This window comes from Rhodoferax sp. U11-2br (genome assembly GCF_018619435.1).
Taxonomy (GTDB): Bacteria; Pseudomonadota; Gammaproteobacteria; order Burkholderiales; family Burkholderiaceae_C; genus Rhodoferax.
This window is the reverse complement of the sequence record NZ_JAHFZF010000001.1, coordinates 229,551-285,266: the sequence shown is the minus strand read 5'-3', so window position 1 is coordinate 285,266 and position 55,716 is coordinate 229,551. Positions and strand designations below refer to the sequence as shown.

The 55,716-nt window shown below is 61.5% G+C and carries 53 protein-coding genes and 2 riboswitches (1 of these 55 cut by a window edge); of the genes, 20 read left to right on the top strand and 33 right to left on the bottom strand.

The genetic code is table 11. From position 1 onward, the window contains the following. Positions 1 to 1,146 (top strand): hypothetical protein (locus KKO72_RS01305; RefSeq protein WP_371736796.1); only part of this gene is annotated, 1,146 nt, incomplete at its 5' end. Here KKO72_RS01305 and KKO72_RS01300 read toward each other — a convergent pair. Beyond that, complete coding sequence (locus KKO72_RS01300; protein WP_078366001.1) at positions 1,143 to 1,733, bottom strand: hypothetical protein; 591 nt, start codon at positions 1,731 to 1,733, stop codon at positions 1,143 to 1,145. The two genes, KKO72_RS01305 and KKO72_RS01300, sit on opposite strands and share 4 nt — an antisense overlap. Before the next feature lie 108 nt (positions 1,734 to 1,841). After that, the gene (locus KKO72_RS01295; protein WP_214934656.1) at positions 1,842 to 2,501 is read right to left on the bottom strand and encodes an LON peptidase substrate-binding domain-containing protein; all 660 of its coding nucleotides are present in this window, start codon (positions 2,499 to 2,501) and stop codon (positions 1,842 to 1,844) included. 91 nt (positions 2,502 to 2,592) lie between these two features. Between KKO72_RS01295 and KKO72_RS01290 the strand changes: the two genes are divergently transcribed. Beyond that, the gene (locus tag KKO72_RS01290; RefSeq protein ID WP_214934653.1) at positions 2,593 to 3,426 is read left to right on the top strand and encodes an undecaprenyl-diphosphate phosphatase; all 834 of its coding nucleotides are present in this window, start codon (positions 2,593 to 2,595) and stop codon (positions 3,424 to 3,426) included. Between the two features lie 9 nt (positions 3,427 to 3,435). Here the strand turns inward: KKO72_RS01290 and KKO72_RS01285 are convergent, their stop codons facing one another. The 4 genes from KKO72_RS01285 to KKO72_RS01270 all read right to left on the bottom strand — a co-directional run bounded on the left by KKO72_RS01285 (position 3,436) and on the right by KKO72_RS01270 (position 8,923). Next, the gene (locus KKO72_RS01285) at positions 3,436 to 4,251 is read right to left on the bottom strand and encodes an alpha/beta fold hydrolase (protein WP_214934717.1); all 816 of its coding nucleotides are present in this window, start codon (positions 4,249 to 4,251) and stop codon (positions 3,436 to 3,438) included. Between the two features lie 2 nt (positions 4,252 to 4,253). After that, entirely contained in the window at positions 4,254 to 5,081 is an 828-nt protein-coding gene (locus KKO72_RS01280) for a proteasome-type protease (protein WP_214934650.1), read from the bottom strand. Between the two features lie 129 nt (positions 5,082 to 5,210). Further along, on the bottom strand, positions 5,211 to 6,251 hold the full coding sequence (locus KKO72_RS01275) for a transglutaminase family protein (protein WP_214934647.1): 1,041 nt from the start codon (positions 6,249 to 6,251) through the stop codon (positions 5,211 to 5,213). Beyond that, complete coding sequence (locus KKO72_RS01270) at positions 6,248 to 8,923, bottom strand: circularly permuted type 2 ATP-grasp protein (protein WP_214934644.1); 2,676 nt, start codon at positions 8,921 to 8,923, stop codon at positions 6,248 to 6,250. Before KKO72_RS01270 ends, KKO72_RS01275 begins: the two co-directional genes overlap by 4 nt. Before the next feature lie 29 nt (positions 8,924 to 8,952). On the opposite strand from KKO72_RS01270, the gene KKO72_RS01265 reads away from it, so the two are divergent. Continuing rightward, complete coding sequence (locus KKO72_RS01265) at positions 8,953 to 9,699, top strand: ProQ/FINO family protein (protein ID WP_251140368.1); 747 nt, start codon at positions 8,953 to 8,955, stop codon at positions 9,697 to 9,699. 138 nt (positions 9,700 to 9,837) lie between these two features. Here the strand turns inward: KKO72_RS01265 and KKO72_RS01260 are convergent, their stop codons facing one another. The 6 genes from KKO72_RS01260 to gcvT form a co-directional block, all read right to left on the bottom strand. After that, entirely contained in the window at positions 9,838 to 10,074 is a 237-nt protein-coding gene (locus KKO72_RS01260; RefSeq protein ID WP_214934641.1) for a YlcI/YnfO family protein, read from the bottom strand. After that, complete coding sequence (locus tag KKO72_RS01255) at positions 10,071 to 10,505, bottom strand: putative toxin-antitoxin system toxin component, PIN family (RefSeq protein ID WP_214934638.1); 435 nt, start codon at positions 10,503 to 10,505, stop codon at positions 10,071 to 10,073. Before KKO72_RS01255 ends, KKO72_RS01260 begins: the two co-directional genes overlap by 4 nt. A 51-nt stretch (positions 10,506 to 10,556) precedes the next feature. Further along, the gene (locus KKO72_RS01250) at positions 10,557 to 11,276 is read right to left on the bottom strand and encodes an endonuclease/exonuclease/phosphatase family protein (RefSeq protein ID WP_214934635.1); all 720 of its coding nucleotides are present in this window, start codon (positions 11,274 to 11,276) and stop codon (positions 10,557 to 10,559) included. A 129-nt stretch (positions 11,277 to 11,405) separates the two neighbouring features. After that, positions 11,406 to 14,345 (bottom strand): aminomethyl-transferring glycine dehydrogenase, encoded by a 2,940-nt coding sequence (gene gcvP / locus KKO72_RS01245; RefSeq protein WP_214934633.1) that lies wholly within the window; start codon positions 14,343 to 14,345, stop codon positions 11,406 to 11,408. Positions 14,346 to 14,464: 119 nt separating this feature from the next. Next, positions 14,465 to 14,839, bottom strand: a complete 375-nt coding sequence (gene gcvH, locus KKO72_RS01240; RefSeq protein WP_214934630.1) for a glycine cleavage system protein GcvH — start codon at positions 14,837 to 14,839, stop codon at positions 14,465 to 14,467. Positions 14,840 to 15,050: 211 nt separating this feature from the next. After that, a complete protein-coding gene (gcvT, locus tag KKO72_RS01235; protein WP_214934627.1) occupies positions 15,051 to 16,199 on the bottom strand; it encodes a glycine cleavage system aminomethyltransferase GcvT in 1,149 nt (382 codons plus the stop codon). Positions 16,200 to 16,255: 56 nt separating this feature from the next. Then, positions 16,256 to 16,392: riboswitch (glycine riboswitch) on the bottom strand. 20 nt (positions 16,393 to 16,412) lie between these two features. After that, positions 16,413 to 16,527: riboswitch (glycine riboswitch) on the bottom strand. Positions 16,528 to 16,582: 55 nt separating this feature from the next. Between gcvT and KKO72_RS01230 the strand changes: the two genes are divergently transcribed. Together KKO72_RS01230 and KKO72_RS01225 are read left to right on the top strand one after the other, a co-directional pair. Further along, entirely contained in the window at positions 16,583 to 16,828 is a 246-nt protein-coding gene (locus tag KKO72_RS01230) for a hypothetical protein (protein WP_214934624.1), read from the top strand. Between the two features lie 77 nt (positions 16,829 to 16,905). Further along, on the top strand, positions 16,906 to 17,403 hold the full coding sequence (locus KKO72_RS01225; RefSeq protein ID WP_214934713.1) for a C40 family peptidase: 498 nt from the start codon (positions 16,906 to 16,908) through the stop codon (positions 17,401 to 17,403). A 40-nt stretch (positions 17,404 to 17,443) separates the two neighbouring features. On the opposite strand, the gene KKO72_RS01220 is transcribed toward KKO72_RS01225, so the two are convergent. Both KKO72_RS01220 and KKO72_RS01215 read right to left on the bottom strand, forming a co-directional pair. Beyond that, the gene (locus KKO72_RS01220) at positions 17,444 to 17,776 is read right to left on the bottom strand and encodes a hypothetical protein (protein WP_214934621.1); all 333 of its coding nucleotides are present in this window, start codon (positions 17,774 to 17,776) and stop codon (positions 17,444 to 17,446) included. After that, the gene (locus tag KKO72_RS01215; protein ID WP_214934618.1) at positions 17,776 to 19,467 is read right to left on the bottom strand and encodes an electron transfer flavoprotein-ubiquinone oxidoreductase; all 1,692 of its coding nucleotides are present in this window, start codon (positions 19,465 to 19,467) and stop codon (positions 17,776 to 17,778) included. Before KKO72_RS01215 ends, KKO72_RS01220 begins: the two co-directional genes overlap by 1 nt. A 134-nt stretch (positions 19,468 to 19,601) precedes the next feature. Here KKO72_RS01215 and KKO72_RS01210 point away from each other — a divergent pair, with 134 nt between their 5' ends. Genes KKO72_RS01210 through KKO72_RS01195 form a run of 4 tightly spaced genes read left to right on the top strand, consistent with a single transcriptional unit; the run spans position 19,602 to position 22,288 of the window. Then, on the top strand, positions 19,602 to 20,384 hold the full coding sequence (locus KKO72_RS01210; protein WP_214934615.1) for an SDR family oxidoreductase: 783 nt from the start codon (positions 19,602 to 19,604) through the stop codon (positions 20,382 to 20,384). Continuing rightward, positions 20,365 to 21,309, top strand: coding sequence for a DMT family transporter (locus KKO72_RS01205; RefSeq protein WP_251140367.1), 945 nt, complete (start codon positions 20,365 to 20,367; stop codon positions 21,307 to 21,309). The genes KKO72_RS01210 and KKO72_RS01205 overlap by 20 nt, the downstream gene beginning before the upstream one ends. Then, complete coding sequence (locus KKO72_RS01200; protein WP_214934613.1) at positions 21,306 to 21,872, top strand: chorismate lyase; 567 nt, start codon at positions 21,306 to 21,308, stop codon at positions 21,870 to 21,872. The genes KKO72_RS01205 and KKO72_RS01200 overlap by 4 nt, the downstream gene beginning before the upstream one ends. Continuing rightward, positions 21,869 to 22,288 (top strand): thioesterase family protein, encoded by a 420-nt coding sequence (locus tag KKO72_RS01195; protein ID WP_214934610.1) that lies wholly within the window; start codon positions 21,869 to 21,871, stop codon positions 22,286 to 22,288. Before KKO72_RS01200 ends, KKO72_RS01195 begins: the two co-directional genes overlap by 4 nt. A gap of 79 nt (positions 22,289 to 22,367) precedes the next feature. Here the strand turns inward: KKO72_RS01195 and KKO72_RS01190 are convergent, their stop codons facing one another. Together KKO72_RS01190 and KKO72_RS01185 are read right to left on the bottom strand one after the other, a co-directional pair. Further along, complete coding sequence (locus KKO72_RS01190; RefSeq protein WP_214934607.1) at positions 22,368 to 22,772, bottom strand: DUF2934 domain-containing protein; 405 nt, start codon at positions 22,770 to 22,772, stop codon at positions 22,368 to 22,370. A 105-nt stretch (positions 22,773 to 22,877) separates the two neighbouring features. Beyond that, positions 22,878 to 23,435, bottom strand: a complete 558-nt coding sequence (locus KKO72_RS01185; RefSeq protein ID WP_214934604.1) for a LuxR C-terminal-related transcriptional regulator — start codon at positions 23,433 to 23,435, stop codon at positions 22,878 to 22,880. Between the two features lie 85 nt (positions 23,436 to 23,520). Here KKO72_RS01185 and KKO72_RS01180 point away from each other — a divergent pair, with 85 nt between their 5' ends. The 3 genes from KKO72_RS01180 to KKO72_RS01170 all read left to right on the top strand — a co-directional run bounded on the left by KKO72_RS01180 (position 23,521) and on the right by KKO72_RS01170 (position 25,448). Then, positions 23,521 to 24,228: a CoA transferase subunit A gene (locus tag KKO72_RS01180; RefSeq protein WP_214934602.1), complete on the top strand. Its 708-nt coding sequence runs from the start codon at positions 23,521 to 23,523 to the stop codon at positions 24,226 to 24,228. A gap of 2 nt (positions 24,229 to 24,230) precedes the next feature. Beyond that, entirely contained in the window at positions 24,231 to 24,869 is a 639-nt protein-coding gene (locus KKO72_RS01175) for a 3-oxoacid CoA-transferase subunit B (RefSeq protein ID WP_214934599.1), read from the top strand. 93 nt (positions 24,870 to 24,962) lie between these two features. Next, positions 24,963 to 25,448 carry a LapA family protein gene (locus KKO72_RS01170; protein WP_214934596.1) on the top strand — a complete coding sequence of 162 codons (486 nt, stop codon included), beginning with the start codon at positions 24,963 to 24,965 and terminating at the stop codon, positions 25,446 to 25,448. A gap of 20 nt (positions 25,449 to 25,468) precedes the next feature. On the opposite strand, the gene KKO72_RS01165 is transcribed toward KKO72_RS01170, so the two are convergent. From KKO72_RS01165 to KKO72_RS01120, 10 genes are all read right to left on the bottom strand, one after another. Next, on the bottom strand, positions 25,469 to 26,824 hold the full coding sequence (locus KKO72_RS01165; RefSeq protein WP_251140366.1) for an MATE family efflux transporter: 1,356 nt from the start codon (positions 26,822 to 26,824) through the stop codon (positions 25,469 to 25,471). Between the two features lie 227 nt (positions 26,825 to 27,051). Then, positions 27,052 to 28,254 (bottom strand): MFS transporter, encoded by a 1,203-nt coding sequence (locus KKO72_RS01160; protein ID WP_214934593.1) that lies wholly within the window; start codon positions 28,252 to 28,254, stop codon positions 27,052 to 27,054. Positions 28,255 to 28,371: 117 nt separating this feature from the next. Then, entirely contained in the window at positions 28,372 to 28,770 is a 399-nt protein-coding gene (gene rbsD, locus KKO72_RS01155; RefSeq protein ID WP_078365976.1) for a D-ribose pyranase, read from the bottom strand. Next, positions 28,767 to 29,711, bottom strand: coding sequence for a ribokinase (rbsK, locus tag KKO72_RS01150; RefSeq protein ID WP_214934590.1), 945 nt, complete (start codon positions 29,709 to 29,711; stop codon positions 28,767 to 28,769). Before rbsK ends, rbsD begins: the two co-directional genes overlap by 4 nt. A 16-nt stretch (positions 29,712 to 29,727) precedes the next feature. Next, positions 29,728 to 30,738, bottom strand: a complete 1,011-nt coding sequence (locus tag KKO72_RS01145; protein ID WP_214934587.1) for a LacI family DNA-binding transcriptional regulator — start codon at positions 30,736 to 30,738, stop codon at positions 29,728 to 29,730. 18 nt (positions 30,739 to 30,756) lie between these two features. Further along, entirely contained in the window at positions 30,757 to 31,731 is a 975-nt protein-coding gene (locus tag KKO72_RS01140) for an ABC transporter permease (protein WP_078365973.1), read from the bottom strand. A gap of 39 nt (positions 31,732 to 31,770) precedes the next feature. Further along, complete coding sequence (locus KKO72_RS01135; RefSeq protein ID WP_214934584.1) at positions 31,771 to 33,342, bottom strand: sugar ABC transporter ATP-binding protein; 1,572 nt, start codon at positions 33,340 to 33,342, stop codon at positions 31,771 to 31,773. Positions 33,343 to 33,488: 146 nt separating this feature from the next. Then, on the bottom strand, positions 33,489 to 34,442 hold the full coding sequence (locus KKO72_RS01130) for a sugar ABC transporter substrate-binding protein (RefSeq protein ID WP_180131174.1): 954 nt from the start codon (positions 34,440 to 34,442) through the stop codon (positions 33,489 to 33,491). Positions 34,443 to 34,793: 351 nt separating this feature from the next. Further along, positions 34,794 to 36,791 (bottom strand): DNA mismatch repair endonuclease MutL, encoded by a 1,998-nt coding sequence (gene mutL, locus KKO72_RS01125; protein ID WP_371736794.1) that lies wholly within the window; start codon positions 36,789 to 36,791, stop codon positions 34,794 to 34,796. Positions 36,792 to 36,997: 206 nt separating this feature from the next. Beyond that, the gene (locus tag KKO72_RS01120; RefSeq protein ID WP_214934580.1) at positions 36,998 to 38,338 is read right to left on the bottom strand and encodes an anaerobic C4-dicarboxylate transporter; all 1,341 of its coding nucleotides are present in this window, start codon (positions 38,336 to 38,338) and stop codon (positions 36,998 to 37,000) included. Positions 38,339 to 38,520: 182 nt separating this feature from the next. Between KKO72_RS01120 and KKO72_RS01115 the strand changes: the two genes are divergently transcribed. After that, a complete protein-coding gene (locus KKO72_RS01115) occupies positions 38,521 to 39,162 on the top strand; it encodes a VTT domain-containing protein (RefSeq protein WP_214934576.1) in 642 nt (213 codons plus the stop codon). Positions 39,163 to 39,192: 30 nt separating this feature from the next. On the opposite strand, the gene KKO72_RS01110 is transcribed toward KKO72_RS01115, so the two are convergent. Genes KKO72_RS01110 through KKO72_RS01095 form a run of 4 tightly spaced genes read right to left on the bottom strand, consistent with a single transcriptional unit; the run spans position 39,193 to position 42,801 of the window. Continuing rightward, entirely contained in the window at positions 39,193 to 40,320 is a 1,128-nt protein-coding gene (locus tag KKO72_RS01110; RefSeq protein WP_214934573.1) for a sodium ion-translocating decarboxylase subunit beta, read from the bottom strand. A 3-nt stretch (positions 40,321 to 40,323) separates the two neighbouring features. Then, positions 40,324 to 40,821 carry a biotin/lipoyl-containing protein gene (locus KKO72_RS01105; protein ID WP_214934570.1) on the bottom strand — a complete coding sequence of 166 codons (498 nt, stop codon included), beginning with the start codon at positions 40,819 to 40,821 and terminating at the stop codon, positions 40,324 to 40,326. Continuing rightward, complete coding sequence (locus KKO72_RS01100) at positions 40,821 to 41,225, bottom strand: OadG family transporter subunit (protein ID WP_078365956.1); 405 nt, start codon at positions 41,223 to 41,225, stop codon at positions 40,821 to 40,823. Before KKO72_RS01100 ends, KKO72_RS01105 begins: the two co-directional genes overlap by 1 nt. A gap of 16 nt (positions 41,226 to 41,241) precedes the next feature. Further along, a complete protein-coding gene (locus KKO72_RS01095) occupies positions 41,242 to 42,801 on the bottom strand; it encodes an acyl-CoA carboxylase subunit beta (RefSeq protein ID WP_214934568.1) in 1,560 nt (519 codons plus the stop codon). A gap of 290 nt (positions 42,802 to 43,091) precedes the next feature. On the opposite strand from KKO72_RS01095, the gene fliD reads away from it, so the two are divergent. Then, positions 43,092 to 43,844: a flagellar filament capping protein FliD gene (gene fliD, locus KKO72_RS01090; RefSeq protein ID WP_214934565.1), complete on the top strand. Its 753-nt coding sequence runs from the start codon at positions 43,092 to 43,094 to the stop codon at positions 43,842 to 43,844. Positions 43,845 to 43,876: 32 nt separating this feature from the next. On the opposite strand, the gene KKO72_RS01085 is transcribed toward fliD, so the two are convergent. Next, positions 43,877 to 44,767, bottom strand: a complete 891-nt coding sequence (locus tag KKO72_RS01085; protein ID WP_214934561.1) for a DMT family transporter — start codon at positions 44,765 to 44,767, stop codon at positions 43,877 to 43,879. Between the two features lie 375 nt (positions 44,768 to 45,142). Between KKO72_RS01085 and KKO72_RS01080 the strand changes: the two genes are divergently transcribed. From KKO72_RS01080 to KKO72_RS01055, 6 genes are all read left to right on the top strand, one after another. Next, the gene (locus tag KKO72_RS01080; protein ID WP_214934559.1) at positions 45,143 to 46,138 is read left to right on the top strand and encodes an iron-siderophore ABC transporter substrate-binding protein; all 996 of its coding nucleotides are present in this window, start codon (positions 45,143 to 45,145) and stop codon (positions 46,136 to 46,138) included. Continuing rightward, positions 46,135 to 47,160 (top strand): iron ABC transporter permease, encoded by a 1,026-nt coding sequence (locus KKO72_RS01075; RefSeq protein WP_214934557.1) that lies wholly within the window; start codon positions 46,135 to 46,137, stop codon positions 47,158 to 47,160. The genes KKO72_RS01080 and KKO72_RS01075 overlap by 4 nt, the downstream gene beginning before the upstream one ends. Next, a complete protein-coding gene (locus KKO72_RS01070) occupies positions 47,157 to 48,182 on the top strand; it encodes an iron chelate uptake ABC transporter family permease subunit (protein ID WP_214934555.1) in 1,026 nt (341 codons plus the stop codon). Before KKO72_RS01075 ends, KKO72_RS01070 begins: the two co-directional genes overlap by 4 nt. Positions 48,183 to 48,289: 107 nt before the next feature. Continuing rightward, positions 48,290 to 49,093, top strand: a complete 804-nt coding sequence (locus tag KKO72_RS01065) for an ABC transporter ATP-binding protein (protein WP_214934553.1) — start codon at positions 48,290 to 48,292, stop codon at positions 49,091 to 49,093. Between the two features lie 218 nt (positions 49,094 to 49,311). Next, positions 49,312 to 49,821 (top strand): DUF2199 domain-containing protein, encoded by a 510-nt coding sequence (locus KKO72_RS21330; protein ID WP_214934551.1) that lies wholly within the window; start codon positions 49,312 to 49,314, stop codon positions 49,819 to 49,821. 365 nt (positions 49,822 to 50,186) lie between these two features. Then, positions 50,187 to 51,488, top strand: a complete 1,302-nt coding sequence (locus tag KKO72_RS01055; RefSeq protein ID WP_214934549.1) for a UDP-N-acetylglucosamine 1-carboxyvinyltransferase — start codon at positions 50,187 to 50,189, stop codon at positions 51,486 to 51,488. An 82-nt stretch (positions 51,489 to 51,570) separates the two neighbouring features. Here KKO72_RS01055 and KKO72_RS01050 read toward each other — a convergent pair whose 3' ends face one another. After that, positions 51,571 to 53,292: a ShlB/FhaC/HecB family hemolysin secretion/activation protein gene (locus KKO72_RS01050; RefSeq protein ID WP_251140365.1), complete on the bottom strand. Its 1,722-nt coding sequence runs from the start codon at positions 53,290 to 53,292 to the stop codon at positions 51,571 to 51,573. After that, positions 53,292 to 55,716, bottom strand: the 3' end of a protein-coding gene (locus KKO72_RS01045; protein ID WP_214934546.1) for a YDG domain-containing protein. Its footprint extends 2,939 nt past the window's final position; only the last 2,425 of its 5,364 coding nucleotides appear in the window; its start codon lies beyond the right edge, outside the window — the gene reads right to left on this strand; it ends in the stop codon at positions 53,292 to 53,294. Before KKO72_RS01045 ends, KKO72_RS01050 begins: the two co-directional genes overlap by 1 nt.

Below are 55,716 nucleotides of genomic sequence, written 5' to 3'. Positions count from 1 at the left end.
CCTATAGCCATGTCCCCACCGCGCGCTCCCAACCCCGATCAACCCGCCCAGGTGCGGCTTGGCCCGGCCGACCTGAGCCAGGCCGTGTTGGACGGGCTGATCACCCGCCAGCAGGCCGATGCCTTGTGGGCGCGCTGGTCGCGGCTGGCGCAGCCGGTGGCGGGGGCTGGCGGGCCATCACCGGCTGCGGCGCCTGCCGGGCCAGCTTTCAGCTTCACCAACACGCTGTATTACTTTGGCGGGATGGTGGCCATTGGCGCCATGACGCTGTTTTTGCGCCTGAGCTGGGACGCTTTTGGCCCCTGGGGCTTGATGCTGCTGAGTGCGGCCTATCTGCTGGCCTGCCTGAAGGTGGCCGACCACCTGGCAAGCCGCCAGCTGCGCGTGCCTGCGGGCATTTTGGCCACGCTGGCGGTGGTGCTGGTGCCGCTGGTGGTGTGGTGTGCCCAGCATGGCCTGGGCTGGTGGCCGCCGGGCGGGCCAGCCAGTTATTCGGCCTATCACACGCACATCAACTGGCGCTGGCTCACGCTCGAGTTTGTGACGCTGGCCGCCGGTGTGGTGATGTTGTGGCGCTACCGCCTGCCGTTCATGGTGATGCCGATTGCGGTGACGCTGTGGTACATGAGCATGGATGTGGCACAGGCCATATGGTCGGACGTGGGTTATTGGGACTGGGAGTTCACCCGCGATGTGTCGCTGGTGTTTGGCATTGCCACGGTGTTTATCGCGCTGTGGGTCGATGCCCGCAGCCGCCAGGCCTTAGAGGCCGAATGGCGGCAGGACTATGCGTTTTGGCTGTACCTGTTTGGCACGATCATGTTCTGGGGTGGCCTGAGCCTGCGCGACTCGGACTCTGAGTTGGGCAAGGCCTTGTATTGCCTGATCAACCTGCTGCTGGTGTTCGCCGGGGCGGTCATCGGGCGGCGGGTGTTCACTGTGTTTGGTGGGCTGGGCGTGGCGATTTACCTGGGCTATCTGTCACACCGGGTGTTTGGTGACAGCCTGGGTTTTGCCTTTGTGCTGAGCCTGCTGGGGCTGGGTGTGGTGGCCTTGGGCGTCTGGTGGCAGCGGCATGAGGCGCAGATCAACGCCTATTTTTCAGCCTGGCTGCCACCGGGGCTGAGGCCCCGGCCCACGGACTAAACCAGCAGCGTGTTGGCAAACGCGTGGATGGCTTTGAGGTCGGGCGCCAGCTCGGTGAAGGGCAGGCGTTCACGCACCAAAATCTCACGCAGGCCCTGGTCTACCTCACGCGCCTGTTCTTCGTCCTGAAAACGGCCTGAGCGCACGTATTTTTTGTCGCCACGTTTCACCAGCACGTTGACGTTGTCGTTTTGCCGGTACCACTGCAGGATCTGCTCGCGGGTTTTGGCAATGTCGCAGATGTTTTCCGAGTAGTTCTCGTTGTAGAACAGCACCTGGGGCAAAGAGCATTCGGTAATCAAAAAGTGCACCTGGCCGTCGATCAGGTTGAGCATCTCAAACTGTCGCTGGGCAATGAAGTACTGGTTTTTTAACACCTCAAAGTTTTGCTGCCAGACCAGCGACTTGGCAAAGTCGGGAATGGTTTCCACCGTTTTGCCCTGCAGGCTCAGGTGCAACACGATGGCCGCTGAAAACAGCGACTTGTCACTGCCCGGGCCACCAATGATGTTGATCACCTTGGTGGGGTACAGGCGCATCTTGGTTTCGGGCAGGTGGTTGAGGACGTTGGCGTAGCGGATGCTCATGGTGGGTGCTCGGTGGGTGCGGTTGTCGTGGGGGCTGAAAGCAGTGCGCTATCGTGTGCCAAATGGGGCCACTTGGCAAGCCTTGCAAACGCTTTGTTTGATGTAACTTCAGGTGGCGATGCCGTTGCGCTCCAGCAGGTCGCTCACCAGCTCCAGGCGCACCAGCGGGTTGTCTAGCGCCATCAGCTGGTGTTTGAGTTCTAGCGGCATGGGCAGCAGCTCACACCAGCGGTTGGCTACCCAGGCGCAGTCGTCCAGGCGGTAGGGTTCATGGATTGGCATCTGGTCAGCGGGCAGCTCTTGCTCAAGCAGGGTGTTGATGACCCGCAGCAGGGTGCTGGCCACCGCCTGCAGATCGGGCGGGATGGGCACACTCTGGTCGGCGGGCAGCAGGTTCACATCGGCCACCCACAGGCCGTGTTTGAGGAGCTGGTGTGTTTTGACGGTAAAGCGCTGTGCGCCGGTGCACTGGATCAGCATCAGGCCGGGCTGCGGTCGGCTCAGCGCGGTAATACGCGCCAGGGTGCCAGTGGGATAAAAAATCTCGTCAGCCACCTGGGCGTTGTCTGGCAGGCTGCTGGGAGGCTGGCGCACCTCGCTGCCCTGGTTCAAGGTGACCACACCAAACGGTGCGCCGGTTTTGAAACATTTGCCTACCATGTCGAGGTAACGCACCTCAAAAATCTGCAGCGGCAAATAGCCGCCTGGAAACAGCACCGTACTCAGCGGAAACAGTGGAACGGATTGGAGCGCCAGCGTGTCAGTCATGTCGTGTGTTTGTCAGAAATGGCATGCATGATCCCACGAATGGGCCAGACATGCGCGCTGTGATAATGCCGCAACAAAAGAAGGAGTGCGCGTGGATATTGTGTTGCTGATCAAGGCCGCCATCATGGGGCTGGTAGAGGGTTTGACCGAGTTTTTGCCCATTTCATCCACCGGCCACCTGATTCTGGCAGGGGCGCTGTTGGGTTTTGATGACGACAAAGCCAAGGTGTTTGACATTGCCATCCAGACCGGTGCCATTTTTGCGGTGATTCTGGTTTATTGGCAAAAGATCCGCGACACCGTGGTGGCTTTGCCCACCGACAAACAGGCGCAGCGTTTTGCGCTGAATGTGGTGATTGCCTTTTTGCCTGCGGTGATTTTGGGGCTGCTGTTTGGCAAGGTCATCAAGGCCCATCTGTTCACCCCGGTGGTGGTGGCCAGCACCTTCATCATTGGTGGTTTCATCATTTTGTGGGCCGAGCGCCGCCAGGAGAAAAACCCGGCCGTGGCACGTATTCAGGACGTGGATGCCATGACACCGATGGACGCTTTGAAGGTTGGCCTGGTGCAGTGTTTTGCCATGATTCCGGGCACCAGCCGCAGTGGCGCCACCATCATTGGTGGCATGTTGATGGGCCTGTCGCGCAAGGCGGCTACCGATTTTTCGTTCTACCTCGCGATTCCTACGCTGATTGGGGCGGGAGCCTATAGCCTGTATAAGGAGCGCGCTCTGTTGTCTGTAGCAGACTTGCCATTGTTCGGGGTTGGGCTGGTGGTGTCGTTCCTGAGCGCCTGGCTGTGTATTCGCTGGCTGCTGCGTTTTATTTCAACCCACAGTTTTGTTGGTTTTGCCTACTACCGCATTGTTTTTGGCCTGGTGGTGCTGGCTACCGCCTGGAGCGGTCTGGTGACCTGGGCGGCCTAAGCCCCCTGATCAGAACTGCAGGGCAGACAGGTTCAACAGCGCGGCCTCGATGGCGGCGGCGGTCACCAGCGGCTGCTCCATCGGAAACAGGTGGCTGCCGTCAAGCATCATGGTGCGGCCGTGCGTCACGCGTTGTGTCAGGGCCATGCCCACCTGTTTCATCTCGGCCGAGCGGGTGCCACCAATAAAGGCCACTGGGCAGCGCACCGGGTGCTGGCGCAGCATGGCGTCCAGGTTGTCGGGCAGGGTGTTGTAGATGGCGGTTTCGACCTCACGCTCAAAACGCAGCACACGCCGGGGTTCACCATCCACCAACGCGTCGACCGTGCCATGGCTGATGTAGTCGGCCAGCACCTGCGGATGCCACTGGGCAAAAGCGTGTTTGCTCTGGAAGTGGGCCAGGGCTGCTGCGGCGTCGGGCCACTGGTTGCGCCGGTTGCGGCTGACCTTGCCGGGTGAGATGGCGCCCACCAACTGGGTGCGTTTGGCCACACCCACCAGGTTGGCTCGCCAGCCACCCAGAATGGGGGCGTCCAGCAGCAGCACACCGCGCGCCAGATCCGGCGCCCTGGCCGCGGCCATCAGGCTCAGAAAACCGCCCAAAGAGTGGCCGACAAAAAACAGGGGTTCACCCGCTTGCGCAACCACAGGCCGGGCAAAGTCCAGCAGTTGCCGCACCAGGTGCGGCCAGTTGCTGGTGACCGGGTAAAGCGGGTCGTGGCCAAACTGATCCACCGCATGCGTCACCACGCCACGCGCCTGCAGCGCCTGAAACATCAGGCGGTAGGTGCTGGCGCCAAAACTGTTGGCGTGTGAAAAAACGATCTTCAGATCAGTTTCTCTTGCGGGGTGGTGATTTTTTTCAGGGGCAGGCTGCGGCCGGCGTTCTGCATCAGCGGCACGTCGGTGGCTTCGCCGTTCCACATCGGGTCTTCGATGCTGTCAAACACCTCGCGCAGCTTGGCGCCCCAGCTGTTGTGCAGCATCTGGAAGTAGGGGTTGTTCTCGTCAATACACACCACCTTGTCGGTCTGGAAGCGGTCGGCCTCGTAGACCACCAGGTCCAGCGGCAGGCCCACCGACAGGTTGGACTTGAGGGTGGAGTCCATCGACACCAGGGCGCACTTGGCGGCCTCGTCGAGCGGGGTATGCGGGGTGATGACACGGTCAAGCACCGGTTTGCCGTATTTGGATTCACCGACCTGGAAGTAAGGTGTCTCTGGGGTGGCTTCGATGAAGTTGCCAGCCGAGTAGACCTGGAACAGGCGCATGCCTTCACCCTTGATCTGGCCGCCAAAAATCAGGCTGACGTTGAAGTCGACCCCGGCGAGCTTGAGTGACGCGGCGTCGCGCTCGTACACATGGCGGATGGCCGAGCCCAGCACGCGGGCGGCGTCAAACATGCTTTTGGCGTTCCAGATGGTCAGGCCGTCTTCGTCGTCGTTGTCCTTGAGTTTTTCGACCTGCAAGATTTCGCGCACCGACTGCGAAATGCTCAGGTTGCCCGCCGACAGCAGCACCATGAAGCGGTCGTCGGGCTTTTCGTAGACGATCATCTTGCGAAAGGTGCTGATCTGGTCCAGCCCGGCGTTGGTGCGTGAGTCGGACAGGAACACCAGTCCGGCATTGAGTTTGATGGCGACGCAGTAGGTCATAGAAGTGGGGGGCAGGGCGGTAAACAAGATCAGGCAAAGCCGCTATTGTCCCTCAGACGGCTGGTTCGCCGTGCTTGAGACGGGCGAAACCCCAAACTCGCAGCATCGGGCAGGGCGCTAGCGAGGTGGCTACAGGCCCTGTTCGCGTGATGGCTCGCCGGACTTGGCGGCTGCAGGGGGCGGGCCCTGTCTTTGTGACTGCGATTGGCTTTGGCTTTGGGATTGCGTTTGGCTTTGTTCCGAGCCAAAACTGATCGATGGCACCGGCTCCACCGTCACACCCACGGTGAGCACATGGCTGGCGCCGCCATGGATCACACCGCGCATCGGTGACACGTCAGAGAAATCGCGGCCAATGGCCAGGGTCACATAGTCCTCACCGGGAGAGGGCCAGCCCGCGCGGTCGTTGGTGGGGTCCAGGTCAACCCAGCAGGCGGGCAGTGCGGGCAAGTCGTTGCTGGCGCTTTGGGCCGGCAGGTAGACCGAGGCCCAGGCGTGGGAGGCATCGCTGCCGCGCAACTTGACCGTGCCCGGAGCCGGATTGGTCAGCAGGTAACCGCTGACGTACCTTGCGGCCAGGCCCATGGAGCGCAGGCAGGCGACAAAAATGTGGGCAAAGTCCTGGCACACCCCTTTGCGCTGCGCCAGGGCCTGAAGCGCCGGGGTGTTGACTTCGGTGCTCAGGCTCTCGTAGCTGAAGTCGTGGTAGATGCGGTGCATCAGGTCCAGCGCACACAGCAGCAGGCTCTGGCCGGGCGGGAAGCTGGGCCGCGCGTAGGCCGCAAAGTCGCTGTGGTGCGGCGCCATGCTGGAGGCAAAAACAAACTCGTTGGCGGCGTCAAACACCGCCGCCGCGTGGTAACGAAAGCGTTCGCGCACCACCTCCCAGCTGGTCAGGTGGCGGGGCAGGGTGCTGGTTTGGGTGGTGACCTCGCTGGTGGCCACCACCTGCAGCCGACGGTGTGGCACCTGCAAGGAGAAAAAATGCCGGGTGTTGCCAAACACGTCCTCGGTGCTGCTGATCTGGGCGGGCTGGGGTGTGATCTCCAGCAGGTGGTGCAGCAACTGCTGGCTGGGCAGGTCGCGCGGTGTCAGGTAGGCCATGTGTTGTGCCGTCTCTACCGCCGGGCGGTAGTCGTACATCGTTTCATGGGTGATGCTGAGCTTCATAAAAAGCCAACGCTGTGGTTACTCAGGCCTGCATGGGTGAAATAGGTGGCGCTGATGTCTTCCGAGACCTCGTAGGCGGCGTTGCCGCACTGCTGCAGCACCGATCTGAGCAGCTCGTACTGGGGCGTGGCGCCGCTTGTACCGGCCATGGCCGGTGTCACCAGGTCGGGGGCCACTTCACACAGTTGCGCCAGCCCCCAGGCATTGGGGTTGGGCACCTTGAGTGCCAAGGGCGAGAGCTGGTTGGCATCGCTGCCAGCCAGCTTGGCCAGGCGGCCGCGCAGGGTGTGGGCCACCCAGGACACCGAGCGCGGGTTGTCGCGGTCGATCACCAGCAGGTCAATCATCGCCGCCATGTCGCGGCTTTGCTGGAACTCGGCATGGAAGGTGATGGCGTTGTCAAACAGTTCCAGCATGGCGTCAAAGCCGCTGTCGGTCTCCAGGCTCTTGCAGGCCAGCGCTTGGTTCAGCGCGGTGGACAAAAAGCCCAGGCGCTCGATGTGGCGGCCAATGCTCAGCAGGCGCCAGCCGTCGTCGCGGGTCATGCGGTCGGTCTGGGCGCCGGTGATCGCGGCCATGTGGTCGCTGGTGTCCTTGAGGATCTGCAGCGCCTGCTGCACCGGAAAGTCACCGCGCTGGCGGTGTTCGGCAAAACGGGCAAACAGCACCTCTTCGGCACGGGTGATGATGCGCCAGTGTTCTTGCGACAGGCGTTCACGCACGCTCGACGCGGCCATTTTCAGGGCCCGCAGATAAAAGCCCACGCTGGTGGCGTTGCGGGTGCTGCCCAGGCTGTCGATCAGGGCGCGTTCAAACACCCGGGGCGCCTGCAAGGGAGTGGGTACACCGGGCAGTACCAGGGTGTTGGCCACCGCCATCTGGCCCAGCCAGGTCAGCAGCGGCACACCCGAGGGGTCTTCACCGTGCAGGCATTCCAGGGTCAGGCGCGCCAGGCGCAGCGCGTTTTCGGTGCGTTCGGTGTAACGGCCCAGCCAGAACAGGTTTTCAGCGGCGCGGCTGGTGACCAGGCGCTTGCGCTGCATCAGGCTCTCGGGTGTCAGGTGCGGGTGCAGCAGGGTGGCGTGGTCCACCTCGCCGGTGGTCAGCGCCCAGACGTCGGCACTGCTGCCGCCGTGCTGCATTGAGGTGATCTCTTGTGAACTGCTGGCCACGCGGGCCAAGCCGCCGGGTAACACGCGCCAGCCCTGTTCACCGTCAGACACCGCAAACACCCGCAGCATCACCGAGCGCGGCACCAGGCCGGGCTGTTTGTCTGGCTCGGCCTGCCAGGTGGGCATTTGCGACAGCGGGGTGTAGGCCTGCACCGTGTGTTCTTCGGGGTGGCGGGCAACACGGCCAGCCCACTCGTTGAGCAACTGGGGTGTCTGGCGGGCGCCCAGCACTGCGTCAAAACTGGCGTGGCTGCTGGAGCCCGGGTAGGTGGGTTTGATGGCGCATTCCTGCAACCGCACCATGGCGTCAAACATGGCGCTGCTCTCACCACACCACCAGGTGGGCAGGGCGGGCAGGCGCAGCTCTTCGTCAAAAAGGTGGCGCGACAGCGCGGGCAAAAAGCCCAGCAGCGCGGGCGACTCCAGAAACGCCGAACCGGGCGTGTTGGCCACCAGCACGTTGCCCGCACGGATTGCCTGCAGCAGGCCCGGCACACCCAGGGTGGAGTCGGCGCGCAACTCCAGCGGGTCCATGTACTGGTCGTCCACACGTTTGAGCAGGCCGTGCACCGGCACCAGGCCTTTGAGGGTCTTGAGGAACAGGCGCTCGTCACGCACCAGCAGGTCACTGCCTTCGACCAGGGTCAGGCCGAGGTAACGCGCCAGGTAGGCGTGTTCAAAATAGGTTTCGTTGTAGGGGCCGGGGGTCAGCAGGGCCAGGTGTGCATCCATCCCCATCGGGCTCAGGGTGCGCAGGCTGTCCATCAGCGCGCGGTAGGTGCTGGCCAGGCGCTGCACTCTGAGGCTGTCAAAAGCGGTGCCAAACTGGGCCGAGATCGCCAGGCGGTTTTCCAGCAGGTAACCCAGGCCCGAGGGCGCCTGGGTGCGTTGCCCCACCACCCACCAGTTGCCATCGGGGCCGTGCGCCATGTCAAACGCGGCAATGTGCAAATAACGCCCACCCACGGGCCGGATGCCGTGCATGGCGCGTAAATAACCGGGGTGGCCGTGTACCAGGGCCGGTGGCAAAAAGCCCGAGGCCAGCAGCTCTTGCGGGCCATAGACATCGGCCATGACCCGCTCCAGCAGGCGTACACGTTGCAGCACACCGGCCTCAATGTGTTGCCAGCTCGCTGCATCCACCAGCAGCGGGAACAGGTCCAGTGACCAGGGGCGCTGTGGACCGTTCTCGTCGGCATAGACGTTGTAGGTGATGCCGTTGTCACGGATCTGGCGCGCCAGCGCCATGCTGCGCTGGTTCATGTCGGCGGCGGTGTCGTCGCGCAATGTGGCGAAGAAATCGCCCCAATCCCTTGTGATAAAAGGGATGGCAGCTATGTTTTGTGTAGTGTCTTCGGGGCCGGGCAAAGCGCCGTTTGACACCACACCCGCGAGTTCGTCAAAGTGCCCTTTGGAACTTTTGTAAGCCGCCAGCAGCTCGCTCAAGCTGGGGTTTCCTGGACCAGCTTCTTGGGTGGGTGACGATTTGGCGGGCTTCATGGCGTTGAGTATGCCAGTGAAGTCTCGCTTTGAATGACAATCGCGGGTTAAACAAACTGATCGACCCGATCCACGCCATGACCGATATCCTGCCAGTTTCCGCTGAGACCATGACCGCTTCACCTTCGGAGAACCTTGCCCCGGCCACTGCGCCAGCAGCTGCCAGCACACCACCCGCCAAGGGCAAAAACCGCTTTGCCAGCGCCCAGCCGGTGCTGGAGAAGCTGTTTGAGCTGTACCCCCATCTGTTTGGCCAGCGTTTTGTGCCGCTCAAGCTGGGTGTGTTCCAGGACCTGCTGGCGGCCCACCCGGAAGTGTTTGCCAAGGACGAGCTCAAGCTGGCACTCGGTGTGCACACCCGTTCTACCCGTTATTTGCAAAGTGTGGCCCAAGGCCTGCCGCGCCATGACTTGTTAGGCCAGGTGGTGGAGCCGGTGGCGCCCGAGCATGTGCTGCTGTCGATCGTGGAAGTGTTCCAGCGCCGCCAGGCGCGCTCTGACGAAGACCTGTTGCCCAAACTGCGCAAGCAGATGCTGAGCGCCTACCAGGCCAGCGGCCTGACCCGCCAGGACTACCTGTCGCGCCTGACCACGCTGGATGAGAAAGTCGCCGCCTTACTCGACGAGGTGATTGACGAGGTGGAACAGCAACGTGCCCGCCAGGCCGCCCTGCTGCGGGCCTTTGATGCCAGCGGCAAGACCGTGGAAGACTTTGCCGCCGAACTCGGCATGGATGTGCGCCAGATCCAGACCGCACTCAAACAGCGCAAGGCCTGAGCTGGCGCTCGGGTCTGCTCGACCCGCCCAACAAAAAAACCGCCGGGGTTACCCAGGCGGTTTTTTTAATGACGGGACTGGCCGCGAAACGGATGCAAGCGGGCCGTATCCAGGACCTGGGCGTGTGTGTGCACCGGCTCAGCGTTCGTCACCCGCTTGTGGTGCAAGCCGCCGAACTTTGGCTAGGGCAGCCACCGCTTTGTCCTGGTCGCTGCGGCGGGCGCGCTCTTGGAAAAAGGCCTCGGTGTTGAGGGCCGAAATCTTCTCGGCAACAGCTGTCACGATGAATTGGTTGAGCGAGGCGTCATCTTGGGCCGCCAGTTGCTTGGCGTGTTGGTGCAGTGAGTCGGGCAAACGCAGGGCGACTTGGCTCATGATGTGTTCTCCAATAAACGTAAAAAGAGGCCAGGTGACAGCAGCTTGAACTGCCAGCGACTCGTTGCCAATGTGAAATCTCTCACATTCAGCGTCACCAGATAGTCGGCGTGGCCATTGACGGTAGCCTCCAGCACCATCTCATCGTTGGGGTCACGCAGCTGCGGCCGCCACAAATAATGCGATTGGACGGGTGTCACAACCGCTGCCAAGGCGTTCAGGATGTCATCCACATCGTTGGCCGCCAGGCCATGCAGGATCATGATCTCGCGGCGTTTGAGCACCGCCTCGTATTCGAGCCACAGCGCTGGCGAAGCGACCAGCTCAAAGCGCCGGTTCAAGGCATGTGTCAGCAGCACAAACGATGCACCGAGCTGGCTGGAAATACCAGCTACCAGGATGTTGGTGTCCAGCACAGCGCGGATTTTCATGATATTGCCGACAATATCACAAAGAGGCGTTGTGTGCCTTTGTTTTTGACGTCAGTCTGACCGCTCCAAAGCAAAGACCAGGGGCAAGTGGTCACTGTCTGCCAGCCAGTCTGCGTTGGTGCCAAGGGTCACGTTTTGCACGACCCATTGCGGTGCCGCGAAGCCATAGTCGATGTGGTAAGGCTTCTCAGCGTTTCGGTGCAGAAAGAACGTAGGCCGGGTTTCCTTGCCTTGCACCTCTGAGTAGTGCCGGTGATAACAACTCTCCAGGCCCAGTTCAGACAGCTCACGCACAACATCGGAGTGGTTCCACCAGCGGTCCCACTGATCCCACTGGGTATTGCTGTTGAGGTCGCCTATGAGCATGGCGCGCGGATGAATCAGAAAGGTTTGATGTATCTGCAGGAACTTCCACAACTGCCCGATGTAGCCAAAGGTGGAAGAGTTGGCCTTCTTGGTCCAAGTGGCCAGCAGCGGCCAGTCGCCGTTGACGATGCAGGGTAGAAACAGTTCCAAGCGGCCCACATCGAGGGGGACTGCCTGCAGGGTCAGATCGCCTGACGCGAAGACGCCGATGCCTTTGCTTCTGTGCGTGCCGACCCACAGGTGCTTGCCGCACCAGGCGGTGTACGCTGCGTCAGCGGTTTGGCTGGGGTCTTCACATTCCTGAATCACGTAGACATCCGCTTGGAGGTCAGAGAGTCGGTCACACTTTTTGCGCAGTGCCCCGTTGCAGTTCCAGGTCACGATGCGAAGCGATTCCTTGGTCAATCTGGCCTCCTGACTATGTTGTTCAGTGCAACGTGAGTCTAGCGGCGCCTCGCGCCCAAAGAAAAAGGTCGCCCCCATGACAGGTACGACCTTCCAACAAGCTTCACAGAGGGCCGAAACCCTCAGGGTCTATTCACCCACCGGCACACACGAGCAGAACAGGTTGCGGTCACCATAAACGTTGTCGATACGGCCGACCGGTGGCCAGTACTTGCTTTGTTTGAGGCTGGGCACCGGAAAGGCCGCCAGCCCTCGTTTATAGGGCTTGGTCCACTCTTCTTCCAATAGCGCAGCGGCGGTGTGTGGCGCGTTTTTGAGCGGGTTGTTGTCCTGCGGCCAGACACCTTGTTCGACCTGGGCGATCTCGGCACGGATGGCGATCATCGCGTCGATGAAACGGTCGAGTTCTTCGAGCGTTTCGCTCTCGGTGGGCTCCACCATCAGCGTGCCGGGCACCGGGAAACTCAGCGTGGGCGCGTGAAAGCCATAGTCCATCAGGCGTTTGGTCACGTCCTCGGCGCTGATGCCGTTGGCACCACCGGTGGCCTCTTTGAGTTGGCGCACGTCCAGAATACATTCGTGCGCCACACGACCCGGTTTGCCGTCCACCGGCACACTGGTGTAGAGCGTGGGGAAGTGGTCTTTGAGGCGTGCGCTGATGTAGTTGGCACTCAAGATGGCCACTTCGGTCGCGGCTTGCAGGCCCGCTGCACCCATCATGCGGCAGTACATCCAGCTGATCGGTAGCACGGCCGCATTGCCCAAAGGTGCAGCTGACACAGCCCCCACGCCAGAGCCAGCCAGACCACCGGCAGCATGGCCGGGCAGAAAGGGCACCAGATCAGCCACCACACACACCGGGCCGACACCGGGGCCGCCACCGCCGTGCGGGATGCAGAAGGTCTTGTGCAGGTTCAAATGGCTCACGTCACCACCAAACTCACCCGGTGCGGCCAGGCCAACCAGTGCGTTCATGTTGGCGCCATCCACATAAACGCGTCCGCCGTGGCTGTGCACCAGCGCGCAGAGTTCCTTGACATTGGTTTCGAACACACCGTGGGTGCTGGGGTAGGTGATCATCATCGCGGCCAGATTGGCGCTGTGCTGTTCACATTTGGCTTTCAAGTCGGCCATGTCGACATTGCCCAGGGCGTCACAGGCGGTCACGACCACCTTCATACCGACCATCGTGGCGCTGGCGGGGTTGGTACCGTGCGCGCTGCTTGGGATCAGGCAGATGTTGCGGTGCGCTTCACCACGTGAGGCGTGGTAACCGCGAATGGCCAGCATGCCGGCGTATTCACCCTGGCTGCCCGCGTTGGGCTGAAGGCTGATGCCTGCGTAGCCGGTGGCCTGGCACAACCAGGCGCGCAGCTGCGCGTCCAGCTCGGCATACCCTTGGCGCTGGTCGGCCGGGGCAAACGGGTGGATGCCTGCGAACTCGGGCCAGGTGATCGGGATCATCTCGGACGTGGCGTTGAGCTTCATGGTGCAGCTGCCCAGCGGGATCATCGTGCGGTCCAGCGCCAGGTCAAAGTCCGACAGGCGGCGGATGTAACGCAGCATGCCGGTCTCAGAGTGGTAGCTGTTGAACACCGGGTGGCTCAGGTAGGCGCTGGTGCGCAGCAACTTCGCGGGCAGCAAGGAGTCGGCCATCGGTTCCACCTGGGCAAAGGTCAAGGTGCGACCCCGGCCACCGGTTTCACCACGGCGGGCGGTGTTGGGCCAGCCACTCACCGCGTCGGCAAAGAAGGACCACAGGGCTTCCACGTCAGCGCGGGTGCTGGTCTCGTCGAGCGAGATGCCCAGGCTATCTTTGGAGACCAAACGCAGGTTAGCCCCCGCCTGCAGGGCATTGTTAGCTATCGAAGCGGTAGCGTCGCCGGTTTCCACGGTGAGGGTGTCAAACGCGGTGGCATTGGCCACGGTGTAGCCCAGCGACTCCAGGCCAGCGGCCAGCACAGCGGTCAGGCTGGCCACGCGTTGGGCGATGCGTTTCAAGCCCTGCGGGCCGTGGTAGACCGCGTACATGCTGGTGATGACGGCGGGCAGCACCTGCGCGGTGCAGATGTTTGAGGTGGCTTTTTCGCGGCGGATGTGTTGTTCACGCGTTTGTAACGCCAGCCGGTAGGCCGGGTTGCCGTGCACGTCGACACTGACACCCACCAGACGGCCGGGCATGCTGCGTTTGAACTCGTCGCGGCAGGCCATGTAGGCGGCGTGTGGGCCGCCGTTGCCCATGGGCATGCCAAAACGCTGGGTGGTGCCAATCGCGATGTCGGCGCCGAGTTCACCGGGTGGTGTCAAGAGGGTGAGCGCCAGCAGGTCGGCGGCCAGAATCACCACGCCACCTTTGTCCTTGTAGTTGGCGATCCATTCGCGGTCGTCACGCACCACACCGCTCACGCCGGGGTATTGCAGCAGCACCGCAAAACTCTCGTCGGCCAGGGCCTCGTCGCCGGTGCAGGTTTTGACGGTGATACCCAGCGGCTCGGCGCGGGTGCGGATCACTTCCAGGGTCTGCGGCAGCACCTCGTTGTCGACAAAAAAGGTGGTCGACTTGGACTTGCTCATGCGCAGCGCCAGCGTCATCGCCTCGGCAGCAGCGGTGGCCTCGTCGAGCATCGAGGCGTTGGCCATCGGCATGGCGGTCAGGTCGGTGATCATGGTCTGGAAGTTCACCAGCGCTTCCATGCGGCCCTGGCTGATTTCAGCCTGGTAGGGGGTGTAGGCCGTGTACCAGGCCGGGTTTTCAAGGATGTTGCGCAGGATCACACCCGGGGTCAGGGTGTCGTAATAACCCTGGCCGATGTAACTCTTGGCCACCTTGTTCTTGGCGGCAATGGTTTTGAGTTCGGCCAGTGCAGCGGCCTCGGTGATGGCGGGTGGGATCGCCATGGGCTGGCTGCGGCGGATGCTGCCAGGCACGATTTCGTTGATCAGTTCGGCGCGCGAGGCAGCGCCCACGGCTTGCAGCATGACGGCTTCATCGGCCGCGTCCACACCAATGTGGCGGGCGATGAATTCGCTGCTGTTTTCAAGTTCGGACAGGGGTGGGGTGTTGGGCATGGCGGTGACTCAGAGGTGACAAAACAACAGGCGGGAAACGCGGCCAGACAAGGCCATCACAGGATGCAGAGCAGGGCGGGCGCCGCCAGTCAGGTCACTGGCGGCGGCAGGCTGCAGTTTTAATGTGCGTCAGCGGCAAAGCTGGTGTAGCTGGTTTCGTCCATCAGGCCGTCGAGTTCGGCCGGGTTGCTCAGTGTCATCTTGAAGAACCAGCCTGCGCCCAGCGGGTCGGTATTGGCCAAAGCGGGATCGGCGCGCAGGGCTTCGTTGACTTCGGTGACGGTGCCGTTGGCGGGCATGTAGACGTCAGCGGCAGCTTTGACAGATTCGACCACCGCAGCGGCGTCTTTGGCAGCATAGGTTTTGCCAACTTCGGGCAGGTCAACAAAGACCACGTCGCCCAGCGCGTCCTGCGCATGGTGGGTGATGCCCACGGTGGCGTTGTTGCCGTCGATTTGGACCCATTCGTGGTCGGGGGTGAATTTGATGGTCATGTGGTGCTCCGTAAAGTGAATTGAAACGTAGAAAAATGTAACTTGAACTGTGTTTATTTACCCGCAACGCGCGCTGTGTGCGTAACTTCGCGAATGTCCCCCGGCTTGGGGCTACTGCCCCAAACCTCCTCCTTTATTTCGCTGCATTACGCACCCAACGCACGCTGCTAGCCGATGTTGGAGATTTCATTGTTGAGCATTCGCGCCGGGGCTACCCGCGGAAATAGTTGGTCGGCACAAAGGGCATGGCCACCACCTCCATGCGCACTGGCTTGCCACGTACGATGGCGTTGACCTGGGTGCCAATGCTTGCCAAGGCAGGCGGCAGGTAGCCCATGGCGATGGGTTTGTCGATGGTGGGGCCCAGCAGGCCGCTGGTGACTTCACCGACACGGGCGCCGCTCTGGTCTTGCAATTCGGTGTGTTCACGCACGGGAATACGCTCCAGCGCGATCAATCCAACACGTTTTCGGCTTGTAGCCCTTGCTGGATCTGCCAGTTGAGCTAGTATTTTGCTAGCGCCAGGGAAGCCGCCAGCACGGGCGCCGTCGGTACGACGTACCTTCTGCATGGCCCAGTTCAGGCTGGCTTCGACCGGTGTGGTGCTGGCGTCGATGTCGTTGCCATAGAGCGGCAGACCGGCTTCCAGGCGCAGCGAGTTGCGCGCGCCCAGGCCAATCGGTTTGACTTTGGGTTGGGCCAGCAGGGCGTTGGCCAGCGCCAGGGCTTCGGAAGCATGCACCGAGATCTCGAAACCGTCTTCACCGGTGTAGCCGCTGCGGGTCAGGAACACGTTGATGGTTTGGGTGCCGGTGTTGACCGTGAAGTTGCCGCCGGTCATGAACACCAGCTTCTCCACGCCCGGAGCCAAGCGGGACAGGGCGGTGACGGCTTGTGGGCCTTGTAATGCCAACAGGGCAAATTCGGACATCGGGATGACCTGGCAGCGGTTGCCGATCTTGGCCTGGATGTGGGCGATGTCACCCACCTTGCAGGCGCCGTTGACGATGACAAAAATCTCGTCAGCTGCTTTGCGGAAAAACATCAGGTCGTCGATGATGCCGCCGTCCTCGTTGAGCAGCAGGCCGTAGCGTTGTTTGCCGATGGGCAGGTCGATCACGTCGACCGGCAGCAGGCTTTCCAGCGCGGCGGCCGCATCGGGGCCGACCAGGCGCAACTGGCCCATGTGTGATACATCAAACAGGCCAGCGGCTGTGCGGGTGTGTTTGTGCTCGGCAATCAGGCCGGCCGGGTATTGCACCGGCATGCTGTAGCCGGCAAACGGCACCATGCGCGCACCCAAGGCGATGTGCAGGTCATTGAGGGGAACGTTCAAAAGCGATTCAGGTGATGCGGACATCAGGCACTCCAGGGGCAGACCAAAAAAACCATGACACAACGGCTGTTTTGTCACAGGCTGCCCCCGCTGTCCGCTTTACCTGAGAGATTCGCCGGGCCAAGACCCACCAGATGGCGGGTCGACTGCGGGTTGCTCCTTCGGTGGACACACAAACCACATCAGGTTGGGTGTGTCTCTCTCCAGTGGGGATGCGTCAACACCCGGTACCGGGTGTGACGTTTGTCAGTCCTTTTGCCTGAGCGTTCAAACGACTGCAATCAGCGGTTCTGCGCCTTCGGCGGCTGCCCGGACACCAAACGGTGGGGCGGCTCTCTCCTGACGCGCGGAATTCTAACTGCACCACCGATAATGCGGTTTTGTTCCAACGGGTTGACGCTTGCAGCATGAATGATTCGAACAAAACGCTCTTTCTGGGCCTGGTGTCCAACCAGACCGCATTCATCACCGGCATCGTGGTGTTTCTGCTGGTTGGTTTGCTGGCCTTTCGCCGTGGCAAACAAACCAAACGCGCCGAATTCACCGTGATTGGTTTTGCCTTGATGGTGTTTCCCTACGCGGTGTCGCAGGTCTGGTTGTTGTGGTCGATTGGTGTGGCGCTGATGGTGTTGTTGGCGGTGCGCTGGAAGTGACAAGAGCTTTGCGCCAAACACCCTCTCACCCAACGGTTGGCAGCTGGGACCACCCCAGGCGTCTTGTACTGTCAACGCTGATATTGGCGCTGTTGCTGGCGGGCTGCGCCAGCCCACCCCCGTCACAACGTGGCTGGCAAGCCTATCCGGCCTCGGTGGGCGAAGTCGCGCCGCCAAGCGCCGAGCTGCCATCGCGTTTAACGCCTGAGCTGGCCGGAGATGTCACCCTGTACGCCGTCGGGCTGGTGGGCACACCTTACCGTTATGGTGGCAACACCCCCGAGAGTGGTTTTGACTGCAGCGGGCTGATCAGCCATGTGTACCGGTCGCGCGCCGGTGTGGTGCCGCCGCGCACCGTGGCCAAACTCCAGTTCTGGGGGGCACCGGTGGCGGGTGAGGCGATCCGTTCCGGTGATGTGGTTTTGTTTGCCCAGCGCGACACCGTCACCCATGCGGGCATCTACGTGGGGGAGGGGCGCTTTGTGCATGCACCCTCGACCGGTGGAGAGGTCCGGCTGGAGTCACTCAACAACAAATATTGGGCTGCACAACGCGTGGCGTTCCGCCGCCCCTGAGCTGGTTGCCCCCAGTGTGACAGGGGCGCAGCCCCTTCAATCAGTCCACCACCGCGATCAGGCTGACAAAGGCCACTTTCACACCGAGCCAGGTGGCCAGCACAATCAGCCAGGATTTCCACTTGATACGCGGTGTATTGAAGCGGTTTTCGGCCAGCGTGAACACCACGGCACAGGCAGCGCCAAACACCAGGCCGATCCAGGCCTGGTAGAGCTTGTCCACCCAGACGGATTCCACATCCTCGGCCACCGGTTGGAACACATTGACCACCAGGCCAAACAGCAGCCAGCGCACGGTGTAGCCGCGCCAGCGGTACCAGCGCCCCTGCGGGTCGCTGGACCAATGGGGTTTGACAGGCACGGAAGGTGACATCACATCTCCGCGTAATTGGGGCCGCCACCGCCTTCTGGCGTGACCCAGACGATGTTTTGCGTCGGGTCCTTGATGTCGCAGGTTTTGCAGTGCACACAGTTTTGGGCACTGATCTGCAGCTGGTCGGCGCCGTTGGCATCTTTGACAAACTCGTACACACCGGCCGGGCAGTAACGCGCCTCGGGCCCGGCGTATTTGGCCAGGTTGATGGCAACCGGCACGCTGGCGTCTTTGAGCGTCAGGTGGGCGGGCTGGTTTTCCTCGTGGTTGGCGTTGCTGATGAAGACGCTGGAGAGGCGGTCAAAAGTCAGCTTGCCATCGGGTTTGGGGTAGTTAATCGGCTTGCATTCGGAGGCCGGCTTCAGGTAGGCGTGGTCGGGCTTGTCGCGGTGGATGGTCCAGGACATCTTGCCCTTGAGGCCAAACTGCTCCAGCCCGTTCATCAGGGTGCCTACGCCCAGGCCGTATTTGAACCAGGCCTTGAAGTTGCGTGCTTTGTTGAGCTCGGTGTAGAGCCAGCTGTTTTTGAACGCTTGCGGGTAGGCGCTGAGTTCGTCCTGATGGCGGCCGTTGGTGACGGCCTCGAACGCCGCCTCGGCGGCTTGCATGCCGGTCTTGATCGCGGCGTGGGTGCCCTTGATGCGGCTGACATTCAGGAAACCCGCGTCACAGCCCACCAGTGCACCGCCCGGGAACACTGTCTTTGGCAGGGCTAACAGGCCGCCAGCCGTGATAGCACGGGCGCCATACGCTATTCTTTTGGCAGTGACTTCGCCTGCTGAGTTTTCCAGGTACCAGCGGATGTTGGGATGGGTTTTCCAGCGCTGGAACTCCTCGAACGGGCTCAGGTAGGGGTTTTCGTAGTTCAGACCGGTCACGAACCCCAGGGCGATCTTGTTGTCAGCCATGTGGTACAGGAAGGAGCCGCCGTAGGTCTTGTTGTCCATCGGCCAGCCCGCGGTGTGCACCACCAAGCCGGGTTCGTGGCGTGCCGGGTCGACTTCCCAGAGTTCCTTGATGCCAATGCCGTAACTTTGCGGGTCACAACCGGCGTCGAGTTGGTATTTGGCAATCAGCTGTTTGCCCAGGTGGCCGCGCGCACCTTCGGCAAAGATGGTGTATTTGCCCAGCAGCTCCATGCCGATCTGGAAGTTGGGGCCGGGTTCACCGTTTTTCTCGATGCCCATGTTGCCGGTGGCCACACCACGCACGGCACCTTGTTCGTCATACAACACCTCGGCGGCGGCAAAGCCCGGGAAAATTTCCACACCGAGGTTTTCGGCCTGCTGGGCCAGCCAGCGGGTCAGCGCGCCCACACTGATGATGTAGTTGCCGTGGTTCTGGCTGCATTCAGGCAACAAAAAGTTGGGCGTGCGGTAGGCGCCACCTTCACTCAGGAACAGCATGGCCTCGTCGGTGACCGGCTGGTCCAGCGGCGCGCCCATGGCTTTCCAGTCGGGGAACAGCTCGGTGAGGGACTGCGGGTCGAGCACCGCGCCCGAGAGGATGTGGGCACCGGGCTCGGAGCCTTTTTCGAGCACCACCACCGAGACCTCTTTGCCTTGTTCGGTGGCAAGTTGTTTGAGGCGGATGGCGCTCGACAGGCCAGCGGGGCCGCCGCCGACGATGACGATGTCGTATTCCATCGATTCGCGTGGGCCGTACTGAGCTAGGATGTCCTGGGGGGTCATGGTGGTTCTCGCTGGATAATGGTCAGAGTGCAGCGCATCTGCTGCAGATGACGGATTGTCGAAGATAAAACGAATTCTAGAGGCTGGACCTGCACTAAATAGAACGGTCGTTCTATTTTTCTGGAAAGAAGAACATGACATACAACATTGATCTGTCGGGTCGTGTGGCCCTGGTGACAGGCGCCTCCAGTGGCCTGGGTGCCCAGTTCGCACGTACCCTGGCCAGCGCCGGTGCGGCGGTGGTTCTGGCAAGCCGCCGTATCGACAAGCTCAAAGAGCTGCGTGCCCAGATTGACGGTGAGGGTGGGGACGCCCATGTGCTGGAACTGGATGTGACCGACCACAACAGCATCAAATCCGCCGTGGCACACGCCGAGACCGAGGTCGGCTCGATCGACATCCTGGTCAACAACTCGGGTGTGAGCACCAGCCAGCGTCTGCAGGACGTGAGCGAGGCCGACTTTGACTTTGTCTTCAACACCAACACCAAGGGCGCGTTTTTCATGGCGCAGGAAGTGGCCAAACGCATGCTGGCGCGCGCCCAGGGGCAGGCTCCGGGCTCGTTCACCGGCGGGCGCATCATCAATGTCGCCTCGGTGGCTGGCTTGCGGGTGCTGCCCAAGATCGGGGTCTATGCGATGAGCAAGGCAGCGGTGATCCAGATGACCAAAGCCATGGCGCTGGAATGGGGCAAACACGGCATCAATGTCAATGCCATCTGCCCGGGCTACATCGACACCGAGATCAACCACCACCACTGGCAGACGGATGCTGGCCAGAAGCTGCTGCAGATGCTGCCGCGCAAACGCGTCGGTCAGCCGCAAGACCTGGACGCGCTGCTGGTGATGTTGTGTTCGGACCAAAGCCATTTCATCAACGGCGCTGTGATTTCTGCTGATGATGGTTTTGGGGTCTAGCGCCACCCACGCACCTTCCCGCGCCATCTGGATCGGTATCGCCGCCGGGGTCGGGGCGGGGGCCTTGTGGGGTTTGGTGTTTGTGGTGCCACAGTTGACGCCGGGCTTGTCCTCGGTGGACCTGACCGCCGGGCGGTTTGTCAGTTTCGGGCTGATGGCGACTCTGATGATGTTGCTGGGGCGGCGCAGCCACAGCCTGCCGACCTGGTCGCAGGCGGCCACCGCCCTGGGCATGAGCCTGCTGGGCGCCACCGGTTACTACCTGTTGCTGGCCGAGGCGATCAACGCGGCTGGCTCCGAAGTGCCGACACTGATTGTGGGCACGATTCCGATCTGGGTGATGTTGCTGGGCAAACCGCTCGGGCTCAAATGGTCGGCCCTGCTGCCCGGGCTGGTGCTGACCGCAGCGGGTTTGTTACTGATGATGCAGGCCAGCCTGGCCCATGCCCTGGTGTTGCCGCAGCATGGGGCTGATTTCTGGTGGGGTGTGTTGTTGGCGGTGGTGGCCATGGTCAGCTGGACCGTTTTTGCGCTGCTGAACGCACTTTGGCTCAAACGCCACCCGCAGGTGAGTGCGGCGCAGTGGACCAACTGGATGGGTATGGCCACCGGTGTAGGTGCCTTGGTCTTGTGGCTGATTGCCGGTTCAGATCCAAAAGAGCTTCTAGCCCAGGAAAATATTGGGCTGGCAGCTATGGCCTGTGTAGCAACCGGGGTGGGCTCGGGCTGGGCTGGCAGCATGTTGTGGAACCTGGCCAGCCGCCGTTTGAGTGTCAGTCTGGCCGGGCAGCTGATTGTGAGCGAAACCCTGTTTGGCCTGTTCTACGCGTTTGTCTGGCAGGGCGACTGGCCCACATTTGCGCAGTGGCTGGCCGTGCTGCTGTTCACCTTGGGCACCCTTGCCTCGATCAGGGCACACCGATGAGTGGCTGGACCCCGCACAACTTTGGCCACGGTGGCCTGGGGCGTTGGCTGGCGGCGACCGGCTCGCTGAGCGCACGTCTGGCTGCCAGTGGTGATGTTTTTTCGGTGCAGGTGCTGCGTCAGGGGCGTCTGCCCTTGACGGTGGATGAGGCGCAGGCACTGGGTGTGGCCGGTCGGCGCGACGGTTACGTGCGCGAGGTGCTGCTCAAGGTGGATGGGGTTCCTGTGGTGTTTGCCCGCAGTGTCACCGCCCATGCCCACTCGCTGGGGGCCTGGCGCTCGGTGCGTGGCCTGGGCACACGGCCGCTGGCCGATGTGTTGTTCAGGCGCTCGGGCATCACCCGCAAGCCGATGCAGTTCAAGCAGTTCAAACCCAACACGGCCTTGCCCAGGCAGATCCAGCGCGTGCGCCCCGGTGCACCACGCAGCCTGTCGGCGCGGCGTTCGGTGTTTTTGCGCCAACAGGCGCCGCTGCTGGTGATGGAGGTGTTTCTGGCGCCTCCGGCAGCCTGGACAGGGCCGGTGGCACGGTGGCAGTCAACAGATTGGAAGGGCAGACCATGAAGATCGAGATTCCGGAGCACAAGAAGCTGGTCTACGAGATGCTGATCCCGATCCGCTGGGGCGACATGGATGCGCTCAACCATGTCAACAACGCGACTTACTTCAGGTACCTGGAAATCGCGCGGGTGGACTGGATGCACAGCATTGCCGCCATGCCCACACCCACCGGGCAGGGGCCGGTGATCGTCAACGCGTTCTGCAATTTCTACAAACAGCTGGCCTACCCGGGGGAGGTGCTAACCAAGCTCTACACCAGTGATCCGGGGCGCACCACCTTCGAGACCTGGGTCACCATGGAACGTGCTGACCGCCCGGGGGTGATCTGTGCGGCGGGTGGTGCCACCACCATCTGGATTGATTTTCCCCAGCAAAAAGCCGTAGCACTGCCCGAGTGGTTGCGCGCTGTGGTCAGCTGAGGAAGCTGCCGTTGATCGATAAAAAAGGCGCTAGCCCTTTTGGATAAAGGGCTGGTAGCTATAAAAAAGAAGACTTGGCTCAGGCGCTGAAATGACCGCTGGCAATCAGACGATCCACTTCAGCTTCAGCGGCCAGCCAGTCGTCTGCCGGGTTGCCCAGGGTGAAGCCACGGCGCTCGGCGATGTAGAACGCCGCCACCGAGACGTAGTGGTTGCGCTGTTCGCTGGTGAGCACCGGTGCCGGGGCTGACGAGGGTTTGAGTTTTGTAGCACTGACTTTTTTGGCAGGCGCCTTGGCAGCCGGTTTGGCTGCAACAGCTGGGCTGGCCTCAGGCGCGGCCGTGGCTGCCACAGGCGCTGTGACCGCAGGTGCCAACGCAGCAGCGGCCACCTTTTTGGCTGCTGGTGCCTTGGTGGCGGCAGCTTTCTTGACCGCTGGTTTGGCTTCTGCTGCAGCGGCGGGCTTCTTGGTGGTTGTAGCCATGATTTCTCCTTTGGGTTGAACGCAATCAGAGTGTGTGGCGAACTTGTTGGGCATGCTTTGATACAAGTCACAGAAGTTTTTGCAATATCTGTACCACTCAGGACATTAGCCCGACATCAGCTTGTGCACGAGGTCACCCGTGTTGGAAGCTGCGTATTTTCGCATCAGCTTGGCCCGGTAAATTTCCACGGTGCGGTGGCTGATGCCCAGCGCGCGGCCAATTTCCTTGCTTGACAGACCCCCCATCAGCTGCGCTGCCACCTCGCGTTCGCGCGCTGTCAACTCGGCCTTCATCGGGCGTCTGGCACTGAGGTCTTCAAAGCTCCAAATGCCGGCCTCATGCGGGGCGGCCTGGTTCAAAGCACGGCCGGTCACATGGCACCAGAAGGGCTGGCTTTTGTGGGGGCCGTCGAGCCGCTTCATGATGCGGTCGTCCGCGTAGGTGCCGTGGCGGTTGAGCAGGGGTGCGATGCGCGCACCGGCGCGCTCGAACTCCTGCACTGTGGGGTAGAGCAGCTGAAACGACTGGCCCACCAGCTGTTCACGGTGTGCACCAAACATGTCACACAGGTGGCGGTTGCAGTCCACCATGGTGCGGTTGCGTGACAGCGCCAGGCCCACCGGGGCCATCTCAAACGCCAGGCGGTAGTCGAAGTCATTCATGGCCTAGGGTTGTCCTTTAGGAAAAACTACGTAGTGAACTAAGTAGTATGCTAGCGCCACAACCACCAACACCGGAGAACTTGGCGTGAACAAAATCTACCCGTCAGCAGCGGCCGCGCTGCGTGGCATCGTCCGGGACGCCCAGTTGCTGGCGGTCGGCGGTTTTGGCCTGTGCGGCATCCCCGAGGCGCTGATTGATGCCTTACGTGACAGTGGCAAAAAAGACCTGACCGTGATCTCCAACAACGCTGGTGTCGACGGTTTCGGTCTGGGCAAGCTGCTGGAAAGCCGTCAGATCAAAAAAATGATCTCCAGCTATGTGGGTGAAAACAAGGAGTTTGAGCGCCAGTTTCTGGCCGGTGAGCTGGAGCTGGAATTCACACCACAAGGCACCTTGGCCGAGAAGCTGCGTGCCGGTGGCGCTGGCATCCCGGCTTTTTATGTGCGCACCGGTGTGGGCACGCTGGTAGCCCAGGGCAAGGAGAGCCGGGTGTTTGACGGCCACGCCTACATCCTGGAACACGCGTTGGTGCCCGATGTGTCGCTGGTCAAGGCCTACAAAGCCGACAGAAGTGGCAACCTGATCTTTCGGCGCACTGCGCGCAACTTCAACCCGGCGGTGGCCATGGCCGGCAAGATCACCGTGGTGGAGGTCGAGGAGATTGTCGAAAACGGCACGTTTGACCCGGATGCGGTGCATCTGCCCGGTATCTACGTGAACCGCATCGTGCTCAATGCGACGCCTGAGAAACGCATTGAAAAACGCACCCTGTCTGAGAAAAAAGGAGCTTGACCATGGCCTGGACACACGAGGAAATGGCGGCCATCGCGGCCCAGGAGTTGCAGGACGGTTTTTATGTGAACCTGGGCATTGGGCTGCCCACCCTGGTGGCCAACTTTGTGCCCCAGGACATCGAGGTCTGGCTGCAGAGTGAAAACGGCATGCTCGGCATTGGCCCGTTTCCGACCGAGGACGAGGTGGATGCCGACCTGATCAACGCCGGCAAACAGACCGTGACCACGCTGCCGGGCTCCAGCATTTTTGGCAGCCACGACAGCTTTGCGATGATCCGGGGTGGCAAGATCAACCTGAGCATTCTGGGGGCCATGCAGGTCAGTGAGCGCGGTGACCTGGCCAACTGGATGATTCCGGGCAAGATGGTCAAGGGCATGGGCGGTGCCATGGACCTGGTCGGTGGTGTCAAAAGTGTGGTGGTGCTGATGGAACACGTGGCCAAGAAAAAGGACGGCAGTTTTGACCTGAAGATCCTGCCCGACTGCACCCTGCCGCTGACCGGTGTGGGTGTGGTGGACCGCATCATCACCGACCTGGCGGTGATGGACATCACCCCCCACGGCCTCAAGGTGGTGCAGCGCGCGCCAGGGGTTAGCATGGACGAATTGCAGGAAAAAACCGGCGTGCCGCTACACTGAAGCGCTGCCCAGCCGCAGCCAACGGCCTGACCTGCTGACGCAGGTGCAGGCCGTTGTGTTTGGTGCCGGGCGCTCTTTGAAAGGAACCCTTCGATGAAATTACGAACCCTCTCGGTGTTGCTGGCTTTGCTGGCGGTGGCGGCTTTTACCGTGTTGAACTGGTCGGTGATCCTCGCACCCACGCCGCTGTCGCTGGGTGTGATTGACATCCAGGCGCCCTTGGGCCTGATTTTTCTGGCGCTGATGGGGGTGGTGGTGGCGGTGTTCCTGGTTTATGTGTTGTACCTGCAGAGCACGGTGATGTTTGATGCGCGTGCCCATGCCAAGGAACTGCAGTCCAACCGCAAGCTGGCCGACCAAGCAGAGGCCTCGCGGTTTACCGAGCTGCGTGGGTTTCTGGACATCGAATTCAAACGTTTGGCGGTGACTGACCGTGAGACCAAGCTTGCGCTGGAGGCCCGCCTGGACCAACTTGAGCGTGCGCTGCGTCTGGCGGTGGAGCAGTCCGGCAACTCACTGGCCGCCCATCTGGGCGAGATGGATGAGCGCTCGCGTTCGACGGGGCTGACACCACGCTAAGGCAGTGAAGGGGGCCAGGTTCAGGCCCGCAGGTGGGCACGCGCCACCTGGCGCAGCAACACCACCAGCCCCAGCGCGGCAATCGTCAGGCCCAGGATCAGCGCGATCCAGAAACCCTGTGCCCCCATGGCTTCCGTCGGCCGCCAGGGAAACCAGCTGGGTGCCAGGCCCAGCACGTAGCCCAGTGGCAGGGCAAAACCCCAGAACGCGGTCAGGTGGATCACCATCGGTGAACGTGTCACCTTGTAACCACGGATCGCGCAGCTGGTGATGACCTGGGTCGCGTCCGAGAGCTGGAACACCGCGGCCAGCAACAACAACTGCGCCGACAGGCTGATCACCGCAGCATCACCGGTGTAGGCGCTGGCAATCGGTTTGGCCAGCAGCGCAATCAGCAGGGCCGAGAGTGTGGCAAACACCAGCCCCACCGCCACGCCGACCCAGGCTTGGTAACGCGCCAGCACCGCGTCGCCAGCGCCGAGTGATTGCCCGACCCGGGTCAGCAGCGCCAGCCCCACACTCAGTGGCACCATGAACACCAGCGAGGTGAAGTTCAGCGCAATCTGGTGTGCCGCCATCTGGGTGCTGCCAAATTCGGCAATCAGCAGCGCAATCAGGCTGAACGCGCTGCTCTCGGCAAAGTGGGTGACGCCAATCGGCAGGCCCAGCTTGAGCAGGCTTTTGATCTGCGCCCAGTGCGGCGGCTCAAACTGGCCCAGCGGCCAGGTGCTGCGGTAGGCTGGGGAGCGGTGCATCCACCACACCAGCGCCAGCAGGTTAAACGCTACCGTGGCCAGCGTGGCCCAGGCGCAACCCAGGCCACCCAGGCGCGGGAACCCCAGCGTGCCAAACACCAGCAGGCTGTTGACACCGATGTTGAGTAACAAGGACAGCAGCGCAATCACCATCAGCGGCTTGGTCTGGTTGAGGCTGGTGCTGTAACCGTACAACACGCGGTAACAGGCAAACAGCGGCAGGGCCGCGCTGGTGATCTGTACAAAAGCCTTGGCCAGGTCGCGCACATAAGGCTCCAGCAGCATGTGGTCAAACAACGCGGTAGTGACATGGGCCAGCAGCAGTGCGATCAGCCCCACGCCCAGCGCTTTCCAAAGCGCCTGGCGCACGATGTGTGGCACACCGGCCAGGTCACCCGCGCCCACCTGGTGCGCCACCATCGGGTTGACACTCATCACCAAGCCCATCAGGGTGATCATGAGCATGTTCCAGACTGACACACCCAGCGACACACCGGCCAGATCCTGCGCCGAGGCGTGGCCGGCCATGGCCACGTCGACCACGGCCATGCCGACGGTGGCCAGTTGACCGATCAGTATCGGCCAGGCCAGCTGCCACAGACCCCGCAGTTCGGTGGACAAACGGGTACGCGACGCCGGGTGGCGGAAAAGGTGTTGTAGTGGGGATATCAAAAGTGATAGCGCTTTGCGCTGATGGAGGCGGGAAGGGGACTGATTTTAAGATGAATGTGTGGGGAGTTTGCGGCCTGGGCTGCTGTGCTTAATGGCGCGTTGCATCAGAGCACTTTGCTCTGCTAGAGATAGCGATAAGCCCTTATGAAATAAGGGCTGGAGGCCAAAAAGACGCATCAATCCGGGCGGCGCCGCTGCCTGCGCTCCAGGCCCAGGACCACACCGCCCAGCAGCGCCATGCCAGCCGCCATGGCCCAGATCACACTTTGGGCATGGGACGGCCCGGCAAACAGGCCCACCACCAAACCCGCCACGGGTTGTGTCACATTGTTGAGCAGCACAATCAGCCCGGTGGTTTTGCCCAGGTCTGCTGCCGGAATGACCTGCAGGCGGCGGGTGCGGATGTAGACGCTGAACATCTTGTCGAACCCAATCACCATCAAAAACCCAAGCGCATACAGCCATGGCCCACCAGAGACGGCGGTGGCCACCGCGCCCAGTAGGATGGCCAGGTAGGCGCCCAGCCCCATGGCCCCCAGCGGCAAGGACACCCGCGCAATCACCAGAAGAATCAGCACGGTGACGATGGCGCCGCCGGTTTGAAGCAGGGCGTAGTCACTGCTGGACTGCTGCAGCGCCCCGGTCACCATCGCGGCCGAGGTTGCCAGCGTGACCCCCACCACCAAGTTGACCCCGGCCGCCAGCACGATCAGTTGTTTTAAACCGGGCAAACGCAGCACCTGGGTCAGCGCTGTCTGGTAGGGGCGCAACCAGTGCATGTCTTGTAGCGGGTGGGCCTGCTTCGGCTCGACCAGTTGCACCGGGCTGACCCGGCGCCAGACGGCCATCGCAGCGTCCGCCGCCACAAACAGCACCGCTGTGGCGCCCAGCACCACCACCCAGGACCACGAAGCCAGTGCCAGCGCCGCCAGCAGCGGCCCCAGCACCATGCCCAGCTGGTCGGCAATCTGGGCATGCGCCAGGACTTTCTCAGTGCGGGCACCGCGAAACACCTGGGGCAGCATCACCTCACGCGCCATCAAACCTTGGGTGGTCAAGACCCCACACACCGCCGACACCCCCACCAGCCAGGCGACCTGACCGGTCAGGCCTGATGCGATGCAACCCAGGACACAGGCCAGCGCGCGGGCCATCTGGCTGATGCGCAACAAACGCAAGGGCGAGATCCGGTCACACAGCGCGCCGCAGATCGGAAACGACAGGAAACGCGGCAAGGTCTCGACAAAAAAGGCCACACCCGACCAGGCGGTGCTTTGGGTAACCTGGAACACCACCAGCGGCACCAGAAACAGCAGAATCTGGTCGGCCAGGCGCGAGAGGAACAGGGAGGTGTAAAAAGCGGAGTGGTCAGTGCGCATGAAAGGCGCCCGGCCGAACAAGGCCTGGGCGCCCGGCCAGCATAGCCGCGTTTGGTGGCCGCAGAACCCTGCGCCGAGGTTCTTTTGGGTTACAGGGTGGTGTTGGCCACCCAGGCTTCAAAACGTCACGCCGGAGACCAGGATGATGTTGGCATACGGGGTGGACTCACCGGTGCGCACCATGGCGCGTGCGCTGCCGCACAACTTTTTGAAGGCCTCGTGGCTCATGGTCTGGGGCGCCAGGCTCAGTTGTTGGGTGTACCAGGCCGGTGGCTGGCCTGCGGTCAAGGCTTCGGTGGCAATCACCGTGCGCTCAACCTGCAGTTCGGACAACACCGCCTTGAGCACCTCTGCCAGCCCGGGTGTGCCCAGTGTCACGGCCAGGTCGATGCGTTGGGGTGCGTTGGGTCCGACCGGGATCGGCAGACCGGCATCCCCAATGACCAGCATGTCGCCGTGGCCCATGGTGGCGATCAGGTGGGAGAGTTCGGCGTGGAGCAGGGCAGAGCGTTTCATAAAGACATCCAGGGTGGAACGGACAAATTCTGTTGGGTTTGTGCCAGTGTCGGGATCGACGGCTGGGCACCCATGGTCTGGACACACAGTGTGGACGCCTTGATGCCCAGGTCCACGCTGGCGGCCAAACTGTGCTGCTTGGCCAAGGCCACCGTGACCGCGCCCAAAAAGGTGTCGCCCGCTGCGGTGGTGTCCACCACCTTGACTTTAGGTGCCGGGTGGTAGGTGCTGCCACCGGCATCGGTGGCCACAGCCCCCAAGGCACCCAGTGTCACAACCGCCTGGGAGACACCTTTGCTGCGCAACTGGCGGCCCACTTCTGCGGCCACTTTGGGGTCGGTGTCGGGTGACAGCCCGGTCAAGAAGTGGGCCTCGGTTTCGTTGACGATCATCACATCCACCAGCGGCCACAGCTCTTCTGGCAGGGTTTGGGCCGGTGAGGGGTTCAGCACCACTTGGCAACCCAGGCTGCGCGCCACCCGGGCCGCTTGTATCACCTGCGGCATCGGCACCTCAAACTGCATGATCAGGAATTGCGCATCCCGCAGCGCCTGGGCCAACTGGGTTTCGTCGAGGCAAACTTGGCCATTGGCGCCAGCAATCACCACAATGCGGTTGAGTCCGCTGGCTTCCACCATCACCATGGCCACACCGGTGGCGACCTCGGGGTCCACCAGCACCCCATGCACCGCAATGCCGTCCTGCTGGAGCGCTTCACAAAGGACCTGGCCATGGTGGTCTGGCCCGACGCGGCCCAGCATGCTGACGTTTGCCCCCTGGCGCGCACAACTCACGGCCTGGTTGGCGCCTTTGCCGCCGGGGACATAACGGATGGAATCGCCTTGAACCGTCTCGCCCTCGGCGGGTGCACGCGGCACCGCAATCACGAGGTCCATGTTCAAGCTGCCTAGGCAAACGACTTTGGGTGGTGTTTCTGTCATGGTGGAGAGGGGGGAGTCAGTGGTCTGGGCGGACCACGGTGGTGGAATTGCGCACAATGAGTTCGGGCAGCAGGATCAGCTGCCGGGCCTGGACCCGGCCGCCCTGGATGCGTTCAAGCACCATGTCCACCGCCGCAATGCCAATGCGTTGTTTGGGTTGGGCGATGGTGGTGAGAGCCGGGCTGGCAAATTGGGCCAACTCGATGTCGTCAAAACCGATCAGGGACATCTGCTGGGGAATCTGGATACCGGCTTGGTGGGCCGCACTGAGTGCACCGATGCTCATCAGGTCGTTACACACAAACACCGCTGTGGGGGCCAGTGGCGAGGCCAAAATGGCCTGCATGGTGTTGAAGCCGCCTTGGCTGGTGAAGTCGCTGTGCCACAGCAGCTCGGAGGACGCCGCCAGACCAGCTTTGGCCAAGGCGCTGCGCCAACCCTCAATGCGCTGGGCGCTGGAGTTCAGATTCGCCGGCCCCGCCAGGCAGGCGATGCGCCGGTGTCCCAGGCCAATCAGGTGTTCGGTGGCCATCAGACCACCTTGCAAGTGGGCGGTTTCCACCAGATCACAGTTGACCTCGTCAATTTCGCGGTCCAGCAGCACCATGGGGATGGGCAGGCCGTGCAGCATGCGCTGAAAGTCCTTGCCTTCCCCGGTGGAGATGATGATCATGCCGTCGATGCGTTTCTCGGTCAGGGCCTGCAGATAGGCACTCTGCCGGTGTGGCTCGTCATCGGTGTTGCACAAGATCAGGGTGTAACCCGCGCCAAAACAATGATCCTCCACACTGCGCACGATCTCGGCGAAGTACGGGTTGGAGCAGTTGGGAATCAACATGCCAATGGTTTTGGTGGAGTTGCTCTTGAGGCTGCGTGCCACCGCGCTGGGCACATAGTTCAGTTCGCGAATGGCGGCCTCCACCTCGTGGCGCACCGGGTCACTGACAAAGCGGGTGCGATTCACCACATGGGAGACCGTGGTGGTGGACACCCGGGCTCTCTGTGCAACGTCTTTGATGGAGGCCATCGGCGAAAAAAATAGGTTCTAGGCGGCAGCGCCGCGTTTCTGGCGCAAGGTGTCGATGATCACCGCGATCACAATCACACAACCAGTGATGATACGTTTGCTCGGGTCGCTCACACCGATCTGCGCCAGGCCAGCCTCCAGCACCGCAATGATCAGCACGCCAAAAAAGGTGTTGATCACCGAACCACGGCCACCCATCAGGCTGGTGCCGCCAATCACCACCGCCGCAATCACCTGCAGCTCAATGCCGGTGCCCGAATTCGGGTCGGCGGCTTCCAATCGGGCCGATTGCATCAAGCCAGCCAAGCCAGCCAGCAAACCGGTGGCCGCAAAGACCGCAATACGGATCGGGCTGGGATTGATACCGGCCAGACGCATGGCTTCTTCATTGGTGCCAATGCCCACCACATAACGGCCAAACACGGTTTTGGTGAGCACCACTTGGGCCACAAACACCAGCACCACCGCGATGAAAAACGCGCTGGAAATACCGGCCACCCAAGGCACGGCCAAGCCAGCCATGGCGTTGCCCACATACTGGGTGCGCGAGTCGGTCAACACATAGGCGCCACCCCGCACGGCCTCCAGCATGCCCAGAGAAACGATGAAGGAGGGCAGTCGCCAGGCCACGGAGATCCAGCCGGTGAAGGCGCCACAGGCCAAACCAACCACCAGGCCCAGCAAGGCCGCCGACACACTGCCCCAATGCCACTGCAGGATGGCGTTGGCCGCTGCGGCGGCAGACAGCGCCAAGACCGAGCCGACCGACAGGTCAATGCCGGCGATGATCAGCACAAAGGTCATGCCCACCGACATCACCAGCAGGGCCGGGATTTCATTGGCAATGGCCAGGAAGGTGGCGGCGCTGAAAAAGTACTCGCTCAGGCTACCAAAAAAGATCACCATGCCCAGCAGGACCGCTGCGAGTCCCAGGTAGGTGCCCAGTTGGCTGCGCGCGGCGCCAGCGGTCTTGTGTTGGATGGATGTGGTCATAACAGAGGATCGTGAAAGTGGTGCACAGGGGCGTTGGGTTCAGGCCGCCATCGGCGCCACGGGTTGATGGGTATCGTTGAAAGCGGCGGCCAGCAGGGATTTCTCCGTCCACTGCCCCCGCTCAAAAATCTTGATCAGCTTGCCGTTGCTCATGACACCAATGCGGTCGGCCATCTGCATCAGTTCACGCAGATCACTCGAGACCATGAGCAAGGCCTTGCCGGACTGGGCCATCTGCTCCAACTCGGCATAAATGTCCGCCCGTGCGCCCACGTCCACCCCCCGTGTGGGTTCGTCGAGCAGCAGCACATCGCAGTTGCGGTGCAGCCAGCGCGACACAATCACCTTTTGCTGGTTGCCACCACTCAGGGTGCCCACAGCTTGCTCCATGGAGTTGCAGCGTACCGACAGCCGGTCAATCAAGGCTTTGACGATGTTGACTTCGCAGGTGCGTTGCAGCCAGCCCGCTTTGGACACCGACCCCACGTCACTCAAGGTGGTGTTGACCCGAATCGGCTGGCCCAGCAGCAAGCCCTGCGATTTGCGGTCCTCGGTGATCAGGCCAATACCAGCGGCAATCGCCGCCAGCGGGGCGGCCCACTGTTTGACCTTGGCCCGTACCGGTTGTCCGGGGGCGTTCTCATACACCGTGATGTCGCCATGTTCGTTCTGGTCGGCGCCGAACAACAGCCGCACAACTTCAGTGCGCCCGCTGCCCACCAGACCCGCCAGCCCCAAGACCTCGCCGGCATACAGATCGAGGCTGATGTCCTTCACCAAACGGCCCCGGCCGATGTGTTCGGCACGGAGCAGCAGATTGCCGCGTGGCCGACGTGGCCGGTCCAGATCCTGGGAAACGGCGTGTCCCACCATCAGCTGAACGATGTCGTCCTCGGTGACGCTGCTGATCGGGCAGACTTGGACGAGTTTGCCGTCGCGCAAGACCACCAGGGTATCGGCAATGGCTTTCAACTCTTCGAGCCGATGCGACACATAAATGATGGCCACACCCTGGGACTGGAGCCGCGCGATCTGTTTAAACAGGTGGTGGGTCTCACTCGGTGTGAGCATGGCCGTGGGTTCGTCCAGAATCAACACACGGGTGTCGTCCTGCAGGTTGCGGGCGATTTCCACCATCTGTTGTTGGCCAATGCCCAGTTCTGACACCAGGGTGTTGGGGTCAATCGCCTGCATGCCGACTTTGGCCAGTTGTTGTGTCGCCAGAGCATTGAGGCGATCGCGCTCAATCCAGTTGGCCTGCCACCGGCCCCGGTTAGGGATGTCCACCAGCAGCAGGTTTTCGGCCACCGTCAGGGTCGGGATCAGGCTGAGCTCCTGCATCACCATGCGCACACCCAGACTCTCGGCATGGCGCCGCGAGTTGGGTGCATACACCTGACCCGCCAATTGCATCGTGCCTTGGCTGGCCGGTTCGAGCCCACAAATGATCTTGGCCAGGGTGCTTTTGCCAGCACCGTTTTCCCCGGTCAGGGCCAACACCTCGCCAGGAAACAAATTCAGACTCACCCCCTGCAAGACCGGGGTGACGTAGGTTTTGCCCACGTCCTGGATCGTCAGGACGGGTTCTGGGGTGGCGTTGGAAGGCGGCATGGCTTGGCCTGTGTTGATGTCAAAGTTGCGAGAGGTTGTTGTGCAGCGTGGCGTTGGCTGTGGCACACCGTGGACAGGCCAGAGCGCTGCCCGTGGTCTTGCCCACGGGCGGCTTGGCTTGTGCCACGGTCACAGCTTGACCAGGATCACTTGCTGTCTTTGGTCACCAACACCACATCGGTCTGGATGGCGGCAGGCATTTCCGATTGCTTTTTCTTCTCGGCCAGCGCTTTCAAAGCGATTTCGATACCGAACACCGCCTGTTTGGCGCCGTACTGATCGGCAGTGGCCAGCATGCGGCCATCCTTGAGCATGGGTTTGACGGCATTGATATTGTCGTAACCCACCACCATCACCTGGCCGGTTTTGCCAGCGGCCTTGACGGCAGCCACCGCACCGAGAGCCATGTTGTCATTGCCAGCCAGCAGGGCCTTCAGATCAGGGTGTTCACGCAGCATGCCGGAGGCCACCACGTTGCCCTTGTCAATTTCCCAGTTGCCCGATTGCACCCCGACCACAGTTACACCGGCAGCCTTCATCGCGTCCTGAAAACCCAGGGTGCGCTGCTGGGCGTTGAAGGTGGTGGAGACACCTTCAATGATGCCGACCTTGTCACCTGACTTGAGGGTTTTGGCCAGGTAGTCGCCCACCAGCTTGGCGCCCGCGCGGTTGTCTGGGCCAGCAAACGGGATCTGGATGCCTTTTTCTTTTTGAGCGTCGGCATCGAGCTTGTTGTCAATGTTGACGACCAGAATGCCTTGGTCGATGGCTGTCTTGAGCACTGGCACCAGGGCTTTGGAGTCGGCCGGGGCAATCACAATGGCATTGGCCTTTTGGGCAACCATCTGCTCCACCATGCGAATCTGGGCGGCTGTGTCGGTCTCGTTCTTGATGCCGTTGGAGACCAGGGTGTACTTGCCCGCGTTGTCCTTGTTGTGGGCCTTGGCTCCGTCTTCCATGGTGCGGAAGAACTCGTTGGCCAATGACTTCATGACCAGCGCCACTTTGGGCTTGTCTTGTGCCAAGACGGGTGTGGCAAACAGTCCACCCAACAAACCAATAGCAATGCTTGTTTGTACTGCGCGACGGGTAAATTTCATGAGAGGTGCTCCTATAAGTTGTAACTGGCAATCGGTCACCGACCGGGTGAAGACGACACATGGAGAGATACATGCAGTTTTGACATCTTCGAAGCAAATTCTACGACCGCAAACGATTGCGCAATCGTTTGCTTATTAGGGGAAACCCTTGAATTCTGCGTGATCTAGGTGAAAACACCTAGCTTGGGGACGTGGTTGGCAACCCAATTTTGGAGGTCTTGAGGGCTGCCGCTCTTTGGGGTAGCACAGAGTGCGCACAACCCCGGCGTTTTCCCCAGCTTCAACCGCTTCTTCTGCCGCCCGGATTTCTGGGCGTGCCCGTCTTTGCTCGCCAAGCCATCTGCGGCTGGCTCAGCGTCCCCGCAAGAACAGCGCGTCGAGTTCGCGCATGCTGATCTGGCGCCAGGTGGGGCGGCCGTGGTTGCACTGGTCGCTGCGCTCGGTGGCTTCCATCTGGCGCAGCAGTCCGTTCATTTCTTCGAGGGTCAGACGCCGGTTGGCGCGCACCGCGCCGTGGCAGGCCATGGTGGCCAGCAGCTCGTTGTGGGCGCGTTGGATGACGCCGCTGGCGTCATGCTGGCTCAGTTCGGCCAACACACTGCGCGCCAGCTCCACCGCGTCCCCCTGCGCCAGCGTGGTCGGCACGGCGCGTACCGCCAGGGTTTTGGCAGAAAACGGCGTGATCTCCAGGCCCAGGGTGTCCAGCGTGCTGGCATGTAACTCGGCGGTGGCGACCTCGGTGGGGGTGGCGGCAAAGGTGGCGGGGATCAGCAGCGGCTGGCTGGCCAGTCGGGGTGTGCTGCCATCGGGGGTCTGACTGGCAAACTGGTTCTTGAGCCGTTCGTAGACGATGCGCTCGTGTGCAGCATGCATGTCCACCAGCACCAGGCCCTGGGTGTTTTCGGCCAGGATGTAGACACCTTGCAACTGTGCCAGCGCGCGGCCCAGCGGCCAGATCGGGGCTTCCGTGGCGCTGTGATCCGAGGTGGCGGGCGCAAGCGTTGCGGCGGGCTGCGTGGAGATGGGGGCAGAGCTGGCGGGTCTTGGCCATGTGCTGTCGGCCGGGGCGGCATTGCTGCTGAGCGGCGACGGGTCTGCCGGGCGGTCCCACAGTGCGCCCAGGTCGCTGACACGGTGACCCACGGGTGATTCGAAATACATAGCTCTCTGCCCTTGTGGCATAAGGGCTAGAGGCTGATTTGATATATAAGTACCAGGGGCAGGTGCCGAGTCGACGGGCGACTGAGCCGATGGCTGCAACCAAGCTGCTGGTGCAGCTTCACTGCCACCAGCCTGTCCGGCACGTGGTGCTGCCAACGCGCTGTCGACCGCGCGGCGCACCGCCTGGTGCACGTCGCGGCTGTCTCGGAAGCGCACCTCGATCTTGGTCGGGTGCACATTCACGTCGACGCGGGTCGGGTCCATGGTGATGTAGAGCGCGTAGACCGGCTGGCGGTGGCCGTGCAACACGTCTTCATAAGCGCTGCGGGCGGCGTGGGTCACCACCTTGTCGCGCACAAAACGGCCGTTGACGTAACAAAACTGCTGGTCGGCTCTGGAGCGCGCGGCATCGGGTACACCGGCGCGGCCCCAGACCTTGATGCGTGGCGCGTAGTCGGCTTGGGCGCTGCTGGCGTAGTCCACCCACACCGATTGCTTGACAAAATCGCTGCCCAGCACATCGGCCAGGCGCTGCTCCAGCGCGGGCAAGCTGTCGGGCGCACCACAGCGGCGCCATTGCTCCACCAGTTTGCCTTCGTGCCAGATGGCAAAACCGACATCGGGGCGGGCCAGTGCGTGGCGGCGCACCGCTTCCACACAGTGCGCCAGCTCGGTGGCATCGGTTTTGAGGAACTTGCGCCGTGCAGGCGTTGAAAAGAACAGCTCCTTGACCTCGACCGTGGTGCCGGTGGTGCGAGCCACCGGTTTGAGTTCACCAGTCTGGCCTTCCAGCAGGTAAGCGTGATTTTGGCCGCTAGCCCTTGATAATATTGCGCAATCCGCTATCGAATTAATGGCGGCCAGAGCTTCGCCGCGAAAGCCCATGGTGCCCACCGATTCCAGGTCGGCCAGGCTGCCGATCTTGCTGGTGGCGTGGCGTTTGAGCGCAATCGGCAACTCCTCGGGCAGGATGCCGCTGCCGTCGTCTTCCACACTGATCAGGCGCACGCCACCGGCCAGCAGCCGCACGGTGATCTGGCTGGCGCCAGCGTCCAGCGCGTTGTCGACCAGCTCACGTACCACCGAGGCGGGCCGCTCCACCACCTCGCCAGCGGCAATCTGGCTGATGAGTTCGTCGGGCAGTTCGCGGATCGGGCGGCGGGTGGCGGGCGCAGAGGTGTCGTTCACGGAGGGCTCAGGCAGAAAAAGCGAAGGGGATCAAGCAGTGGCACGACCAAGACGGCAAAGTGCCTGGTGGGGCCGAAGGGCCGCTCAGTCTAGCTGCTTTCTACCGCCCGCTCGGGCAGGTGTTTGTCACCCACCGGATGTGCCGGACTGCCAAGTCAGGCGCCGCGTGGTCACCAATGGGGCGACCCGCCATCACCCTGGCCGACTCAAATCAGCCCGGTCAGACTGGCCAGCAGGTAACCCACCAGGCAGGAGGTGCTCACACCAATCAGGCCCGGCAGGATGAAGCTGTGGTTGATCACATACTTGCCGATGTGGGTGGTGCCGGAGCGGTCAAACTGGATGGCAGCCAGGTCGCTCGGGTAGGTGGGCAGGATGTAATAGCCGTAAGACGCCGCCGCAAAGGCCACGATGTATCCCGGTGGCACACCAATGGCCAAACCCACCGGCACCATGGCGCTGATGGCCGCCGCCTGCGAATTGACCAGTTTGGAGACCAGCAACAGCGCCACGGCGTAGGTCCAGGGCTGGGTTCTGACCAGTTCGGTCAGCACCACCTTGAGCTCTTCCAGATGCGCGTCAAACACGGTGTCGGCCATCCAGGCGATGCCAAACACCGCCACCACAGCGATCATGCCAGCCCGAAACACCTCCGTCTTGCCAATGGTGGTTGGGTCGGTTTTTGTCAGCACAATGATCAGGGCACCGGCCAGCAGCATGAACATCTGGATGTTGAGCACCATCGACAGCGGTTTGCCGTTCACCAGCGGGCGCAGCACCGGAAACGCGCCCATGATCGCTACGACAGCAATCGAGCCGATGAAGATCCACATGGCGATCCACTGGTCACGCGACAGGATTTTTCCCATCAGTGTGGCGCTGTCACCGTAGACGATCTGGCGCTGCACCGGGTCGGCAATCCGTGCCTGGAACACCGGGTCGTCTTCAAGATCCTTGCCGCGGAACCAGCTGAAGATACCAATCATCAGCACCCCGCTCAAAGTCGACGGGATGGTGATCGACAGCACCTGGATGAAGTCGATGATGTGACCGTCAACCGGCACCTTGGCCAGAAACGCCACCAGCGACACGATGGCCACCGACACCGGGCTGGCCAGAATGCCCATCTGGCTGGCAATCGACGAGGCCGCCATGGGTCGCTCCGGGCGGATGCCGTTCTTGATCGCGATGTCGTAAATGATCGGCAGCATGGTGTAGACCACATGGCCGGTGCCGCACAGAATGGTCAATGTGGCGGTGGTGAAGGGCGCCAGGATCGACACGTATCTGGGGTTGCGCCGCAACAGCTTCTCAGCCCCCATCAGCATCACCTCCAGCCCGCCCGAGGCCTGCAGCGTGGCTGATGCCGCCACCACCGCGATGATGGTCAGCATCACGTCCACCGGTGGTTTGCCCGGGGTCAAGCCAAAGACAAAGGTCATGATGACGATGCCAATACCACCCAACAGCCCAAGCGCCACGCCGCCTTTGCGTGCGCCATAAAACAGGCAGATGAGGATGACGGCAAGTTGTAGCAGGATGTCCATGGGGTCCTTCAAGTGGTTGGCCTTGTGTTGTTCAACCCGTGCAGATCTGTCGCCGGAATAAGGCAAAAATTGATCTACATCATGTTGCTGCGCAGGGACTATAAAGTGATTCAAGCCCAGCCGGGTTAGCCAGAACCCCTAGATGCGCTGGCCCGTCATGGCAGGCAGGGATAATCCTGCCCATGGACATCCTCTTGACCCTGATTGATTTCATCCTGCATGTCGACAAACACCTGGAGGTGTTTGTGCAAACCTATGGCGCCTGGGTTTACGCGCTGCTGTTCCTGATCATTTTTGTCGAGACCGGCGTGGTGGTCATGCCGTTTTTGCCGGGTGACTCGCTGCTGTTTGTGGTGGGCGCCATGTGTGGTGTGGGGCTGATGAGTTACCCCCTGACAGTGGCCTTGCTGCTGGCGGCGGCGATTCTGGGCAACCAATCCAATTACACCATTGGCCGTTACTTCGGCCCCAAGGTGTTTGGCTGGGAAGACTCACGCTGGTTCAACAAACAGGCTTTCAACCAGGCCCACGCGTTCTACGAGAAGTACGGCGGCATCACCATTGTGGCGGCGCGTTTTATGCCGTTTCTGCGCACTTTTGCGCCCTTTGTCGCCGGTGTGGCGCAGATGAAACGCAGCCGCTTCACCTTGTTTGATGTGCTGGGTGGTACCTTGTGGGTCGGTGGCATCGTCACCGTGGGTTACTTCTTTGGCAACATCCCGTGGGTCAAGCTGCATCTGGACAAGATCATCTGGGCGATGATCCTGGTGCCGGGGCTGTTTGTGCTGGTGGGCGCCTGGCGCTCCCGCGCCAAGGCGGCCTGAGCTTTCGCTCTATACCGGGGCGCTGGGGCGTCAGCCACCGGCTCCCATCAGGGCCAGCAACACACCACCGGCCACCACGCTAGCGACCTGGCCAGCGGCGTTGGCACCCATGGCGTGCATCAACAGAAAATTCTCGAAGTCTTCATCTTGGGCCACCCGTTGCACCACCCGTGCCGCCATCGGGAAGGCGCTGATTCCAGCTGCACCAATCATCGGGTTGACCTTGCCACCACTGACCCAGTTGAGCAGCTTGGCGAACATCACCCCGGCGGCGGCATCCACCGCAAAGGCGATGATGCCGAGCACCAGAATGGCCAGTGTGCTGGCTTTCAGGAACTCGGAGCCCACCATGGTGGAGCCAATGGCCAAGCCCAGGAACAGGGTCACGGCGTTGGCAATTTCGCTGGCAGAAGCCTTGGTCAGCCGCTCGACGGCTCCCGACTCCTTCATCAGGTTGCCCAGCATCAGCATGCCGATCAGCGGCGTGGCAAACGGCACCAGGGTGCCCACCAGCACGGTGACCACCACCGGAAACAGGATGCGGGTGCGACGGCTGATCTTGCGTGAGCTGTAGGGCATGCGGATCAGGCGTTCCTTTTGCGAGGTCAGCAGCTTGATGATGGGCGGCAGGATGATCGGCACCAGTGACATGTAGCTGTAAGCGGCCACCGTGATCGGCCCGAGCATGTGCGGCGCCAGGATGCCGCTCACATAGATGGAGGTCGGGCCATCAATCGCGCCGATGATGCCGATGGAGGCGGCCTCCGGGGGCGTGAAACCCATCACCAGGGCCAGGATCAGGGTCAGGAAAATACCGAACTGGCCAGCCGCACCCAGCAGCACCAGACGCGGGTTCTCCAGCAGCGGACCAAAGTCGGTCAAGGCACCGATGCCGATGAAGATCAGCAGCGGAAACATTTCGTTGGTGATGCCCATGTTGTAGAGCACCTTGAGCATGCCATCCTCGGCGATCAGGGGAGATAGCGGCAGGTTGGCCAGCAGGCAGCCCGCAGCGATGGGCAGCAGCAGCAGGGGTTCGTAGTCCTTGACGATGGCCAGGTACATCAAGACGAACGACACGCAGATCATCACCGTGGACTGCCAGGTGACGTGCGTCACCCCCTTGAGCAGCAAGGTGATCGTTTCTTGGTCAATCATCACTCATTTCTCCTGGAGCCGGATGATGACGTCACCGTGGTTGACATTCTGCTGCGCAGCCACACAGACCTCGGCCACCACACCAGCACGTGGTGCACCGATCACGTTGTGCATTTTCATGGCATCCAGAATGGCCACTTGCTGGCCCCGTTCCAGCGTGTCACCCGCTTTGACGTTGACCTCCAGGATCGTGCCTGGCATAGGGGCTGAGACCGCGTTCTTGCCGCCACCACTGCTGGCCGCCGGGCGTGTGGCGGGTGATGCCGCAGGTGTGTCTGCCGGTGCCTTGCGCACCTTGGCCACACTGTTGGCGGCGCTACCAGTTGCCCCCTGGCCGGGATGTAATCCAGGTGTGATGACCGCACCGGACAGGTTCTCGTCACCCGACAGGGTGACTTCATAGGAGGCGTCCCCGACCACCACCTCGAAACGGTCCATGGCGACTTCTTGTACGTCGACCACAAAGTTTCGACCACTGATATCCAACGAATAGCGTCGCATTATTTTCCTCTCGGTTGCCAGGAATGGTTTTGCTGTGCCCGACCAGCGGTGACCCACCGGCTGGCGAACAGTTGACTGCCAGGCCAATTGCTGCGCATGACCGGTGCCGCCTGGCGCCGCAAGGTCAGTTTGTGCTTCATGGTGGCCACCAGGATCGCCGCGACCAGATCGGCTGGCAGGCCGTTGACGGAGGGACGTTCGGGCACCTGGGCACCCACCGCTTCTTCAGCCACGGCGGCGATACGCTCGGCCAAGGCGTTGGATGTTTCAGCGGACACCTTGGTCACCGGCTCTTTGTCGAGCACCAGCACCAGTGTCAAGAGGCCCCACAACAGCCCCAGCAAGGCAAACACCAGTCCCATGCCCAGGACGGTCATCTGCAGTCCCCATGCTAAATTTTCCATAGCAAGCTCCCCTTGATCAGACTGGGCAAAGACCGTGTTTCTTGGGTGGGTTCTGTTGCACCTTTGTGCGTAACACTTCCAGTGCCCGGATCAGCCGGGGACGTGTCTCGCGTGGCTCAATGACCTCATCAATCTGCCCCACATCGGCAGCACGGTAGGGGTTGAAGAACTTCTCGCGGTATTCCTCCAGCAATTCTTTCTCTCGTGCTGCGGGGTCGGCCGCCTTCTTGATCTCTTCGCGAAACAGCACGTTGACGGCGGCACCGGCTCCCATCACTGCAATCTGGGCGGACGGCCAGGCAAAAGTGATGTCATTGCGCATCTGCTTGGACCCCATGGCCACGTAGGCGCCCCCCATCGCCTTGCGGGTGACGATGGAGATTTTGGGCACGGTGGCCTCGCAGTAGGCGTAAATGATCTTGGCGCCGTGGCGGATGATGCCGTCGTATTCCTGGCCGGTTCCGGGCAGGAAACCGGGACAGTCGACAAAGGTCACTATCGGCACATTGAACGCGTCACAGACGCGGATGAAGCGCGCAATCTTGTCGCTGGCATCGATGTTCAATGCACCGGACATGAAGGCCGGCTGGTTGGCCACCACACCGATGGAGTAGCCATCGAGCCGGGCGAACCCGATCACCGCATTGGCGGCATACGCGGCCTGGATTTCAAAGAAGCTGTCCTGATCAAACACCGCCTCAATGGCGTCCCTGATGTCATAGGGGTTGTTCTCGCCATCCGGAATCAATGTGTTGAGCGCCTCGTCCATGCGGTTGACCGGATCTTCCGGTGTGACATGGGGTGGCTCCTCGTTGTTGTTCTGCGGCAGATAACTCAGCAGCAGCTTGGTCATCGCCAGGCCTTCAACCTCGGTGTCGGCGGCCAGATGAGCCACGCCGCTGCGCCCGATGTGCACCTCCGAGCCACCCAGATCCTGTGCCGTGACCTGTTCACCGGTGACCGCTTTGATCACTTCCGGCCCGGTCAGGAACATATAACTTTCACCTGCCATGATGACAAAGTCGGTCAAGGCCGGTGAATACACCGCACCACCGGCGCAGGGGCCCAGAATGACCGAGATCTGCGGGATCACCCCTGAGGCCATCACGTTGCGGACAAACACCTCGCCGTAGGCGGCCAGGCTGCGCACACCCTCCTGGATGCGGGCGCCGCCGGAGTCGTTGAGGCCGATCACCGGGATACCTGCCTGCAGCGCCAGGTCCTGGATGCGGCTGATTTTCTGGGACTGGACTTCGGAGAACGAGCCGCCCATCACGGTGAAGTCCTGGGCAAACACGGCGACCCGGCGACCGTTGACCTTACCAAACCCGGTGACGATACCGTCACCCGGAAAACGTTGCTGATCCAGGCCAAAGGCGCTGAAATCATGGGTGGAGAGTGCACCGAATTCCTGGAAGGAACCTTCGTCGAGCAACAGGCCCAGACGTTCGCGGGCGGTGAGTTTGCCGCGGGCGTGTTGTTGATCGATGCGTTTCTGACCACCACCGAGTACCGCACGGCTGCGCATTTCGCGCAAGACTTCCAGGTGCAGTTTGGTTTTTCCACCAGTCGTCATGTCTTTGTCCTCTTGTCGAACGGCTTGCCCAACGAATCGCCAAGCCTGCGTGGAGCGCTCTGAGCCTCCGGTTGAAAGTATCGCTCCGGCGGCTCACAAAAACAGCCAGAAACCGTGGAATGTGCGGGCGATTGCAACAGATGTTGAGGCAAGTCAAAAGATGGTGGCTGGGCCCGGGGGATGGTCGGACTGAGCTGTTGTCAGTGTGAGCAAGAGCCTGAATTGGCAGGCCTTTGGCGCGCAACTTCCAGCTTAGTCTGGTCGCGGTATGGGGACAATTTCTGCACGACATGAACGGCTCAGTCAGCCAGTTTGAGAAGCGGGAAGACATGAACATCAGTCAGACATTGAGTGCACGCAGCTCGAGTGCTACCACCATCAGCCAGACGACCACACAGGCTGCGGCCGCTGCCAACCCGATCAGCGCCAGCATCACCAAGTCCACGGCCAAGCTGAAGACGCAACTCGACACCGCCACCGCGAACCTCTCGACTCTGGGCAAGTTCAAGGCCTCGGTGTCTGTGGTGCAGACCTCGGCCAAAAGCTTGAGCAACTTGAAGGACAGCAGCACCAGCGATGAGGTGAAAAAAGCGCTGACAGCCTTTGTCAGCGACTTCAACAGCATGCTGAGCTCTACCCAGAAGGCCGCCGCCGACAGCAGCGGTGTGAGCACCATCAGCCGTGGCATGACACGTGCCATGACGGCCGACTTTTCCAGGGTCAGTGCCTTGCGGCAAATGGGTTTCACCAAAGCCAGTGATGGCAGCTTGAAGCTTGATACCGCCAAGTTTGAGGCGGCTTTCAAGGACTCTCCCGGCAGTGTCCAGGGCACACTGGCCAAGCTGGGGCAGCTGGTGGACAAAGCGGCTGGAAAAGAGCTGGCCAGTGATGGCCGCATCAGCAACTCGATGAGTGCGCTCAGCAGCAAATCATCGATCCTGCAGCTGCAGCAAAGTGCTTTGCTCAAAGCCGCGCAGCAGTACGCGAGTTTGTCATCCGCCTCGGTCAGCAGCGCCTTGAATTTCTACCAGTCAGGGGGTTAGTGGCGGCTTGCACCAGCAGGGGGCGGTCCACCTCAATGGGCGTGTCCCTCGGGTTCAATGATCACCAACGCAATGCCACACACCAGCAAACCTGCACCGAGCCAGAACGACATGTCTGGTTGCTCTGCAAACACCAGGTAGCCCAGCGCCGGGCTGAACAGCAACATCGAAAAACTGCCAGCCTCCACCGCTGAGGCGTCGCCTGCGCGGTAGGCAAAAAAGTAAGCCAGGTAAATGCCCGACGAGGTCAAGCCAATGACGGGTAACAAGACCCAGCTTGCCATGGGCAGATCAGGCAGGTTGAAGCCACTCATGACACCAAAACACAGCCAGCAGGCGGTCTGGCTCCAGACCAGGATCGCGATCGGATGCTCCTTGCCGGAGTATTTTTTGAGCACCACCCCAAGCATCGCCTCCATCAACGCACCAAACATGGCCACCAGCGCCGCCCACCGCAGCATGCCCGCACCCGGTTGCAGGATGGTTAACACCCCACCAAAACCGACTGCCACACCGAGCCAGCGCAGCCAGTGTGGCCGCTCGCCTAGCAGCCACACGCCCAGCGGCAGCATGAACAGGCTGCCGGTCATCAAATAAGCGCTGGCCTCGGCCAGCGGCAGGTGTGACACCGCCCAGGCCGCGCACCAGGCCGAGGTCACGATGAAGCCGGCGCGCAGCAGGTGCATTTGCGGATGGCGGGTGGCCACTACCTTGCCGCGTGTCCACAGCACCCAGGGCGACACCATCAGCAGCACCGTGGTCGCCTGTAGAAACAGCACCTCTTTAGGCGCCAAACCCTGGGCCATCAGGTGTTTGTTGCAGGCATCGAGCACCGACCAGCACAACATCGCCAGCATGACCAGCAGTACCCCGCGTGTGTTGCCCGCACGGGACAGCCAGAAGTGTTTGAGTCGAATCAGCATAAAAAGTCAGGAAAGAGCGGTGTGATGTCCGGCGCCAACGTGGTTTTGCAAACCCTGTAGCAGGGCGGCAAAGGTCAGCTTGTAACAAGGGGTGTGGCGCAAATGCGCATGCATGGTAAGTCAGGTCTACAGGTGTTGCGTCCGATGTCATGGTCAATTGTTGTGTGGCATTGCCCATTTCACATCTCACTCATGAGCAGCCCAATGCAGCTGTTGACTGAGCCGTCCAAGTCGGGGTGGGACGGTAGTTCGCAGCACCATCGGCTTGGTCAGTCCGCCTCATAGGCCCGGAGACATGAAGGCGCATTTTTACTTATTACAATTAATTCTTATTTGCAACGATTCCCTGTCCCGATGTACTTTTGCCGCCGCCGCATGGCTCTGGCCCTGCTTTTTACGGCGTTGGCCGACCGTGGTGCTTTCGCTGCTGACGCCTCCCTGGTTAAGCCCGCGTCGCCCGCGGCACCTCGCAAGCTGGCCGCTAGTTTGGGCAGTGGTCTGGCGAATGGTGTGTTTCCGCGCACGGTGGTGCATCACGTTGGCAAGACCACCCTATTGCAGCGCCCGTTGCGGGTGGCGGTGTTGTCTACAGGGCAAAACGACGGCTTGTTAACACTTGGCTTGGTGCCAGTGGGCACCACCCGCGACGACCAGGGCAGGCTGTATGCGCCTTACCTGGAAGCAGGTTTTGCGACCCAGCAGGCGGAGATGCGCCAGACCACGGACCTGGGTGTGCGTAGCGCGCCCGACCTGGAAGTACTGGCCGCCCTGCGCCCCGATCTCATCCTGGTCAACAAAGCCATGCTGACGCCGCAGATGCAAGCCCTCTACCAGCGCATCGCACCCACTGTTGTGACGCGCGGCAATGGTGTCAACTGGAAGATCGACTTCTTGCTGCTGGCCGACGCGCTGGGTCGTACCGATGCCGCCCGCGCCTGGTTGGCTCGCTACCATGCGGACACGGTTGCGCTGGCCCGGCAATGGCTGGCGGCAAGCGCCCCCAGCGTGTCATTTGTGCAGGCCAATGCGGTGCGCAACCGCATCATGGGTGTGCGCTCTTTTGCGGGCAGCATCGCCGAAGACGCGGGCCTGTTGCGCCCAGCCAGTCAGCGTTTTGCAGGCAATTCACAAGACATCAGCGCTGAACTGCTGGACCAAGCCGATGCCGACTGGATCTTCTACGCTGCCCGCGACAAATCGCTCTCCAGCCTGACCGGCTCACCGCTGTGGCCACGCCTGCGCGGTGCCGCGCAAGGCCATGCGGTGCGTGTGGCGCTGGACCCGTTCTACCTCAACGCCGGCCCGCTGGCAGCACGCACCGTGCTGGACACGTTGGCACGGATCACCCTCTCGGTCGTACCCCGCTCATGAGCACCTTTCCTGATGCCACCCCGGCCCGTCGCGCGGCGCGGGGATTGGGTTTGTTGTTGCTCTTGGCCGCATTGCTTGCTCTTGTCCTGGCCAGTGTGTCGCTGGGCTCGCGTCCTATTCCCGTCGGTCAACTGTGGCAACTACTGTGGCAGCCGGATGACAGTGTGGCGTCGGCCATCGTCTGGCACATGCGTCTGCCGCGCACCGCGCTGGGTGTGGTCGTGGGGGCGGCCCTGGGCGTCGCCGGAGGCCTGATGCAGGCGCTGACGCGCAACCCCTTGGCCGACCCGGGTCTGTTGGGCATCAACGCAGGTGCCGCGCTGGCGGTGGTGCTGGCCATGTCGGTGTTGGGTATCGGCAACTACCTGGGCTACGTTGGTTTTGCGATGTTGGGCGCGATGCTGGCGGCGGTGGGTGTTTATGTGCTCAGCAGTGGTGCGGCGCCAAGTGCGCAGCGGGTGCGGCTGTTGCTGGCTGGCATGGCCATCAGCGCGTGTTTGGCCTCGTGCACCGGCATCATCACCTTGTTCGACAGCAACACCTTTGACGCTTACCGTTTCTGGGTGGTCGGTGCGCTGGACGGGCGCAATGCCGATGTGTTGTGGCCGATGTTGCCTCTGGTGTTGGTTGGCATCGGCATCGCCCTGTGGCAGGCGCGTGCGCTGGATGCCATCGCGCTGGGTGACGAATTTGGTCAGGCCCTGGGGCTGCGGCTCAAACCGGTGCGCATCTGGAGTTTTGTGGCGATCGCTTTGTTGTGTGGCGCGGCCACGGCAGCGGCCGGGCCGATTGCGTTTGTGGGCCTGGTGATACCGCATGCGGTGCGATTGGTGGTTGGACCGCACTGGCGCTGGATCTTGCCCTATGGCCTGCTGGCTGGCCCCGTGCTGGTGTTGGGCAGCGACATTGTGGGTCGACTCATCGCCGTGCCCAGCGAGATCGAGGTTGGCATCGTCACCGCCTTCATCGGTGCCCCCGTGTTGCTGGCGCTGGTGCAGCGCAGCCGAGGGCGCTCGGTATGAACCTCAAACTCAGTGGTGGCATCTGGGCCGAACTGGCGCACCGGCGCACACGCCTTGTTCTTTGTTTGTTGTTGCTTGCCGGGATGGCTGTGAGCCTGTTGGGCCTGCGCTTGGGCAGCTTTGAGCTGTCTTGGGGCCGATTTTTCGCCACCTTGTGGGGCGGTGGCGACGACATGGGTCGTATGGTACTGCTGGACCTGCGCCTGCCGCGTGCTCTGGTTGCACTGGGTGCAGGCGCGGCGCTGGCCACCGCTGGCGCCATCTTCCAAAGCCTGTCGCGCAATCCGCTGGCCAGCCCCGACATCATCGGGCTGACCACTGGCTCGGCCACCGGCGCGTTGGTGACGATTTTGTGGCTGGGCGACCAGGCGCTGAACGTGCCACTCGGTGCGCTGGTGGGTGGTCTGGCCACGGTGATGCTGGTGTATCTGTTCAGCCTGCAGCAAGGTATACACGGGCAGCGGCTGGTGCTGATTGGCCTGGCCATCGCCGCCATGTTGGCTTCTGTGAATGATTTTCTGCTGACCCGCGCTGAGCTGGACCAGGCCTTGGCGGCCAAGATGTGGCTGCATGGCAGCTTGCAAGGCAGCGGTTGGCTGCAGGCGCAGCGCCTGGGTCTGGGCTGTGTCGTGTTGTTGCCCCTGGCCTGGTTGCTGAACCCGCGCCTGCGCCTTTTGGAAATGGGTGACGAACTGGCGACCAGTCTGGGCTTGAATGTTGTTCGCAGCCACACCTATCTGAGCTTGGTGGCGGTGGGCCTGACGGCATTGGCCATTGCCTGCGCTGGCCCGATTGGTTTTATTGCCCTGGCCGCGCCGCAACTTGCGCGCCGCCTGTGCCAGTCGCCAGGCATTGGCCTGTGGAGCGCTGCCCTGATGGGCGCCGTGTTGTGTGCCAGCGCAGATTTGCTGGCGCGGCTGATGCTGGCGCCGTTCCAAATCCCGGTCGGCCTCGTCACCAGCGCGCTGGGTGGTGCCTACCTGGTTTACCTGCTGGCCCGCGAATGGCGGCGAGAGCAATGACGCAACCCAAGCAACACGCCGCGTGTTTTCGCCACCCGGTTTGCAGGGCGCACAGCCGTTCCCACGGGGTGCAGGCCAAAGAGCCGCTTTGAACAGTTAAGAATCCTATGCACGCCTTACCCACCTCCCGCCTGCGGGCACACGACCTGACGCTGGCCTACGGCCCGACCCGCGTGGCCGAACACCTGAGCGTTGACATTCCCGACGGCAAGTTCACCGTCATCGTCGGCCCCAACGCCTGTGGCAAATCCACCTTGCTCAAAGCCTTGGCGCGGTTACGGACACCCCAGGCGGGTCAGGTTTTATTGGACGGCGCCTTGATCGGCAGCTACCCCACGCGTGAGGTGGCACGCCGGCTGGGCCTGCTGCCCCAAACAGCAACGGCACCCGAAGGGATCCGTGTGGCCGAACTGGTGGCACGCGGACGGCATCCGCACCAAAGCCTGTTTGGTGGCTGGACCGCGCAGGACGACCACATCGTCGCCCAGGCACTGTGCGCCACCGCCATCGAAGACTTGGCGGACCGTCTGGTCGATGAACTCTCAGGCGGTCAGCGCCAGCGTGTCTGGGTGGCGATGGTGCTGGCGCAGGACACACAGCTGCTGCTGCTTGACGAACCCACCACCTACCTGGATCTGTCGCACCAGATCGACCTGCTGGAGCTGTTTCGCGACCTGAACCGCCACCAGGGCCGCACCCTGGTGGCCGTGTTACATGACCTGAACCACGCCTGCCGGTACGCCGACCATCTGGTGGTGCTGCGCCAGGGCCAACTCATTGCCCAGGGTGTGCCGGGCGACATCATCACGGCAGAGTTGGTCGAGCAGGTGTTTGACCTGCCGTGTCGCATCATCGAAGACCCGGTGTCGGGGACACCGCTAGTGATACCGGAGGGGCGTGTGCGGGGGTGATGGCGGGTGGAAAAGCGGTGTGCAGCTTGATATCCAGTGGCTAGCGTCTTGTGCTGATTTCATCTGTTTGATGTGCGACAGGCGCGCGTTCGGCGGCTAAGATTGGTGTGCTCGCTCGGCGAGTTTGGCGGAATTTCTCTACCTGGATATTTGCCCGGTTACCGCAGTAGCTTTTTTAATTCGCAGATTTTTCTGCCTACTACATTGCTTCATGGCTCATGACCAACTCAGCCGAATCCTTCATTTGTTCTGTTTGCGGACAGTCGCACGGTGGCCTGTCTACTGACACAGCGTTCACGTTGCCGGACGTCGTCTGGGCAATTCCTGAGTCTGAGCGCGATCAGCGTGCCCAGTGGACTAGCGACCTGTGTCAAATGGAGGAGAGGTACTTCATTCGATGCGTGTTACCAATCGACTTCATCGACCAGTCGGGCTACTACGGCTGGGGTGTATGGGTAGAAGTTGATTGGCCCGTTTTCAATCGATACCTAGGAATCTACGAAGTAGACGGATCAGCAGAACCGCCAGCTTCGGGACTGCTTTCCAATGAAGTTGCAGCCTACGGAGAAACTGTCGGGCTACCGGTCAGCATTCAGTTTGGACCTAGTAGCCAGAGGCCGACTCTCTCCTTCCCAGAAGGCGAGGACCATCGCTTTGCACGCGAGGCTGTGAGCGGAATGTCAAACGCTCGATATCACGAAGTTCTTGCTGTTCGGGGACATAAATAAGCATACCCCTTCGCTCCGGCGGACGGCTATGCCGACCGTTGGGCTGGCACTTTGACGCTGTAAAAAAGCGGCACGCCGCCTGCCATCCATCAGGGCAGGATGATCGCAACCAGGGTCTGCGACAAACCCGAAGACCATAACAACTTGCTGCTGGCAGTAACCTCACCCCAAGGGCGCAGTCGCAAGCGATAACAAGTGACGAAATGTTGCCTCATTTGTTACACAAAAAATAGCTACCTGCGCATATTCCATAAGGGCTACAGGCATTTTTCGCATGTAAACACACTGGCGGCTGGCTACGCTTTGGTTACGCTGGCAAGCCCCCCGCGCATGGATAATTGCCGACCCTTATTGACGCCTCTCCCATGTCCAATCTCATCGTCCACGGCGGCACGCCTTTGCGCGGCCGCGTCACCCCTTCTGCCAACAAAAATGCTGTGCTGCCGGTGCTCTGCGCCACCCTGCTGAGTTATGAGCCGCTGCGTCTGCTGGGCGTGCCCGACATCACCGATGTGCGCAAGATTCTGGACATCTTCCGCCTGCTCGGCAGCGAGGTGCAGATGGACTTTGCGACAGGCACGCTGGCGCTGCACCACCGCGCCACCGTCTTCGACGCCGCCCAACACCGGCTGCCGGAAGAAATGCGCTCGTCCATCATGCTGGTGCCGCCGCTGCTGGCGCGCTTTGGTGTGGCCCGGCTGGAAGACAACGTCAAGGGCTGCACTCTGGGCGTGCGCGAGATCGATCCGCACATCGACGTGTTCCGCCAGTTTGGCGGCCAGGTGGAACGCAGCGCAGGCTCGCTGCTGGTGCGTTGCCACGGCCAGCTGACGCCCACCAACCACTGGCTGGACTACGCCTCCGTCACCACCACCGAGAACTTCGTGCTGTGCGCAGCCACCGCCAGCGGTGTCTCGACGTTGACGAATGCGGCCTCCGAGCCGCATGTGCAGGAGTTCTGCCGCTTCATGCAGATGATCGGCGTGCGCATCGACGGCGTGGGCACCTCGCGGGTCACGGTACACGGCAGCGCCAAGCTCGGTGGCGGCGAGTTCCGCTTCGACGAAGACTTCCACGAGATCACCACCTTTCTGGCGCTGGGTGCGATCACCGGTGGCGACGTGGTGGTGCGCAACAGCGCGCCCGAAAACTTTCCGCTAATCGACCGCACCTTTGCCAAGTTCGGCGTGGACATCACGCATGAAGACGGCTGGTCGCGCGCCGACTGCCCGGGTGCTTTGCGCGTGCAGACCCCCTTCACCAGCAATGTGTTGACCAAGGTCGAGGCCGCGCCCTGGCCGTACTTTCCAGTTGACCTGCTGCCGATCTTCATCGCTCTGGGCGTGAAGGCCCAGGGTAATGCGATGTTCTGGAACAAGGTCTACGACGGCGCCATGGGCTGGACCACCGAGCTCTCCAAATTTGGCGCCCATGTGTACCAGTCGGACCCGCACCGCATCGTCAGCTTTGGCGGCAGCCCACTGTCACCTGCGGTGGTCGAGAGCCCTTACATCATCCGGGTGGCGATTGCGCTGTTCATGGTGGCCGCCAGCGTCAACGGCCGCTCCGAGATTCGTAACGCCACGCCGATTCGTCGCGCGCACCCGGGTTTTGTGGAAAACCTGCGCAGCCTGGGCGCGCAGGTGGAGTGGACCAGCGAAGAGTGAGCCTCTTTGATGCTATTTAATAAATAGCTTCTGGTCTAGATCCTACATTGGCTAGATGCTTTTTTGCTTACCGTTCGGGCCATCAAAAAGCCTTACTCGCGACCAGCCAGGCACGCACCGACGACTGTTGACTCAACAATGAAGACACAGCCCCCAGACGCGTTGCCACAGAAGCACTCGCGCGCCACTGGTCGGGGCCGGTCCAGTTCAAGCCGACACCAGCACCGGACAAGGTTGCGCTGTTTTCGGCCGTGGTCCATGGACGGCGGTTGACTTTGACATAAGCGCTGTCAATAAAGGCCAGCACCTGCCATTTCCCGAACGGCAGCGGCCCAAGATCATGGCGCATTTCAACAGTGCTGACATAACCGGTGTCGCCTGAAATAGCGCCGATGTCATAAGCACGGACGGTATATGGACCGCCGGCAGTCATCTTTTCAGCAGAATCAAGATTGCCGTCCGCCCACTGTGCACTGACGTTGAAGTACAGCGAATCTCTCGGTGTCAGCCCCTGCAATCGGGCAATATTGGCATTCCATTTCGAGAATCCGCCACTGGTGCGCGCGGTAGTGGCATCAGATGCCGCTGCCGAGGCATCGTCAAAACTGCTGCGTCCGTTAGTCCAGCCAACGCTAGCCGTGCTTATCCCGCCAGCCAACAGGTTGTCGCGCAGATCACCGTTGACGCTCAATACCCAGTTATTCAGATGACGATCGGTGCGCAGGTTGCTGACATCGACATGATCGCGCAGATTTTTGGCATCGTATTGCAATTGCGCATAAAGGTTGTACTGCTTGGTGCGAATCCATGGATGTTTTGCCCACAGGCTGGCAACCGCTGCCGTGCCGTTGGCATCAAGCGCACTGACGGTGCTGCCTAGCTTGTAATGCAACGCCGAATAAGCGCCACCGACCCTGGTGCCCTGGCCGTTGAGCAAGGTGTCGTAACCCACCCGCGCATAGTTCATGCCCTCACCTGTGGTGATGATGTTGGCGCTCAGCGTATCGCCGTGATGAAAGGGATTGGCGATATTAAGGTTGCCGCTCAGGCGCGTGCGTCCGATATATCGGTTACCGTAATTGTCCAGAGAGATATTCGCCAGTGGCGCCTGGTTATAGCGTGTTTCGACATCCATGTCAGCCGTACCGACCGCCGCGCCCGGTTTAAGGACCGCATTCACGCCCACGCCCGGCACATCCGACAGCAGCAGCAAAGCACGATTGAGTTCGTCATCGGCAATCAATGCTCCGCCACTGAGCGGTGCCAGGCTGGCATTGAGCAAGGCGTCGCTGACTTCGCTGTGGTTGTTGAGCTGGACTTTGCCGTAGTGCGCCTCGACAACTTGAATGATGATGACGCCTTCGGTGATTGACTGCGCCGGAATGATGGCACGGGTCAGTGGAAAACCATGGCTCTGGTAGTACGCCGTGATGCGCCCGGCCAGCTCACCGAGTTGCGGCAGCGTCAGACTTTTGCCTTCCTGATCGGCAACCAGTGCATGCAGCGTTTCCGCGGTAAAGGCGGTATTGCCAGTGATACGCAGTGTGTTCACCTGAATCGGCTGCGATGGTGGCAAGTTGGCATCGCTTCTCGGTTTGACCTCAAGCGTTGGTACATCCGGCTGCACGATAGCGGGAACTGCCGGTTGCAATTGTTGCAGGATCGACCCGGCATTGGGTGTCACTTCAGGGCCAGCGGCATAGGCATCAAGGGATGCCAGCAACACGGCGGCGAACAAGGGTTTCATCAAAAAAGCTTGCTTAGATTGCTTAGATTGCTTGGATACGGTAACCATGTATTTCATTATTCTGTGATGCTGGCGAGGACGAGCGGCAATTGCAAACCACCATTTTGAATTTGCAGCATTGGTGCAGGCGTGCCAAATCCTGTGGTGGTATTGACGACGGTACCGGTCGCTTGCGCGTTACTGCTACTGCTTGAGGTACTGGTACTGCTGCTGCCAGAATCCGTCTGCTGCTGCACCACCAGTGTCGAAGACAGGTTCAATACTTGCGGCTGCGCCGAGGCCTGCGGCGGCAACACCGTCGACTGCACTTGCGTTACCGTGTTCTGAATCTGCTGCGTTGGCGTATTCTGCGCCGGCGTGCTAGGCACGACCACAGGCACGGCCGTGATGCTGGCGAAGGCGAGCGATTGCCCGGTAATGATGTAATTGCCAGCATCAGCGCCACCATAAGTGCTGCTCAGATTGACGGTCTTGCCGTCACCAACGGCAGCGTCAGAGAACAAGCCGGTCGATGCAATCGTAATCACATCCGAACCAAGCCTGCCCGCCAGCGTGGCATTGCTGGTACTGACCGTGGCGGACGTGGTGCCGTCATAAACCTTATCTGCTGCAGTGATGCCACTGACCGTCATTGATGCAGGCGTAATGTTCGCGGTCAGGGCGTTTTGATCAACAATGTTGTAGTTACCGGCATCGGTGCCGGTCAGCGTGTAGCCGCTGACTGTCACCGATTTATGGGTACCGACATTTTTGTCCGCGAAGTTACCTGTTCCCGTACCAGTCAGCGAGACGACGTCGCTACCAAAGGCCGCAGAAAGGCTGGCGGTGCCGCTCAGTGTGGCCGTGGTGGTCGTGTCGTAGACCTTATCGCTAGTGCTCAAGCCGGTCAGCGACAGATCAGCCTTGCTAATGGTTGCTGTCAATCCGGTCGGTTGCGCAACGACGTAGTTGCTGGCATCGGCGCCGCTCAAGGTGTAGCCCGATACCGTCACGACCTTATTCGTGTCTACGCCCTTGGTCGCAAAGCTGCCGGTACCGCTGCCACCCAGCGAAACATCATCACCATTGATCATGCCGGAGTAGGACACGTTGGTGGTATTGAGTGTGGCCGTGGTCGTTGCATCATAGACCTTGTCAGCGGCGGTAATACCTGTGAGTGTGATTCCTTTTGGTGTGACGGTGTAATTGCTGCCAGAGGTGCTCAGCACGTTGTAATTACTGGACAAGCCGCCATTGCCACTGGCACCCAGACTCAGGCCGGTGGTGCTGCCCAGTGCGCTGTTGTTTTGCACGTTCTTGCTGGCCAGATTGGAGGCATCACCTGCGCCGGAGACGGTAAAGGTCTGTCCGGCCACACCGGTGGCTGTCAGCGTGCTGCCCGCCACAGAGGTGGTGCCGTCATACACCTTGGTACCGCTCAGGGTCAGGTTGGCCTTATTGATGGAAGCAGTTACGCCGGTCGGCTGCACCACGTTGTAGTTGCCGGCATCGGAGCCGGTGAGCGTATAGCCGGTGACGGTAATGGCCTTACCCGTATCGGCATTGGCGTTGGCAAAGCTGCCCGTGCCAGTACCAGCGACTGAAACAACGTCGCTGAGCAAGGCGCTGACGCTGGCGCTGCCGCTCAGGGTCGCAGTAGTTGTTGCATCATAGGTTTTATTCACACCTGAAATGCCAGAGACCACCAGATCAGCCTTAGTAATGTTAGCGGTCAGGCCGGTCGGCTGCGCCACGACATAGTTGCTGGCGTCAGCGCCGCTCAAGGTGTAGCCCGATACCGTCACAACCTTATTCGTGTCTACGCCCTTGGTCGCAAAGCTGCCGGTACCGCTGCCACCCAGCGCAACAGTATCGCCGTTGATCATGCCGGAGTAGGACACGTTAGCGGTGTTAAGCGTCGCCGTGGTCGTTGCATCATAGACTTTATCGACGGCAGTAATACCTGTGAGCGTGATGCCTTTCGGCGTGACGCTGTAGCTGCTGCCAGCGGTGCTGAGCACGTTGTAGTTACTGGACAAGCCGCCATTGCTGCTGGTACCCAGACTCAGACCGGTGGTGCTGCCGAGTGTGCTGCTGTTTTGTACATTCTTGCTGGCCAGATTGGAGGCATCGCCTGAACCGGTGATGGTGAAGGTCTGTCCGGCCACACCGGTAGCCGTGAGCGTGTTGCCCGCCACAGAGGTGGTGCCGTCATAGACCTTGCTGCCACTCAAGCTCAGGTCGGCCTTGTTGATGGTGGCCGTCACGCTGGTCGGCTGCACCAAGTTGTAGTTGTTGGCATCGGCTCCACTCAGCGTGTAGCCGGTGACGGTGACAGTCTTGTTGGTTCCAGCATTGGCGTCGGCGAAGCTGCCGCTACCGGTGCCGGTGACCGACACCACGTCGCTCTGCAAAGCACTCACAGACGCACTACCAGTGAGTGTGGCGGTGGTCGTGGCATCGTAGGTTTTATTGACGCCGGAAACCCCGGACACCACCAGA

Coding starts and splice junctions, on each gene's coding strand:
- KKO72_RS01070 (WP_214934555.1), top strand. CDS start 47,157: ATGAACCTCAAACTCAGTGGTGGCATCTGGGCCGAACTGGCGCACCGG.
- KKO72_RS01080 (WP_214934559.1), top strand. CDS start 45,143: ATGGCTCTGGCCCTGCTTTTTACGGCGTTGGCCGACCGTGGTGCTTTC.
- KKO72_RS01160 (WP_214934593.1), bottom strand. CDS start 28,254: ATGCGCACTGACCACTCCGCTTTTTACACCTCCCTGTTCCTCTCGCGC.
- KKO72_RS01075 (WP_214934557.1), top strand. CDS start 46,135: ATGAGCACCTTTCCTGATGCCACCCCGGCCCGTCGCGCGGCGCGGGGA.
- KKO72_RS01130 (WP_180131174.1), bottom strand. CDS start 34,442: ATGAAATTTACCCGTCGCGCAGTACAAACAAGCATTGCTATTGGTTTG.
- KKO72_RS01145 (WP_214934587.1), bottom strand. CDS start 30,738: ATGGCCTCCATCAAAGACGTTGCACAGAGAGCCCGGGTGTCCACCACC.
- fliD (WP_214934565.1), top strand. CDS start 43,092: ATGAACGGCTCAGTCAGCCAGTTTGAGAAGCGGGAAGACATGAACATC.
- KKO72_RS01270 (WP_214934644.1), bottom strand. CDS start 8,923: ATGAAGCCCGCCAAATCGTCACCCACCCAAGAAGCTGGTCCAGGAAAC.
- KKO72_RS01280 (WP_214934650.1), bottom strand. CDS start 5,081: ATGACCTACTGCGTCGCCATCAAACTCAATGCCGGACTGGTGTTCCTG.
- KKO72_RS01195 (WP_214934610.1), top strand. CDS start 21,869: ATGAAGATCGAGATTCCGGAGCACAAGAAGCTGGTCTACGAGATGCTG.
- KKO72_RS01205 (WP_251140367.1), top strand. CDS start 20,365: ATGATGGTTTTGGGGTCTAGCGCCACCCACGCACCTTCCCGCGCCATC.
- KKO72_RS21330 (WP_214934551.1), top strand. CDS start 49,312: ATGACCAACTCAGCCGAATCCTTCATTTGTTCTGTTTGCGGACAGTCG.
- KKO72_RS01105 (WP_214934570.1), bottom strand. CDS start 40,821: ATGCGACGCTATTCGTTGGATATCAGTGGTCGAAACTTTGTGGTCGAC.
- KKO72_RS01100 (WP_078365956.1), bottom strand. CDS start 41,225: ATGGAAAATTTAGCATGGGGACTGCAGATGACCGTCCTGGGCATGGGA.
- gcvH (WP_214934630.1), bottom strand. CDS start 14,839: ATGACCATCAAATTCACCCCCGACCACGAATGGGTCCAAATCGACGGC.
- gcvP (WP_214934633.1), bottom strand. CDS start 14,345: ATGCCCAACACCCCACCCCTGTCCGAACTTGAAAACAGCAGCGAATTC.
- KKO72_RS01085 (WP_214934561.1), bottom strand. CDS start 44,767: ATGCTGATTCGACTCAAACACTTCTGGCTGTCCCGTGCGGGCAACACA.
- KKO72_RS01185 (WP_214934604.1), bottom strand. CDS start 23,435: ATGAATGACTTCGACTACCGCCTGGCGTTTGAGATGGCCCCGGTGGGC.
- KKO72_RS01230 (WP_214934624.1), top strand. CDS start 16,583: ATGAATGATTCGAACAAAACGCTCTTTCTGGGCCTGGTGTCCAACCAG.
- gcvT (WP_214934627.1), bottom strand. CDS start 16,199: ATGTCCGCATCACCTGAATCGCTTTTGAACGTTCCCCTCAATGACCTG.
- KKO72_RS01300 (WP_078366001.1), bottom strand. CDS start 1,733: ATGAGCATCCGCTACGCCAACGTCCTCAACCACCTGCCCGAAACCAAG.
- KKO72_RS01190 (WP_214934607.1), bottom strand. CDS start 22,772: ATGGCTACAACCACCAAGAAGCCCGCCGCTGCAGCAGAAGCCAAACCA.
- KKO72_RS01175 (WP_214934599.1), top strand. CDS start 24,231: ATGGCCTGGACACACGAGGAAATGGCGGCCATCGCGGCCCAGGAGTTG.
- KKO72_RS01220 (WP_214934621.1), bottom strand. CDS start 17,776: ATGTCACCTTCCGTGCCTGTCAAACCCCATTGGTCCAGCGACCCGCAG.
- KKO72_RS01140 (WP_078365973.1), bottom strand. CDS start 31,731: ATGACCACATCCATCCAACACAAGACCGCTGGCGCCGCGCGCAGCCAA.
- KKO72_RS01115 (WP_214934576.1), top strand. CDS start 38,521: ATGGACATCCTCTTGACCCTGATTGATTTCATCCTGCATGTCGACAAA.
- KKO72_RS01200 (WP_214934613.1), top strand. CDS start 21,306: ATGAGTGGCTGGACCCCGCACAACTTTGGCCACGGTGGCCTGGGGCGT.
- KKO72_RS01065 (WP_214934553.1), top strand. CDS start 48,290: ATGCACGCCTTACCCACCTCCCGCCTGCGGGCACACGACCTGACGCTG.
- KKO72_RS01055 (WP_214934549.1), top strand. CDS start 50,187: ATGTCCAATCTCATCGTCCACGGCGGCACGCCTTTGCGCGGCCGCGTC.
- KKO72_RS01275 (WP_214934647.1), bottom strand. CDS start 6,251: ATGAAGCTCAGCATCACCCATGAAACGATGTACGACTACCGCCCGGCG.
- KKO72_RS01170 (WP_214934596.1), top strand. CDS start 24,963: ATGAAATTACGAACCCTCTCGGTGTTGCTGGCTTTGCTGGCGGTGGCG.
- KKO72_RS01110 (WP_214934573.1), bottom strand. CDS start 40,320: ATGATTGACCAAGAAACGATCACCTTGCTGCTCAAGGGGGTGACGCAC.
- KKO72_RS01260 (WP_214934641.1), bottom strand. CDS start 10,074: ATGAGCCAAGTCGCCCTGCGTTTGCCCGACTCACTGCACCAACACGCC.
- KKO72_RS01050 (WP_251140365.1), bottom strand. CDS start 53,292: ATGAAATACATGGTTACCGTATCCAAGCAATCTAAGCAATCTAAGCAA.
- KKO72_RS01210 (WP_214934615.1), top strand. CDS start 19,602: ATGACATACAACATTGATCTGTCGGGTCGTGTGGCCCTGGTGACAGGC.
- rbsK (WP_214934590.1), bottom strand. CDS start 29,711: ATGACAGAAACACCACCCAAAGTCGTTTGCCTAGGCAGCTTGAACATG.
- KKO72_RS01295 (WP_214934656.1), bottom strand. CDS start 2,501: ATGACTGACACGCTGGCGCTCCAATCCGTTCCACTGTTTCCGCTGAGT.
- KKO72_RS01095 (WP_214934568.1), bottom strand. CDS start 42,801: ATGACGACTGGTGGAAAAACCAAACTGCACCTGGAAGTCTTGCGCGAA.
- rbsD (WP_078365976.1), bottom strand. CDS start 28,770: ATGAAACGCTCTGCCCTGCTCCACGCCGAACTCTCCCACCTGATCGCC.
- KKO72_RS01135 (WP_214934584.1), bottom strand. CDS start 33,342: ATGCCGCCTTCCAACGCCACCCCAGAACCCGTCCTGACGATCCAGGAC.
- KKO72_RS01215 (WP_214934618.1), bottom strand. CDS start 19,467: ATGACCCCCCAGGACATCCTAGCTCAGTACGGCCCACGCGAATCGATG.
- KKO72_RS01255 (WP_214934638.1), bottom strand. CDS start 10,505: ATGAAAATCCGCGCTGTGCTGGACACCAACATCCTGGTAGCTGGTATT.
- KKO72_RS01120 (WP_214934580.1), bottom strand. CDS start 38,338: ATGGACATCCTGCTACAACTTGCCGTCATCCTCATCTGCCTGTTTTAT.